Here is a 55,993-nt window from a genome sequence, read left to right on the forward strand (position 1 = left end):
CGATCTCTATCCGCGCCTCGGGCGCACGATGGAATGGGACACGGCGGCGGGTCATGCGGTTCTGAAAGGTGCCGGGGGCGAGGTCGTGCGTTTCGACGATCATACCCCTTTGGAGTACGGAAAGGCGGACTTCGCAAATCCGTTCTTCATCGCCTATGCGCCGGCCGTTGACCTGAGATCCGCCTGATGTCCGTGCTGATCGTCATCCCCGCGCGCTATGCGTCTTCTCGTTATCCCGGCAAACCGCTTGCCGAGCTTCGTGGGGCGACAGGTGTGTCGCGGTCCCTGATCGAGCGCTCATGGCATGCGGCCACGGCTGTGAGTGGCGTAGACCGGGTGGTGATCGCCACCGATGATGATCGCATCCGCGCCGCCTCCGAAGCGTTCGGCGCCGAGGTTGTCATGACTTCAAGCGATTGCGCCAATGGCACGGAACGCTGCGCCGAAGCGCATGCAACGCTTGGCGGAGGTTACGACATCGTCGTCAACCTGCAGGGCGATGCGCCGCTGACGCCGCATTGGTTTATCGAAAGCCTTGTGCAGGGTCTGGTATCCGCACCGGAAGCCGAGATCGCGACGCCGGTTCTGCGCTGTGATGGTGCCATGCTGAACGGGCTGCTCGCCGATCGGAAAGCCGGTCGCGTCGGGGGGACGACGGCGGTCTTTGCGACGGATCACCGGGCGCTTTATTTCTCGAAAGAAGTCGTGCCATTCACGTCGAAAACCTATGCCGAGGCGGAACCGACACCAGTGTTTCATCACGTCGGGGTCTACGCCTACCGGCCAGAGGCGCTGGCCGCTTACCCGTCATGGCCCACCGGTCCGCTCGAACAGCTGGAAGGGCTCGAACAGCTTCGTTTCATGGAGAACGGCCGCACGGTGCTTTGCGTCGAGGTCGAAGCCCGCGGGCGCGAGTTCTGGGAGTTGAATAATCCCGAGGATGTGCCGAAAATAGAGTCTATGATGGCGAAAATGGGCCTTGAATGACCAACCCCGCTGTCAGCGTTGTTGTGGTCAGCCGGGGCCGTCCCGATGACCTGGCACGCTGTCTGACGGGTCTCTCGCAGGTTCAGTACGATCCTTTTGAGCTTATCGTCGTCGCCGATCCCGAAGGGGTGCGCGCGGCCCGTAGCCTGACCTTTGCGGAACAGTTGAAGATCGTTCCCTTCGATGAGGCAAATATCTCAGCGGCCCGCAACATCGGCATTGTGCAGGCGGCGGGCGAGATCGTGGCTTTTATCGACGATGACGCAGTGCCCGAGCCACAGTGGCTGCGCTATCTCGTAGCCCCGGCAACGCAGGGCGACGTGGCCGCGTTGGCAGGCTTTGTCCGGGGCCGCAACGGTATTTCCTTCCAGTGGAAGGCGCGGAGCCTCGATCGCTACGGCGGGTTTCATCCGCTTGAAGTGCATGACAGTCAGGCGACAGTGCTGCATCCGCCGAAGGGCAAGGCGGTCAAGACCGAAGGCACGAACATGGCCTTTCGCCGGTCCGTCCTTGTCGAATTGGGGGGGTTCGACTCTGCTTACCATTACTTTCTAGACGAGACCGATTTGAACATGCGGCTTGCCCGCGCGGGATACGCAACAGCTGTCGTCCCACTTGCCGAGGTCCATCACGGTTTTGCCGCGAATGCCCAGCGCCGTGCCAACCGCGTGCCGCGCGACCTGTTCGAGATCGGCGCAAGCTGGGCGGTCTTTTTGCGCAAACACGTGCCGGAGAGCGAGCGCAAGGGACAATGGAAGGCCCTGCGCGCCGGGGAAAAGCGGCGACTGCTGGAACACATGGTAACGGGCGGCCTTGATGCGGGCTGGGTGAGATACCTGATGAAGCGGCTCGATGCGGGATACCGCGACGGGCTGGCCCGGATCCCGGGCGCTGTCAAACTGCCGGCGCATCCCGAGACGCCCTTCAAACATTTTGCTTCAAGTTCCCGGCCATCGCGGATCGTTCGCTCGCGCCCCTGGCGCTTGTCGCGTGATCTCGCTGCGGCGCGGGAGAGGGTTGCACGGGGTGAAATCGTGACCGTGATTTCCCTGTCGCTGACCACGCTTTATCACCGCATCTATTTCGACAAGAGCGGTGTTTGGGTGCAGCGCGGCGGATTGTTCGGCAAGTCAGAGCGGCATGAGCCGATCTGGCGAGTCATGACGCGCTCTGGACGAATTCAGAATGAAACAAGTCGCGTTATGCGACAACGTGGTATAAGCAAGGAAACATAAAGGGTTCTGAGTGTCTTCAGAACCATCGCCGGCAGGCGGTATCGGCAGAAACAGAAGATGGCAAAAGCCGCGAATGACTATCGAGGGGTATGATGCGTAAGAAGGTAACCAAGGCGATCTTTCCGGTCGCAGGTTTGGGTACAAGGTTCCTGCCAGCAACCAAGGCGGTGCCAAAGGAAATCATGACCCTCGTGGACCGGCCGCTGATCCAGTACGCGATCGATGAGGCTCGCGCGGCAGGGATCAAGGAATTCATCTTCGTCACCTCGCGCGGCAAGGGCGCGCTGGAGGATTACTTCGACCTCGCCCCTCAGCTTGAGCAGGAGTTGCGAAAGAAGGGCAAGACGGAACTGTTGAGTGTTCTGAGGTCGACCAACATGGACAGCGGTGCGATTGCCTATATCCGCCAGCACAAGGCGCTGGGCCTGGGTCACGCCGTCTGGTGCGCGCGGCGGCTGATCGGTAACGAGTCCTTCGCCGTGATCCTGCCGGACGATGTCATTGCGGCGGATAAGCCATGCCTGCAGCAGATGGTCGAAGCCTATGCCGAAACCGGGGGCAACATGGTCGCCGCCATGGAAGTGCCGCCTGAACGGGCCTCGGCCTACGGGATACTGGACATTTCCGAGGACGACGGACAGCTCGTCAAGGTGAAGGGAATGGTGGAAAAGCCGAAGGCCGAGGACGCGCCGTCGAACCTCGCGGTGATCGGGCGCTATATCCTATCGCCCAGCGTGCTTAACAACCTGAACAAGATCAAGTCCGGCTCGGGCGGTGAAATTCAGCTGACCGACGCGATCGCGCTCGATATCGAGCAGGAGAACAACGTCTACGGATTTCGCTTCAAGGGTCAGCGGTTCGATTGCGGCTCTAAGTCGGGTTTCCTTCAGGCGACCGTTTCCTTCGGACTGGCGCGCGATGAACTCAGGGATGATCTGCGTGCCTTTCTCAGCAGTATCAGTCTCGAAGGTGACGCCTGAGCGCGGTCAGCGGGGGGGTGTGATGGGTAACGTTCTGGTCACTGGCGGCGCCGGTTATATCGGCTCACATGCGTGCAAGGCGCTTCGAGCGGCTGGTATGACGCCAGTGACCTTCGACAACCTTTCGACCGGTTGGCGGGACGCGGTGAAGTTCGGGCCTTTTGTGTACGGCGATCTGCTTGATCGACCTGTGTTAGACACTGTTTTCGAGGAATATAGCCCCGTTGCGGTGATGCATTTTGCAGCGCTCAGTCTTGTGGGGGAGTCGATGCGCGACCCGGGCCTCTACTGGCGCAACAACGTGAGCGGTTCGCTCAACCTGATCGAGGCGGCCGTTGCGGCGGGCTGCCGGACATTCGTGTTCTCATCGACCTGCGCCACCTACGGTGAACAGGACAATGTCGTGCTGGACGAAACTGCGGCACAGCAGCCGATCAACGCCTACGGCGCATCGAAACGCGCCATCGAGGACATGCTGCGGGATTTCGAGGCGTCGCACGGTCTGCGTCACGTGATTTTTCGCTATTTCAACGTCGCCGGTGCCGATCCCGAGGGCGAGGTCGGCGAATTTCACCGTCCCGAGACGCATCTGGTGCCCCTGATCCTCGATGCGATTGACGGCAAGCGGGACGCGCTCACGATCTTCGGCACCGACTACGACACGCCCGATGGCACCTGCATTCGTGACTACGTCCATGTCGGTGATCTTGTCGATGCCCACGTTCTGGGATTGAAATGGCTGCAGGAGGGCGGGGAAAGCCGTGTGTTCAACCTTGGCACCGGGACCGGTTTTTCCGTGCGCGAGGTGCTGGACGAAAGCAGGGCGGTGACCAATCGTGCGGTGCCGGTTGTCGAAGGGCCACGCAGACCCGGCGATTGCACGCGGCTCGTTTCAGGTTCGACCCGTGCGGAGGCCGAGTTGGGGTGGCACCCGCGCAGATCGACCATGAAGCAGATGATCACCGATGCCTGGCGGTGGCATCAGACCGGGCACTACGAGGGCTGAAATGGCTTCCGCGTGGCTCTTGGACCTCACAAGGAGCCTGCGCCGCGCCGGTGGCACGATCACCGGGATCGACCGTGTTGAACGTGCCTACCTTGATGCTTTCCTAAATAGCGATGCCGATGTCTATGCCCTGCTTCGGACGGCCTTCGGCTATGTCTTGCTGGATCGTTCAGGCATGGCAGCCTTCCGTGAACGGCTTTGCGGCCAGAAGGAATGGCCGGAACCGGACAGGCTTTCCCGCATTCCGCGCGGTCGAAATCAGTCTCTAAAAAGCGCGGAAACGCTTGTCCGGGCAAAGGCAATCGCGCGTTGCCTGCCTGGGCGCCTCGGCCGGATGATGGCCGCGCATCTGCCGCGCGGCATTGCCTATTTCAATGTCGGGCACAGCAACCTCACCGAACGGGTGCTGGTGCAGGTGGCGCAGTCTGGCGGCACGATCCACGTTTTCGTGCACGACATGATCCCGCTGGAACATCCGGAATTCCAGAAGCTGGGGACCGTCAGGCCCTTCCGCGAGCGCATGCAGAGGGTGAGCCGCCTTGCTGACAGGGTGATCCATAATTCAACTGATACGCGTGATCGGGCCGAGCGGTTCATGCGCGAGTGGGGTCGTGTGCCGCCGTCTATCGTCGCGCCGCTGGGTGTTACGGTGGCAGCGCCTGACACCAGTGCTTTGCCCGTGGGCGTGCTGCCGAACAGACCCTATTTCGTGACAATCGGCACAATCGAGCCGCGCAAGAACCACGCATTCCTGCTCGATCTCTGGGAAGATCTGGGGCCCGATCCGCCACCGCTCCTGATCTGCGGAAGCAGGGGCTGGAGCAACGCGGATGTCTTTCGCAGGCTGGACGCGCTGGGACCGGACGGACCTATCCGGGAACTGCGGGGGTTGCCGGATCCGGCCATCGCGGCACTGGTTCAGCGTAGTGCCGGTGCCCTGTTTCCAAGCCTTGCGGAGGGATTTGGACTGCCCCCGGCAGAAGCGCTGATGCTCGGATCGCGTGTTTTATGCAACGATCTTGCCGTTCTTCGCGGTATTCTTGAGGGAAAAGCCACATTTGCCACTGTTTCAGACAAGGAATTCTGGATAAAAACAATCAATGATTGGGGGAATAACCCGCCACGAGCAGTTCAAACCACCGTCTTCGTCGGTCCGACTTGGGAAGACCATTTCAAGACAGTGTTAAGGTTAACCTGATACTGCGCAAAGAGCGGCTTCCTCCAAAACATAGAGGTGGTGTTTGGGCTTTGTGCAGTCATACCGGCTGAGGCTTCAGCGGAAGCGTTGGCGTTTGCGTGCCATGCGCAAGCGTCGCGAGCTCAGACGTGTTGTTGACCGGACCGCCCAAATCCGCGCGGACGATCTGCTGCTGTTTTCCACCCAGCGCAACGAAAGGGTAAGGCTGCCATATTTTCTCGACTACTACCGAAAAATGGGCATCGGCCATTTCTTTTTTGTCGACAACGACAGTGACGACGGATCGCTTGCTTATCTGCGCGATCAGCCGGATGTGTCTCTGTGGCATACCACGGCCAGTTACAAGCGGGCCCGTTTCGGTGCCGACTGGCTGAACTGGCTGGCGCTGAAATATGCGCACGGGCATTGGACACTGACCGTCGATCCCGACGAGTTTCTGGTCTTTCCGTTTTGCGACACGCGGCCCCTGCGCGCGCTGACCGACTGGCTTGACGCCTCATCGATCAAGTCGTTTTCGGCGATGCTGCTAGATATGTACCCAAAGGGGCGGCTGGACGAACAGCCCTACCAGACCGGGCAGGACCCGATGGAAATTGCCTGCTGGTTCGACAGCGGTAACTACACGATGTCGCGCAATCACTTGTTTCATAACCTCTGGATACAGGGTGGCCCGCGTGCACGGGTCTTCTTCAAGGAGATGCCAGAGAGGGCCCCGGCCCTGAACAAGGTGCCGCTGGTCAAATGGGACAGACGGTACGCATATGTCAGTTCGACCCACATGCTGCTGCCGCGCGGGTTGAACCAGGTCTACGACGAATGGGGGGGCGAGAAGGCTTCCGGCGTCCTGCTTCACCCGAAGTTCCTCGATACGTTCGCCGCCAAGGCGCAGGAAGAAATGGAAAGGGGGGAACATTACGCCGGTTCGGTTGAATACAGGGCCTACGCGGAAAGCCTCAAGGATGATCCACAGCTTTGGTGCAAATGGTCCGAGCGGTATATCAACTGGCGGCAGTTGGAGATCCTCGGTCTCATGTCCAAGGGGAACTGGGCGTGACCGTCGGGATTGTCATGCTGGTCCATACCGCGCTGGGCCGGGCCGAACAGGTCGCACGGCATTTCGCTGCGGCCGGCTGCCCCGTGGTGATCCACGTCGACAAGGGTGTTTCGCGCAAGAAGAACGACGCATTCATTAAGGCGATGTCGGATGTAAAGGACGTGATGTTCAGCGCCCGGTTCCGTTGTGAATGGGGCACCTGGGGCATCGTCGAGGCGACCCAGACCGCATCCGAGATGATGCTTGCCCATTTTCCGAAGGTGCGCCACGTCTACCTTGCCTCGGGGTCCTGCCTGCCTTTGCGACCGGTGGAAGAGCTGATCGATTATCTCGCCGACCGCCCGCACACTGATTTCATCGAAAGTGCTACGACCTCGGAAGTGCCCTGGACGGTCGGCGGTCTGGACGAGGAGCGTTTTACCCTGCGCTTTCCAGTGGCCTGGAAGAAGCATCGCTACCTCTTTGACAGGATCGTCGATTTCCAGCGCCGCTTCGGTCTGCGCCGTCAGGTACCAAACGGCCTGGAGCCGCATATGGGTTCGCAATGGTGGTGCCTGTCGCGGCGGACGCTTTCGGCGATCCTGCAGGACCCAGAGCGCCCGACATACGACAAGTATTTCCGCTATGTCTGGATTCCGGACGAATCCTATTTCCAGACGCTCGCCCGACAGTATTCGCAGAACATAGAAAGCCGGTCGCTGACCCTTTCCAAGTTCGATTTCCAGGGCAAACCGCATATCTTCTACGACGATCATCTCCAGCTTCTCCGCCGCTCCGACTGTTTCGTCGCGCGCAAGATTTGGCCCTATGCCGACAGGCTCTACGAGGCCTTCCTGACCGACCCCGCAGGTGCGATGAAGCGGACCGAGCCGAACCCGGGCAAGATCGACCGCATCTTCTCAAAGGCGGTGGAGAGGCGGACACGCGGGCGCGCCGGGCTCTACATGCAAAGCCGGTTCCCGAACGAGGACTGGGAGAACGGCGTAACCGCCGCCCCCTATTCCATGTTCCAGGGCTTTACCGAGCTTTTCGAGAATTTCGAACCATGGCTTGCCGCTGCCACGGGGGCCCGGGTACACGGTCATCTTTTTGCGCCCGACCGGGCGCATTTCGCCGATGGACAGACCTCGATCAACGGGGCGTTGTCTGATAGTGCGGTGCTACGCGACTACAACACCAAGGCGTTCCTGACCAACCTCATCTGGAACACCCGCGGCGAACGCCAGTGTTTCCAGTTCGGCCCCGACGACAACCAGGAGATCAACTGGCGGATCGCCAAGGACCCCAATGCGCAGGTTTCAGTCATCACCGGGGCGTGGGCGATACCGCTCTTTCGCTCGAACTTAGACTTTGCCGAGATCAGGGCCGTCGCTGCCCGTTTGCAAAAGATCGAGGCCGAGCACATGGATGTGCTGCGGTCCCCCTACACGAAAGCGCGGGTGCGTATCTGGACCATGGCCGAGTTCATCGAGGCGCCGATGGAGCCCCTGCAGGGCATCCTGGACGAGATCGGCCGCACCAAGCTGCGGCGGTTGTCCGAGGCGCCTCGGATGGTCGATCTCACCGGTTTTGGCCAGTTCCTGCAGAACCTCAAGAACCAGGGGATGCACCCATACCTGATGGGCGATTTCCCGATCGAACGCGAGGTTACTGCCCCGCCGCGTCCTGCCCGCAGGCCCTATCTGGTGCGCTAGATGAAACCTACGAAATTCCAAAGCTTTGTCGTCTTTGCGGAAATGCGCACAGGATCGAACTTCCTGGAGGCCAACCTCAACGCTTTTCAGGGGATCAACTGCCACGGCGAGGCATTCAATCCCCATTTCATGGGCTACCCTAAGAGCGAGCCCATTCTTGGCGTCGATCTCAAGACACGTGACGCGGATCCGTTGGTATTGCTGAATGCCATCAGGGCGAACACCGCCCGCCTGAGCGGTTTTCGTTATTTCCACGATCACGACCCGCGCGTCTTCGACGCGATCATGGACGACGACAGCTGTGCAAAGATCATCCTGACGCGCAACCCGGTCGAAAGCTATGTAAGCTGGAAGATCGCGCAGGAGACCGGTCAATGGAAGCTGACCGATGTGAAGGCGCGCAAGGAGTCGCTCGCCCAGTTCAACCTGCGCGAATTCGCCGATCATCTGGAGGCGCTGCAGGGGTTTCAGATCACGTTGTTGAACCGGCTTCAGGTCAGCGGGCAGACGGCCTTCTACGTGGCCTACGAGGATTTGCAGAACCTCGAGGTGATGAACGGGCTTGCCCGGTTCCTGGGTCTTGAGGAACGGCTCGACGCGCTCGACCAGAGCCTCAAGGTTCAGAACCCCAACCCGGTTGCCGACAAGGTCCGCAACTACCCGGATATGGAGCGGGCTCTGTCGCAGGTCGACTTCTTTGACCTGAGCCGCACGCCCAACTTCGAGCCGCGCCGCGGCCCGAACGTACCTTCATACATCGCGGCGGCGCAAAGCGCGCTGCTTTACATGCCGTTGCGCAGCGGTCCCTTGCCCGAGGTGACCGCATGGATGGCGGCGCTCGACGGGGTGACGCCGGACGATCTGCAACTGAAGATGACCCAGAAGGATCTGCGCCAGTGGAAGCGCGGGCACCCCGGACACCGCAGTTTCACCGTTTTGCGCCATCCGGTGCGGCGCGCGCATGATGCCTTTTGCCGCCACATCCTGCCGACCGGACCGGGAAGCTATGTCCAGCTGCGCAGGACATTGATGCGGCGCTATGACCTGCCGCTGCCCGAGGATGGGCCGGATGCGGGCTATGACCTCAGCGCCCACCGCGCGGCCTTTGCGGCCTTCCTGTCGTGGCTCAAGGCGAACCTTTCGGGACAGACCGCGATCCGCGTCGACGCCAGCTGGTGCACGCAAAGCCAGGCCATCGCCGGTTTCGGAGAGCTATGCCTGCCCGACAGGTTGATACGCGAGGAGGATATGCATGCGGAGCTTGCGGAACTTGCGCGGAAGGCTGGCGTGGAAACGCCCCCGCCCGTGTCCGTTACGCCGCCGGATCAGCCCTTTTCGCTGGAGGATATATACGACGACGAAATCGAAGCGCTGGCGGCGGATGCCTATCAGCGCGATTACGTCATGTTTGGATATTCAGCCTGGAAATAGGGCCGTCGGCCGCTCAGGCGGCCTGAACCGAACTGTCCTCGATCAGGATGGTATAGAGCGTCGAGGCATCGGGATTCGCACGCAGCTTGTTGCAGATCGACGTGTCGCGCAGCGTCCGCGAGACCAGGGCCAGCGCCTTGAGGTGCTCGACACCCGCATCCTCGGGCGCGAAGAGTGCGAAGGCCACATCGACCGGTTGACGATCGACTGCGGAGAAATCGATGGGTTTGTCAAGCAGAACAAAGGCCCCGACCACCTCATTGAGCCCTGCAAGCCGGGCATGCGGAAGTGCGACGCCATGGCCCACGCCGGTGGGGCCAAGCGACTCGCGTGTCATCAGCGCCTCAACCGTTCTGTCCGGGTCCATGCCGTAGGCCACATGAACGAGGTCGGCGATATCCTGCATCAGCCGCTTCTTGCTGGAGGCCGAGGTGAGTACTTTCACGGCCTCCGGCTTGAGGAGTTTTGCAAATTCCATACAGCTCGCTCTGTCTCGGGCGGGTTCTCCGCCATTTGTCCCTACGGATCGATCCAGCCGATATTGCCATCTTCGCGGCGGTAGACGACGTTCAACCCGTTCTTGCCTTCGTTCCGAAACACTAGCACAGGATCGCCCGACAATTCCATTTGCATGACTGCTTCGCCGACAGACAAAGTGGCAATCTTCGTCTGCATTTCCGCAATAATCATGGGCTGGAGAGTTTCAGGTTCCTGTGCGTCTGAATCGCTTTCTGGAGCGAGGATATACGAGGACGCGCCGAACATTTCAACAGGTTCCGCCCGTTCCTTGTGATGATCTTTCAACCGGCGCTTGTAGCGTCTCAGCTGCTTTTCCATCTTCTCGTTGCAGGCGTCGAATGCACCGTAGATGTCGTTGCTGTGTGCCTTTGCCGAGGCCGTCAAGCCGGTGGAAAGATGTACGGTCGTCTCGCAGACAAACTCATGCCCCGACTTGGAAAAAATCACGTTCGCATCCGTCGGACGCTGTGCATATTTCTCGACGGATGACCCCAGTTCCTCTTTCACGTGGGTTTGCAGGGCTTCGCCAACGTCGATTTGTTTGCCGCTGATCTGGTACCGCATAGGTTCTCCTTGTTCTTGTCATCGGCATGAGGGCAGAGACACCACGGGCGTGGGTTTCCTTGTCATGCTAAATGCGGATAAAGGGCCCTGCGTCCGGATTATGCCGGTCCATGCCTTGGCGATAAGGCCGATGCAGGATCACGCAAAAACGCAGAGTTGCCATACCACCATCAGGCGCGGATTTGCGTTCAAAGTCAATGGTTAGCACTTTACACTACACCGAATTCTGACGCTAAATATTTGCGAAATATTAAGAAATACGGAAATTGTCGCCCAAGTAGACGCGACGCACGTTTTCGTTCCGCACGACCTCGTCTGGCGTGCCGGACATCAGCACCTTGCCTTCGTGCAGGATATAGGCGCGGTCCACGATCTCGAGCGTTTCGCGCACGTTGTGATCGGTGATCAGCACACCGATCCCGCGGTTCTTGAGGTCCGCGACAAGGTGCCGGATATCACCGACCGAGATCGGGTCGACCCCGGCAAAGGGTTCGTCCAGCAGCAGATACTTTGGATCGGCAGCCAGGCAGCGGGCGATCTCAACCCGCCGCCGCTCCCCCCCAGACAAGGCGAGTGCAGGTGCGCGGCGCAGATGCTCAATCGAAAAATCCGACAAAAGCTCTTCGAGCCGCTCGCGCCGTTGGTGGCGATGCGGCACCGAGATGTCGAGGATCGCGCTGATGTTGTCCTGCACACTCAGGCCGCGGAAAATGCTCATCTCCTGAGGCAGATAGCCGATGCCAAGCTGCGCGCGGCGGTACATCGGCAGCGTCGTCACGTCCTTGCCATCGACGGTCACGGTGCCGCCTTCGGGTGTGACAAGCCCCGCGATGGCATAGAAGGTTGTTGTCTTGCCGGACCCGTTCGGCCCCAGCAGCGCGACAACCTCGCCCCGGTTGAGGTACATCGAAAAATCGCGGATTACGATCTTCTTGCGGTAGGATTTGCGCAGGTGTTCGACGCGCAGCCCGGCAGAGCCTTCCTCCACTTTCAGATCGGGTCCGGTCATCAGTTTTCGCCGCCCGATTGGATCACCGTCCGGACACGGCCGGACATCTGGGCGGTGCCGTCATTCAGCTGAACCGTCATGCGATCGGCGCTCAGCGCATTGGGGCCCTGGTCCAGCAAAACGTTGCCGGTCATCACGATGACGCCGTCCGTGATGCTGTAATCGGCACGATCTGATTCGGCGGCATCGGGGCCCGAGACCAGCGTGACGCCACCCGTTGCCTCCATCCGCTCGATTCCGTTCTGTTCGGCCCGGTAGACGACCAGGACGCGCGGGGCGGAGAGACGCATCTCCCCCTGGCCGATCAGCACGTTTCCGGTGAAAACGGCGGTCCCCGTCTCCTGATCGACCGAGAGATTGTCGGCGGTCACCTCGACGGGCAGGTTCGTATCCTGACGGAGCGCACCGAAGGCCACATTCGTGCCTTGCGCGAAAACTGGCGCTGCGGTGGTCGCCAGAAAGAGAGCCAGCAGCACGTTTCGCAGGTTTTTCACGGGGTCACTCTTTGTCCAGTTTCGGCACATATACCAGCTTCACACCGTTTGTGAAAATCAATTGAGCAGCGCCGTCTCCCGTGCCTTTCCGCAAATCCATGCTTCCCGCATCGAGGGTGCCAAGCGGACCGGTCGCTGCGACCGGTCCGGGGGATTCCACATGAAGAACGGTAAGTTGCGCGATCATCCGGTCACTCAGAACCCGGTATCCGGTTGACGTGACGATCACGACGTCGCCGTCCAGCTCGGCCCGGTTCTCGGCAATGTCGAAGTTGCCATGTTCGGCGGTGAGCGTGACATTGGATCCGGTCGCCAGCTCCATCACGACGCTCACGTCCAGCGCCTCGTTCGCGCCGGTCTGTCCCTGCGGCGTGATAAGCTTTTCCGCAGAGAAGGAGAGGGCGTCACCGTCCGCCGTCATGCTCTGGTAGACCGGTCCGGTCACCTGCTGATCCCGCAGGCGGTCCTGTATCTCCTTGTCGGCGAAGGGGATGACCGATTCCGGGTCGATCGCGCGGGACAGCAGGAAAAGGGTCGACAGGATCGCAAGCGCCAGAAGCGGCAGCAGGACCTTGAGCCAGCCCACCAACTGCGAATAGCGGTCGATCTGCACGGGCCTATCCCAGACCGACGCGCAGGCAATCGTGAATGTGCAGCAGGCCGGCAGGCAGGTCGGGTTCCTTGGGGTCGACCACCAGCAGGCAGGTGATCTTGCGCGCGTTCATCACGCCCACCGCCCGTTCGGCTAGCGCATCGGGCGCGATGGTGACGGGGTTGCGGGTCATCACGTCACGCGCCTTTTGCGACAAAAGCCCGTCCATGTGGCGGCTGAGGTCGCCGTTGGTGATGATACCGGTCAGCCGTCCCTCGGCATCCGTGACACCGGTCACGCCAAAGCCCTTGCCGCTGATTTCGATCAGCGCCTTTGACATGTCGGCGTCTTCCTGCACCAGCGGCATCGCTTGTCCGGTGTGCATCAGGTCGCGCACCACGCTGAGCTGCGCACCCAGCTTGCCGCCCGGGTGGAAATTGCGAAAGTTCTCGGCGGTGAAATCGCGGTGCTCCATAAGCGCCACCGCCAGGGCATCGCCCATCGCCAGTGTCATGGTCGTCGAACTGGTCGGGACAACGCCGGTGTTGCAGGCCTCCGGCACGCGAGGCAGCAGAAGTATCACATCGGACTGCCGTGCGAGGGTGCTGTCCTCGCGGCTGGTCAGGCCGATCAGGGGAATTTCGTAGCGCCGCGAATAGGCGATGAGGTTGCCAAGCTCGGGCGCCTCGCCGGAATTGGAGATGGCAAGGATCACGTCGTCGATCGTGATCATGCCCAGATCGCCATGGCTTGCCTCTGCCGGATGGACAAATTGCGCGGGCGTGCCGGTGCTGGCCAGCGTTGCCGCGATCTTGTTCGCGATATGACCGGATTTGCCGATGCCGGTGACGATGACTCGGCCACGTGTCTCGCGCAGCAGGTCTATGGCTGCCCGAAACCTGTCATCCAGCGCGTCGGCCAGCGTGCTGAGCGCTTCCGCCTCTGCCCGGATCACCCGGGCGGCGGTATCCAGAAACGGGGTCGTCATGAATGGGCGAAGATGTCCGTATCCGGCCAGCCCTCCAGGTCGAGCCGCGCGCGCATGGGCAGGAAGTCGAAACACGCCTGTGCGATCTCCATCCTGTCCTCGCGTACGAGCATCTCGTTCAGCCTGTCGCGCAGCTGGTGGAGGTAAAGGACGTCCGAGGCGGCGTAGTCCATCTGCGCTTCGGTCAGTTCCGCCGCGCCCCAGTCCGAGGACTGCTGCTGTTTCGAGATGTCGACGTTGACCAGCTCGCTCAGCAGCTTTGCCAGCCCGTGACGGTCGGTGAAGGTGCGCACGAGGCGGCTGGCGATCTTGGTGCAATAGACCGGTGCCGCGACCGACCCGAAGGTATGCAGCATCGCCGCGATGTCGAACCGGCCGAAGTGGAACAGCTTCAGCACCTCGGGGTCTTCCAGCAGGCGGCAGAGGTTTGGCGCCTCTGTCTGGCCCTTGGCGATCTGTACGAGGTGCGCATTACCGTCGCCGCCGGACAATTGCACAACGCAAAGCCTGTCACGGTGCGGGTTCAACCCCATCGTTTCGCAGTCGATGGCGACCACGGGCCCGAGGTCGAGGTCGTCTGGCAGGTCGTTCTGATAGAGGTAATTCGTCATGGCTCCGCTATAGCCTGCAAATTGAGCCTAGGAAAGCGGTGTTCGAGCGGCCTCAGGCAGCGGCGCGATACTGCTCGATTTCCTCAAGCGGGGGCCTGGGATAGCGCGTCAGAAGGTCGTGGACGGCAAGATGGCACAGGTGGCCGGGCCAATCGGGCCGGACAAGCGACAGGGGCAGAGCGGGATGCTTGAGCACCAGACGGCGCCAGTTATGCACGATCAGGCAGCGAAGGACCGCAACCTCCACCGGCAGCAGGTCATCGACCGGGGGCAAGTCTTCCTTCAGACGTCCAAGCGTTTCCAGAAGGTCGGTGTAATTCTGCCGAAGCGCATCCGGCTCCGCTTCGGCCCGCAGCCAGTCCGGCACCTCTCTGCCCGGCAAGGCCAGCGCATCGCCCGGTGCCTTGGCCCCGGCAGGGCCGACGTAGACCCGTGGCACAATAAATGAAAAGCCCCGCTCGGTCATCTCGGTCGAGGGCTCCGCATTACCGCCGGGCGTCAGTACAAGCTGCCAGGCCTCGGAGTTCCGGGTCGGATCCGCATAGATGCGCGGGCTGGCTGCAACGCTTTCCGCGCGTCCCTTGGCGCTCAGCCTATGCCGACCGATGCGTCCGGATTTCTCGGAAACGATCCAGCCGTCGTTGCGCAGCCGGTGCAGGGCGACGCGCACCGCCTCGGGCTTGACCTTTAGCCCCGCCATGATTGCCGAGAGGATCGGACCGTCGATGGCCTGATCTTGCTCCCGTGCGAGGTCGCCGAAGAGGCTGATCATCAGGGACCAGACGCGCCGTCCCCCAAGTGCGCGCAGCGCCGCGGTTTGCGATATGAAGCGGTCAGTAGGCATTCATCGTCAGCAGTTCATATTCCGCTGCCACATCATCGTTCTGGTTATAGAGCGTCACGTGCCATCGCACCTCACCGTATTCATCGTTGCGCGGGGTCTTTTGCTTGACGGTCAGCCGCACGCGGATGCTGTCACCTGCCGCGACGGGGGCCATGAAGCGCAGATTGTCGAGGCCCGTATTGGCCAGTACCGGGCCGGGGTCAGGCTGTACGAACAGACCGGCGGCAAAGCTCAAGAGCAGGTAGCCATGGGCGACACGACCCGGGAAAAAGGGGTTCGCCTTGGCCGCTTCCTCGTCCATGTGAGCATAGAAGGTGTCGCCGGTAAAATGCGCGAATGTCTCGATGTCCTCGATGCTGATCTCGCGGGATGGCGAGTTGAACGTCTCGCCCAGATCAAGCTGACCGAAACGTCGGGTGAAGGGATGCGCGCGGTCGCCGATCTCCTGGGCGCCGGGCACCCATTGCTTGCCGATGGCGGTCAGGATATCGGGGCTGCCCTGTACCGCGGTCCGCTGCATGTAATGCATCACGCCCCGGATGCCGCCCAGTTCCTCGCCGCCGCCCGCGCGGCCCGGGCCGCCGTGCACCATATGGGGCAGGGGAGAGCCGTGGCCGGTGGATTCGGCCATCGACGTGCGATTGTTGAAATAAAGCCGCCCGTGGAAGGACGCCGCTCCCAGCGCGATCTCACGCGCCACCTCGCCATCGTTCGTGATGACCGAAGCGACAAGCGAACCCTTGCCCTTGTTCAGCAGGCGAACGGAGTGGCTCAGATCACGGTACCCCATGACGGTCGACACGGGACCGAAAGCCTCGGTGTCATGCACGCGCCGGGCGGTGTCTGGATCGGCGCAATGGAACAGCATCGGCGGGACGAAGGCACCTTTGGCACGGTCGGCACCGTCGACGCTGAATGCCTCGGGATCGCCGTAGACGCGTTCGGCCTCTGCTCCGATCAGTGCGGCCTTTTCCAGAACGTCGCGCTTCTGGCTGCCCGAGACAAGCGCGCCCATGCGCGTGGTCTCAAGCCGCGGATCGCCGATCGTGGTCTTGGCCAACCGCTCGCCAATGGCTGCGATCACGGCATCCACCTGCGCCTGCGGCACCATGATGCGACGGATCGCAGTGCATTTCTGCCCCGCCTTCGCGGTCATCTCGCGCTGGACCTCCTTGACGAAAAGGTCGAACTCGGGCGTGCCGGGCGTTGCATCGGGGCCAAGGACCGAGGCGTTCAGACTGTCCTGTTCGGAGGCGAAACGGACGGAATTTTCCATCAGCTTCGGATTGCCCCGCAGCTTCAGCGCGGTATCGGCAGAGCCGGTGAAGGCCACGGCATCCTGGCAATCGAGATGGTCAAGCATGTCGCCCAGCCCACCCGAGACCAGTTGAACCGAACCTTCCGGCAGCAGTCCGCTGTCCAGCATCATCCGCACGCAGGCTTCGGTGACATAGCAGGTCGCCGTGGCCGGTTTGACGATGGCGGGCACGCCCGCCAGCAGCGTCGGCGCGAGTTTCTCAAGCATCCCCCAGACCGGGAAGTTGAAGGCGTTGATATGGACAGCAACACCCTGCAAAGGGGTGCAGATATGACGCCCAAAAAATTGTCCGGCCTTGCCAAGTTGTTCCGGCGGGCCGTCCAGATAGACATGCGCATCGGGCATCTCGCGCCGTCCCTTGGAGGCGAAGACCAGCATCGTCCCGATCCCACCGTCCACGTCGATCTTGTGATCCGACAGCGTCGCGCCGGTGTCGTAGCTCAAATCGTACAGCGCCTGTTTCCGCTCCATCAGGTAAAGCGCCACCGCCTTAAGCATCCGCGCCCGGTCATGGAACGTCATCTTGCGCAGGGCTGGCCCGCCCACCTCGCGCGCGTAGGACAGCATCGCCTGCACGTCGAGCGCATCGTTGCCCGCCTGTGCAATCACTTCGCCGGTGATGGCGCTTGCGATGGATCGCGCGCCCGCGCCGGGGGCGATCCACTGACCTGCGGCAAAACTTTGGACGTCGAGCATGCGTTTTCCTCTGGCTTGTTGCAATGCGCCCCGGAATTGATCCGGGGCTCATGGTAGGTCGGGGTCCCGGGTCAGGCCCGGGACATGTCAGTGCGTGTCGTAGTCCACGACAAGCTTGTCGGTCAGCGGGTAGGACTGGCACGAAAGCACATAGCCATTCTCCACCTCGTAATCCTCAAGCGCGTGGTTCGACAGCATCTCCACCTCGCCCTCCAGCACCTTGCACATGCAGGTGGAACAGACCCCCGCCTTGCAGGCAAAGGGGGCATCCTGACCGTTCTCAAGTGCAGCATCCAGCACCGATTGTCCCTTGGACATCTCAAAGGTGCGATGGGCGCCGTCGATGATCACCGTCACCTCCGTGCCTTTCTGCCCTTCTGCCCGCTTGGCCATTTCCTGCTTGGCCAACTGTCCCTGCTGGCTTTCGCTGAACAGCTCGAACTTGATCTGATCCTTCGCCAGCCCGTGTTTCTCGAGGCTTTCGGCAATGGCCAGCATCATCGGCTCAGGTCCGCAGATGAACGCGGTATCGGTGCTGCTGATATCAATCCATTTCGAGAAAAGCGCGTCGCATTTCTCCTGATCCACGCGGCCGGTGAACAGGTCGATGTCCTGACCGGATTCCAGCATGTGAATCATGGTCAGACGCCCCATGTAGCGGTTCTTCAGATCTTCCAGCTCCTCGCGGAACATGATCGTGTTCACCGCGCGGTTGGCGTAGACCAGCGTGAAGGTCGATTTCGGCTCCCGCGCCAGAACGGTTTTGAGGATCGACAGCACCGGCGTGATCCCGGAGCCGCCCGCGAAGCCGAGGTAGTTCTTGGCCTTATCAGGCTCTAACGCGGTAAAAAACTTGCCCTGTGGCGGCATCACTTCCAGCGTATCGCCGACCTTGAGCTGGGTGTTGGCGAAGGTGGAAAAGGCCCCGCCATCGACCCGCTTGATCCCGACCTGCAGCTTGCCGTCGTCCAGCCCCGCGCAGATCGAATAGTTGCGGCGCAGCTCTGTGCCGTCGAAGTCTTTCTTGAAGGTGAGGTATTGACCCTGGGTAAAGTCGAAAGCTTCGGGGTTTTCCGGCTCCAGCGTCAGTACCACGGCGTCGCGGATCGTGTGACGGATGTCGGTCACTTTGACAGGGAGAAACTGGCTCATCTCAGGCACTCAGATACATTTGAAATAGTCGAAGGGTTCAAGGCAATCGGTGCAGCGCCACTGGGCCTTGCAGGGGGTCGATCCGAACTGGCTGATCCGCTCGACATTCTTCGATTTACAATGCGGGCAATGCTGCGGGCCGCCAGCGGGTTGCGGGGGCGCGATGCCGTATTTCTCAAGCTTCGCGCGGCCTTCCTCGGACAGCCAGTCGGTGGTCCACGGGGGCGAAAGCTGCCTTTTTAGAGACAGGTTTTCGATACCCTTGTCGCGCAAGACCCGCTCGATATCGAGGTTGATGATCGTCGTGGCAGGGCAGCCGGAATAGGTGGGCGTCACCGTCACTTCGAGCGTTTCGCCCTGCCATTGCACGTCGCGAATGATCCCCAGATCTGTAAGAGAGATCACTGGGATTTCCGGGTCGGGCACTTCCGAAAGCCAGGCCCAAACAGTCTCTAAAGCAGGCTTTTCCACGCCGCTCTTTGCGTTCGGCTTGGCCGGGACCTCATCGCGGGCACCGGTCTGCACGGAACGGCTTGGGGTTCCGGGGGCACCCGGAACAGGGGCTGGGGCTGGCCTCACCATGTCGCATCCGGGTAGGCGCGCTGCAGCCACTGCATCTGAGACAGCATGTGCCCCAGATGTTCCGTATGCCGCACGCCGGTCTTGCCGCCCTTGTGGGCAAAGTCGCTCTCGGGCCGGGTTAATGTCGCCTCCGCCAGAACCGAGTCGAGCCGGGTATCGTAGTCGGCGCGCAGCGTGGCAGGATCGGGCGCAATGCCCTGATCAACCATTGCCGCGTCCACAGCGTCGCCCGTGAACATCTCCCCCACGTAAGGGTAGAGCCTATCAAGGGCCTTTTGCATCCTTGCGTGGCTTTCCTCGGTTCCGTCGCCGAGGCCGATCACCGTGTCGGAGGAACGTTCAAGGTGATAGGTCACCTCTTTCACCGACTTCTCAGCAATCGCCGCCACCTGATCGTGGGACGAGGACATCAGCGCCTTGAGGTAGAGTACATGCCATTGATCGAAGAGGAATTGCCGCATCATCGTCTGGCCGAAATCCCCGTTCGGCTGCTCGACCAGCAGCACGTTCCGGAAATCCCAGACGTCGCGATGGAAGGCGAGCTTGTCGGCATCGCGGCCCTTGCCCTCGACCTCACCGGCGAGGCCCAGCCAAAGCTGCGTCTGCCCGATCAGGTCCAGCGCGGTGTTGGCAAGCGCGATGTCTTCTTCCAGCACTGGCGCCACGCCGCACCATTCGGACACGCGGTGGCCCAGGACCAGCGTGTTGTCGCCCATGCGGCAGCAGAATTCGAAAAGCGCGTTGCTCACATCGCCCCCACTTCGTCAGGAATGTCGAAGAAGGTCGGATGGCGGTAGATCTTGCTGTTCGAAGGCTCGTAAAGCGGGCCTTTCTCTTCGGGCGAGGAGGCTTCGATATGACGCGCCTCGACCGCCCAGATGCTCACACCCTCATTGCGGCGGGTATAGACATCGCGGGCATTCTTGATCGCCATTTCCGCATCAGGTGCATGCAGGCTGCCCACGTGGCGGTGGCTCAGGCCGTGCTGGCCACGGATGAAGATTTCCCACAACGGCCATTCGGTCTTGCGGGTTTCCTCGTGCGGGCTGGCCTCGCTGTCCGCATAGGCGCTGGATTCAGGGCTACTCATTTTGGCGCTCCTTTCGTCATTCGCGGGACCAAGAGTTTTCGAAAACTCTTGGCAAATTCCTCTCAAGGAATTTGTTACTCTGCGGCCACCTTCGCCGCCCGTTTCTTTGCCGCATGGGCCAGAAGCCCCTCACGCACCCAACGTCCATCATCCCAGGCCTTGTTGCGCGCCTCAAGCCGTTCGGTGTTGCAGGGGCCGCTGCCCTTCAGAACGTCATAGAACTCCGACCAGTCCGGCTCGGAGAAGTCGTAATGCCCGGTTTCCTCGTTCCACTTCAGGTGCTCATCCGGGACAGTCAGACCAAGGTATTCAGCCTGTGGCACCGTCTGGTCGACGAATTTCTGCCGCAGCTCGTCGTTGGTGTTCATCTTGATCTTCCAGGCCATGGACTGCGCGGAATGCACGGAATCCTTGTCCGAGGGTCCGAACATCATCAGCGAGGGATACCAGAAGCGGTTCAGCGCATCCTGCGCCATCTTGCGTTGCGCGGGCGTGCCGTTCGCCATCTTCATCATGATGTCGTAGCCCTGCCGCTGGTGAAAGCTTTCCTCCTTGCAGATGCGCACCATGGCGCGGGCGTAGGGCCCGTAAGACGTCCGCTGCAACGGAACCTGATTCATGATCGCCGCGCCATCGACCAGCCAGCCCACCGCTCCCATATCGGCCCATGTCAGTGTCGGGTAATTGAAGATGGAGCTGTACTTCATCTTGCCCGAAAGCAAGTCGCGCGTCAGGTCATCGCGGGTCACACCCAAAGTCTCCGCAGCACAGTAGAGGTAAAGCCCATGCCCCGCCTCATCCTGCACCTTCGCCAGCAGGATCGCCTTGCGCTCCAGCGTGGGCGCGCGGGTAATCCAGTTGCCTTCGGGCAGCTGGCCGACGATTTCGGAATGGGCGTGCTGGCCGATCTGGCGGATCAGGGTTTTGCGATACCCTTCGGGCATCCAGTCCTTCGGTTCGATCTTCATGCCCGCGTCGATCCGGGCCTGAAACGCCTCAAGCTGTTCAGGATCTTCCTGCGACGCTTCGGACTTAATCATCTGTGCATACATGGCTCAGGTCCTTTCCAGAATGAGGGCGACGCCCTGGCCCACGCCCACGCACATGGTGCAAAGGGCATAGCGGCCGCCGGTGCGTTTCAGCTGCAGGGCTGCGGTCATCACCAGCCGCGCGCCGGACATGCCCAGCGGGTGGCCGATGGCGATGGCACCGCCGTTGGCGTTCACATGCGGGGCGTCTTCGGCGATACCGAGGGCGCGCAGCGTGGCGATGCCCTGGCTCGCGAAGGCTTCGTTCAGTTCGACCACGTCCATCTGCTCGGCCTTGAGCCCGGTACGCGCCAGAACCTTCTGGCAAGCGGGGACCGGGCCAATACCCATGACGCGAGGTTCAACGCCAGCGGCATTCATGGCAACGATGCGGGCGATGGGTTCGAGCTTGTGGTCTTTCATCGCCTGCTCCGAGGCGATGAGCATCGCGGCCGCACCATCGTTCACACCCGATGCGTTGCCGGCAGTCACGGTCAGGTCGGGCCCATTGATCCCGCGCAACTTGGCAAGCTTGTCGAGTGTCGTATCAGGGCGCGCGTGTTCGTCGCGGTCCACGACGATCGGGTCACCCTTGCGCTGCGGGATCGTCACCGGCGCGATTTCCTCGGCAAAGACACCCGCCTTGTCGGCGGTGGCCCAGCGTTCCTGCGAGCGGAGCGCAAAGGCATCCTGATCCGCGCGGCTGACCTCGTAATCCTCGGCCACGTTATCGGCGGTCTGCGGCATGGAATCGATGCCGTATTGTTCCTTCATCTTCCTGTTGACGAAACGCCAGCCGATGGTGGTGTCATAAACCGCGTTGCCGCGCGAAAACGCCGTATCCGCCTTCGGCATCACGAAGGGCGCGCGGGTCATGCTTTCCACGCCGCCGGCGATGGCCAAGTCGATATCACCCGCGCGGATGGCGCGAGCGGCGGAACCAACAGCATCCATGCCCGAGGCGCACAGACGGTTGATCGTCGCACCCGGCACATCCACCGGCAGACCGGCCAGAAGCCCGGCCATGCGCGCGACATTGCGGTTGTCCTCACCGGCCTGATTGGCGCAGCCCATGATCACGTCGTCGACCCGCGACCAGTCCACATCGGGGCTACGGGCCATCAGCGCGGCAATGGGCACGGCGGCGAGATCGTCTGCTCTGACCTGTGCCAGGGCGCCACCATAGCGCCCGATGGGTGTCCGCTGCGCGTCGCAGATGAATGCTGTCATGAATCGCTCCCGTTTGAGCCTTGGTTTTACGGGAACGACAATGGTGAAACAAGATAAATGTTACGACTATCTTTGTGGCTGTGATTTTTCGTAACGCTTTAGCGGTGATCCGCCGGTTACCGATCCGCGCAGGCATCTCCAAGCGCGCGCACGGTGTCCATCCCCTCTACGGCAGACGGGCCCAATCGGCATCGAGGACACCGCCCTTTCGATCCGCCGGTTCGACACCGCGTGTCGTTGCTGCGCGGTGCGGACCACCTGCTTGATGTCGGCGACCGTGCTCTGGATCGTCCGGCAGACGGCGTGCAATCGCATGATCCGTTCCTCGTCTATCGGCGTGACACGCGCCTTTTCGGTGGCCGAGGCGAAGGCGTTGCTTAGGTTCTCAAGCTGCAGATCGGCGATCGAGGAGAAATACCTCACGTCCTCGAAAGCAATTTGGTCCTGCAGAAGCGGCGTATCATGGGACATCTTTATTGCTGTCACGATCACCCGGTCATGCCCCTCCGGGCTGCGGCTGTATTGCAGTATCTTGTCCCACTGCATCTCTTTTTGCTGGTTCGTGAAGAGAAAGGCGAAGCGGATCGTCTGATGGGTTGTCACGCAGCGCTGGTAGTGTTTCATCGTGTCTTCGGCCGCGGCGGCAATCTCGAGAGTCGAGCGGCCCAGCAGATCCTCGCGCGTATGACCGGCCAGTTCCTCCAACGCGCTGTTCATGCAGGTAATGCAGAATTCACTGTCCGGCGCACGGCGTTCGATCACGAACATCGGTACTGAAAATTGTTCCAGCAGCCTTTCCAGCTGCGCAATGGACAACGTATCAAGCATGTCAATTCCCTCTTCAATTCGGGAAGAGTAGGAACCAATGGTAAACAAAGTTTTTCCAGCGAAGATAAATTCGGGAATTGTTTGGTAAGCCCGCTTTTACAAACGTGGGGCGGCAGTCGGAGGGTGTGAATGTTTCTGAAGAACGCTTGGTACGTGGCGGCCTGGGGCCACGAGGTGACGCGCACGCTGCGGCAGGTTGTCGTGTTGGGCGAGAAGATCTGCCTCTTTCGCGCCCGCGACGGCGAGGTCATCGCGCTGGAAGATGCCTGCCCGCACCGCAAGCTGCCGCTCTCGCAGGGCCGGATCAAGGATGACACGGTCGAATGCGGTTACCATGGGCTGACCTTCGATTGTGCCGGGCGCTGTGTCTGGGCACCGGGCGGCGGGCGTATCCCGTCGGCGGCGCGCGTGCGGCCCTATCCGGTACACGAGAAATACGGGCTGGTCTGGATATGGATGGGCAACGCGGCGATTGCGGATGTCGATGATATCATCGACATCCCGAACTTCGGCGATCCGGGATGGGGGCTCAACACCGGTGACGCGATGGACCTGAAGTGCAACTACCTCTTCATGTGCGACAACCTGCTTGATCCCAGCCATGTCGCATGGGTCCACCAGAGCTCGTTCGGAACTTCTGCGACCAAGGACACACCCCTGCGCGTGACCCGGACGGACGAAGGCGTCATCGTGCATCGCTGGATGATGGATCACGAACCCGCACCCTTCTACAAAAAGATCGTGCCGTTCAGAGGCAATTGCGACCGGCTGCAGCATTACGAGGTCCGCTATCCCGGCCACGCCCTGATCCGGGCGATCTTCACTCCGGCAGGCACGGGTGGCCCTGACGGACCGCTGCATGACGATACCTTCATCATGGACAGCTACAACTTCATGACCCCGGTCAGCGACAGCGAAACGCGGTATTACTGGTTCCAGCTGCGCAACATCCGCCCCGAAGACGAAGAGCTGTCGCGCATGATGTCCGAGGACGTGCGCAAGGCCTTCGAGGAGGACCGCGCGGTGCTGGATCAGGTCCAGATCGGCATGTCCGAGAAGACCTCGCCCCATATTGATTTGAGCATCGACGCGGGCCCCCTACGTTTCCGCAGACAGCTTGAGGCGATGATCGCCGAGGAAGCCATGGTGGATGCGAAACTGAGCCAGTAGCGGGCGGCCAGAAAGGACGGGAAAAGATGGAACTTAACGCGGATTTCTCCAAGCGTGTTGTGGTGCATTCCGAACAGGAGCAATGGATCGCGTCCCCCATGCCGGGTGTCGACCGCCGGATGCTCGACCGGATCGGGGACGAGGTGGCGCGCGCGACAAGCATCGTGCGTTATGCCCCGGGGTCGCATTTCTCGGCTCACACCCATACGGGTGGAGAGGAATTCATCGTGCTGGACGGCGTGTTCCAGGATGAGCACGGCGACTATCCGGCGGGCACCTACGTGCGCAATCCGCCGACCACGTCGCATACGCCCGGGTCCGAGGAGGGCTGCACGATCTTCGTGAAGCTCTGGCAATTCGATCTCGATGACCGAACGCAGTTCTCGCTCGACATGGAGGAAGCGGCGCGTGACGGTCATGCGATCCTTCACGAGGATGCCCGGGAGACGGTCAGCTACCATCGGCTCGGTCCGGGAGAGACACTTGCCCAGCCCGCGAAGGGCGGGGCGGAATTGCTGGTGTTGTCGGGTGCCTTGACAGAGGGCGCTGACACCTTGGTCCGGGGAAGCTGGCTGCGGCTGCCGGAGGGCGCCGCTCTCGACGCGGTTGCGGGCCCGGAAGGTGCGAAGGTCTGGATGAAGACCGGGCATCTTCCGTTCGCGCAGCCACCCCAAGTTTGATGAACACCGATGTCCTGATCATCGGCGGCGGCCTTTCCGGCCTCGCGTCTGCCGAGGCACTGAGTGCGCAGGGGCGGCAGGTTCTGTTGCTGGAGGCGCGCGACCGTCTTGGCGGGCGGATCGAGACCAAGCGAGACGGTGACGCGTACTTTGACCTCGGTCCCGCGTGGTTCTGGCCCGGTCAGCCGCGTATGGCCAAGCTGGCTGCGCGTCTGGGACTTGGTGTTTTTGAGCAATACGCCGAAGGCGCGCTGACTTACGAGGACGAGAACGGGTCGGTGCAGCGCGGGCGCGGCTTTTCGTCCATGGAAGGATCGCTGCGCATCACGGGCGGCATGGGTGCGCTTGTCGAGGGGCTGAGCGGACGGATACCGCCGGACCTTGTCAGATTGGATTGCCCCGTTGCCGGGCTGGCAAAGCGCAAAGAAGGGATTGAAGCGGAGCTTGAAGACCGGACGCGGGTGAGTGCCCGGCGGGTGATACTTGCCTTACCTCCCCGGATTGCAAGTCATCTAACCTTCGATCCGTTCCTCCCGGTCCGGACGATCCGCCAGATGCAGGATGTTCCAACGTGGATGGCCGGACAGGCAAAGGTGCTTGCCACATATGACACGGCCTTCTGGCGCGATGCGGGCCTTTCCGGCGATGCGATGAGCAGACGGGGCCCGATGGTCGAGATCCACGATGCCTCGCCGGAGGGAAGCGGTCCCTTTGCCCTGTTCGGATTCATCGGGGTTCCGCCTTCCGCCCGGACGGATACCAACCGCCTTCAGGAGGTCGTGCTGGCCCAACTCGCCCGGTTGTACGGGCCGCAGGCCGCCCAACCGCGCAAGCTGCTGCTGCGGGACTGGGCCACTGAGCGTTACACCGCCACCCCCCTCGATCAAAGGCCGCTGATGGCGCATCCCAGCTATGGTTTGCCCGACGGGCTGCGCGATCTCTGGGACGGTCGGATCATCTTTGCGGGCACCGAGGTTGCCCCGCAATTCGGCGGCTACCTTGAAGGGGCTCTCGAAGCCGCCGAAGCGGCGGTTGCGCGGGTTCTTGCAACAGGCACGCCGCACGTCCGTCCAAAGCTTCCGTCTTTCGACTAAGCTGACGGCACTGGGTGTCGACACCTTATTGGGTCTGTTCATCGCCGCGAAGATGCAGCACCTTACCCCCGACTGCAGCCGCGCCCGCTGCCGCACCGAAACGAGGGGGGATGACATGACCGTGACACCGCTGGGGATCGACCCGAGCCTTTGTTTCATCGGTGGGAAGTGGGTGCCCGCCGCTCACTCCGACGGTATCGACCTGAAAAATCCATCGGACGGCGGTACGCTCTGCCAGATCGCCCGGGGCGATGCATCTGACATTGACCGCGCGGTCACCGCCGCGCAGGGGGCGCTTGACGGGGACTGGGGCAGGCTGCCCAACTTCGAACGCGGGCGCATCCTTGCCCGGATCGGAACGCTGGTGCTGGAGAATGTCGATGAACTGGCCCGGCTTGAGGCGATGGACGTGGGCAAGCCGCTGAAACAGGCACGCGCCGACGTCATCGCCCTGGCGCGGTACATGGAATTCTACGCCGGTGCCGCTGACAAGATTCACGGACAAACGATCCCCTATCTCGATGGCTATACCGTCTACACCCTGCGGGAGCCGCACGGGGTGACGGGGCATATCGTGCCCTGGAACTATCCCATGCAGATCATCGGGCGTTCGGTTGGTGCGGCACTTGCCATGGGGAACGCGGCGGTTTTGAAACCGGCCGAGGAGGCTTGCCTGACGGCGCTGGCCTTCGTGGAACTTGGCCGACGGGCCGGGCTGCCGCATGGTGCGCTGAACGTCGTTCCGGGCCTTGGAGCGGAGGCGGGTGCCGCCCTCTCCGCGCATCCCGGTGTGCATCACATTTCCTTCACCGGGTCCGTTGGCGTGGGCAAGCTGATCCAGGCGGCAGCGGCGCAGAACGTGGTGCCGGTCACGCTGGAGCTTGGCGGAAAATCCCCGCAACTGGTCTTTGAGGACGCGGATGTTGAGGCCGCGCTGCCGTTTCTTGTGAATGCCGGCATCCAGAACGCGGGGCAGACCTGCTCCGCTTCTTCCCGGATCCTCGTGCACCGATCCCGGTATGACGAAGTGCTCTCGGCCATGTCGGCCCGATATGCGGCCCTGCGCGCGGGACCTGCGCTCGACGATCTGGAGGTGGGGCCGCTCGTGTCGGACCGGCAACGCGAGATCGTCGAGGGTTTCATCGCCAAGGGCGCCGATCTGGAGGTCGCTGCACGGGGCGAGGTGGTCGCCGACGCGCCCGAGGGTGGCGCCTATGTTGCGCCCACGCTCTTTGCCGGGGTCGCGCCCGATCACGCGCTCGCACAAGATGAGATCTTTGGCCCGGTACAGGTGGTCATCCCCTTCGAGGATGAGGAAGAGGCCGTCGCCATCGCAAACGGCACCGATTATGGTCTCGTCGCCTCGGTCTGGACTCGCGATGGCGCGCGGCAGATGCGGCTGGCCAAGCGGTTGCGCGCGGGGCAGGTATTCCTGAACAATTACGGCGCGGGTGGCGGTGTAGAGCTGCCCTTCGGCGGCACCGGCCTTTCGGGTCACGGTCGCGAGAAAGGGTTCGAGGCGCTCTACGGCTTCTCGACGCTCAAAACCGTCGCGGCACTTCATGGATAGGAGGGGAACATGAGACTGGAAGGAAAGACAGCCATCGTCACAGGCGGTGCATCGGGGTTCGGCGCGGGGATCGCGCGCAAGTTCGTGGCCGAAGGCGCGCGGGTGCTGATTGCCGATCTGAACCTCGACATGGCGCAGGAGGTTGCCGCCGAGCTGGGTAAGGTTGCCGCGGTGGTGCAGACTAACGTGGCGCTGGGCGATGACGTGCAGGCGATGACCAACAAGGCGATGGAGCTCTACGGGCAGATCGACATCCTTGTGAACAACGCGGGCACCACGCATATGCCCGCACCGATGGAAGAGGTCAGCGAAGACGATTTCGACAAGGTCCTCGCCGTCAACGTCAAATCCGTCTACCTGACCGCGCGGGCCATCGTGCCCCTGATGAAAGCCCGCAAGTCCGGTTCGATTCTGAATATTTCATCCACGGCGGCGATCAGCCCCCGGCCGAGATTGAGCTGGTACAACGCCTCGAAAGGCTGGCTGAACACCGCGACGAAGGGCATGGCGGTGGAGCTTGCGCCTGCAGGTGTCCGGGTGAATGCGCTGAACCCCGTGGCGGGGGAGACCCCGCTTCTGAAGATGTTCATGGGAGAGGACACGCCGGAGATGCGGGCGAAGTTCCTGTCAACGATCCCCCTCGGCCGCTTCTCGACGCCCGAGGACATGGGGAATGCGGCCTGCTACCTTTGCTCGGACGAGGCCAGCATGGTGACAGGCGTTTGCATGGAGGTCGATGGCGGACGTTGTATCTGACGCCCGGGGTTGGTGATTGCCCGGGCCGGTTGGCGGTGGCACGTTCGACGCTCTACCAGGCATCCGGATATCGCTCCGAAGGGCGCGCTTCGCCTGCGCTGTTGAAGACCCGTGTCAATATTGCACGCGTCTCTGCCGGGTCGATGACGGCGTCGAATTCCAGCACGCTTGCCGCGTTCAGCGCCTTGCCGCGCTCGGCCATCTCGTCGACGAGCCGCCGGAACTCGGTGTTCCGGGCGTCTGCGTCGTCGATTGCGGCGAGGTGATCGCGGTAGCCCAGCCGCACCGCGCCCTCCAGCCCCATCGCGCCGATCTCCCCCGTCGGCCATGCGGCGCAGAAATTCGGGCGGTCAAAGCCGCCACCCGCCATGGCCATCGCCCCCAGACCGTAGCCCTTGCGCAGGATCACCGTCGCCATCGGCTGCCCGAAATGCGCACCAGCCAGGAACAGGCGCGAGACATGGGCAACCTGTCCGGTCGCCTCGACCTCCGGCCCCACCATGAAACCCGGCGTGTCACACAGGGTCAGCACCGGCAGACCCCAGGCATCGCAAAGCTGCAGGAACCGCGCGCCCTTGTCCGCCGCGGGCGCGTCGATGGCCCCGCCAAGGTGTAGCGGGTTGTTGGCCAAAAGGCCGACAGCGCGTCCCTCGATTCGCGCGAAACCGGTGATCATCCCGGTGCCAAAACCGCGGCGCAGTTCGAAGAAAGAGCCGGGATCGGTCAGCGCTCCGATGACATCGCGCATGTAATAGGCCCGGGTGCGGTCGGCGGGAATGACATGGCGGAGCGCGTGCGGATCGTTATCCTCCGCTGCGGATGGTTGCCGCAGCGCGAGCAGCTTCTTGGCGGCGGCCACCGCGTCGGCTTCATCCTCTGCCAGCAGGTCGATAAGGCCCGTCTTCATCTGCACCTCCGACGGCCCGATCTCGGTCGGTTTGACGACACCCAGCCCCCCGCCTTCGATCATCGCGGGGCCGCCCATGCCAATCCAGCTGTCGTTGGTCGCGATCCGCACGTCGCAGACCCCGAAAAGTGCCGCATTCCCCGCAAAGCAGTAGCCCGCCGCGATACCGATCTTGGGGCCCCGGTGCGCGGCAAAATGCCGGAAAGACGTGATATTGAGCCCCGCCGCCACCAGATGCGCGACGTCGTAGTCGTTCGGCCGCCCTCCCCCGCCCTCGGCAAAGAGCACGATGGGAAGGCCGTCGCGCCCCGCGACGTCGATCAGCCGGTCCATCTTCTTATGATGGAAATGGCCCTGCGTTCCGGCAAGCACCGTGTAATCCACCGCCATCGCTGCCACCGGGCGACCGCCAACTGTGCCGGTGCCGCAGATGATCCCGTCCGCTGGCGTCTGACGTTCCAACGCCTCCGCATCCCTGCGAGACCTCTGGGCGGCGACCGCAAGCGCGCCGTACTCCACGAAAGTGTCGGCATCGAAGAGATCGGATATATTCTCGCGAGCGCTGCGCATGCGCTTGCCATGACGTCTTGCGATGGCCTCGGGCCGGGCAGCGTCCTGCAACAGTGCCATGCGCGCCACGAAAGCGTCGAACTCGCTGCGCACCTCTGTCTGTTCCGTTGTTTCGGTCGCTGCCACCTCAGCAGGTTCAAGGGTGACCAGCGGTTCTCCTCCCCGAAGTTCGGTGCCGACGCTCACATGCACCTCGCGTATCACGCCGCTTTCGGGTGCGCGCAATTCGTGGCGCATCTTCATGAGTTCGGTGACCAAGAGCACCGTGCCCGCCCGTACTTCGTCGCCCGCGCTCGCGTGAACCTCAGCCACCATCGCGGCGCTTTCCGCGACAAGCGTTCTCACTCCAGCAGCCTTTCGGCGCGGGCAAGGTCCTGCGGGGTCGTGATCTTGAAATTCTCGGTGCTGCCTTCCACGACGCGCACGGACATTCCGGCCGCGCGGGCAATCTCGACGTCATCCGCCGCATCGCCGGTATTGGCAAGATGCGCCTGAAGGAGCGGGCCAAAATGAAATCCTTGTGGCGTCTGCGCGCGCCAGAGACCCGTTCGGGATACCGGCTCGGACGCCATTCCGTCCTCCACCCGCCAAAGCGCGTCCACGACCGGCAAGGCGGCAAAGGCGGCTTTGCTCCTTTCCAGTGCTTTCAGAACATCGCCGATTATCCTTTCGGTCACTAAAGGGCGCGCGGCGTCGTGGACAAGCACACAGTCGGGTGGATCATCCGCCATCGCCTGAAGGCCCTTGCGAACGGAGTCCGAGCGTGTCGCGCCGCCGGTCACGGCAGGCAGCAGGCGGGGATCGTCCAGCCCCGCCATCGCCTCTGCAAAGAGCGCGCGGTCATCGGCGTGGATCACCGGCTGGACAAGATGGATCGCTTCCATCCCAAGGAACCGCTCGACCGAGCGGCGAAAGGCGCAGATACCGCGCAACGGCACGTATTGCTTTGGGATCTCCCCGCCGAAACGGGTGCCGCGTCCGGCGGCGACGATCAGGGCGGCGTTGGGTGCTTGGCTCATGGGTGCAGATTACACGGGCCAGCCCTGCCGTCGAGAGGTCAGGACAAGACCGCCGTGCCCTCGATCTCGATCAGGAACTCAGGCATCGCCAGCGCCTGCACACCGATCCAGGTGTTGGGCGCGGGCATGGCCTCGCCCTAAAAGGCCATCATCTCGCCCGCGACGGGACCGATCTTGTCCGGGGAATGGTTCACCACATAGGTGCGGATGCGCACAAGGTCCGCAGGCGTCGCCCGATGGCTCGCCAGGACCTCCCTCAGGTTCGCGAGGCACTGCCGCGCCTGTGCGGCCAGATCATCGCCGCCGACCAAGTTGCGGTCCTTGTCCCAGGCCACCTGCCCCGCAAGGTGCAGCATCCGGCCCCCTTGGGATATGCTCGCGTGGGAAAAGCCGAATTCGAGGCTGTTGTACATCGTATCGGGGTTGACGCGTTCGGCAGGCATGGGTGTCTCCTTGATGCGTGGCGGGTCAGACGAAACTCCGCACCGTCTTGATGGCCCCGTCAAGCGCCTTGCCCTCGGGGTCCTGCAAGGCTGCCTCGCGCAGCCGCTTCATCCATTCCGCCGCGTCGTCCCGGCCTTTCAGAAGCGCCGCCGCCCCCATCACGGTGCCGAACTTCGTCAGCCCCCGCGCGTGGGTGTCGGAGTAGCCCTTGATCAGGCGGCGGTTCTTCAGCAACTCCACGGCCAGCGCGTAGTCGTCCTCCAGCACCGCAAGGCTATCTCTGAGCCATGCCTCCAGATGCGCGACCTCAACTTCATGCCGCCGCGTTTTCAGGCGGTAGACCTTCAGCCCGCCCAGAAAATGCAGCATCACGAAGGACCGTAGCGTATGGGTGCGCAGCCGCCTTCCCTTGTTGAATCGCTTGTTCAGCCACGCCATGCGCCCCGGCGACGCCTCCCAGCGTGCCCCCATCCTGGCGGGCATCATGCTGGCGATCTCCTCCGCGCGGGGGTGAAAAAACTCGGTCAGTTCGACAAGGTTGGAATCCTTTGCCCCCATCTCGTCGTGGATGCGGGCAAAGCGGGAGCGGCGGGTTTTCAGGTCGGCCACGCGAATGATGTCATCATAGGCCATGGCATTGGCGATGTATTTCGCCGCCACCGCACTCAGTTCCCAGTTCTTGTCGGCGCTGTCGCGCGCGATGACATCGTCCAAGCGATTCAGGTAGGTGGTGCCATAAGCGCAGTCCTGAAAATCGACGACCTTCATCAGCCCCGCCTGCGCGATCCATTGCACCGGGTCGGGCAAAGCCTGCGCCCGGTCAACCAGCGCCTGCCACTTTTGCATTTCTTTCGCAGGACCGACCAGCTTCAGCGGAGGCTCTTCCGCCTCCGGTTCAGACACTGCTTCTCTGTTCTGCGCGGCATCGAACCCCGCCGCAAACGCTCGCAGCGACGCCTCAACCCCCTTACCACTGGCCCGGATCGCATCCTCGAAAGCCTCGCGCGGGAAGGGCAGCGCGCCCGACCCCGCCAGCGCCCCGAAGAGGCTCGACGAAATCACTGACCCCTGCTCAACCGCCAGCCGGTCCATATCCGCGAGGATCAGTTGCGACGACGCGATCTCCGCCGCCGCGCGGACTTCCTCGGCATTGGCGATGCCGTCCCCCGGCACCGTCTTCTCCGACACCGCCAACTGCCGGTGCGTGGACCCAATCAGCACCGTCCGATCCGGCGTCACGAAGCCCCGCATCACCGCGCGGCCTACCTCCATCATCTCGGCGGCGATCAGAATATCCACGTCGCCCCCCGCCGGAGCCAGCGCGAACACCGGCTGCTGATCCGAAGCGGGCGTCATCTCGATATAATAGATCGTCGCCCCCGTGCGCTGCGCGACGCCCGCCACGCTCGTCGCCTGACAGGCATAGCCCTGCGACCGGGCCAGCGACTCGATCCAGTTGGTCAGTACACCACCGCCCTGGCCGCCCACGGCCATGATCGCCAGCTTGATGATCTGTTCGACTCGCGCATCCGGCGTCTTGTGCTGCAAGGGCATGTTCATGTCAGCGCCCCCATCGGCGGTTGCGGCGCTGCCTTGGCCCCGCTGGGCGCTGCAGGTGCGGTACCACTCAGCCGCAGCCGCTTACCGTCGCGCCGCTTTTGCAGCCAGCCGATGATGCGGTTGCGCAGCCCCGCGCGCCAGCTTTCAAATCCGCCGGGGTTATGCACCACGTCCGCGCGATAGAACGACGGGCAAAGCACAGCGGCATCCGCCACCTCGCCGCAATTGCCGCAGCCGACGCAGGTCTGGTCGATGCTCGCCACCGGATCGTCCCGCAACGGATCGTCGAGTTTCTTCAGGGACAGCGACGGACAGCCCGACAGCCGGATACAGGCGTGATCCCCGGTGCAGATGTTCTCGTCTACCCCAAAGCGCGGCACATCCACGCGGCGGCCGTCCTTGATCGCCTTGTTCCTAAGCGGCTTTTCCCGCCGCTGCTTGTTCAGCATGCATTCGGAGGAGGCGACGATCACCTTCGGCCCCCTAAAATCAGTGGTCAGCGCCTCGCGCAGCGTGTCGCGTACCTTGCCCACGTCATAGGTCCGGTCGATTGTGCGGACCCATTCCACGCCCATGCCTTTCAGCGCCTTCTCGATAGGGTTGTTGGTGGCCTTGGTCTCGTTCTTGGCCCGGCTCGACATGATGTCCTGCCCGCCGGTGGCCGCCGAATAGTAGTTGTCGACGATCATCACTACGTTGTCGGACTTGTTGAACACCATGTTCCCGATGGAACTGGAAAGCCCGTTGTGCCAGAACCCTCCATCCCCAAGAATGGAGATCGCGCGCCGTTCTCCTCCGCCATCGAAGGCCGCGTTCGCGGCAGGTCCCAATCCGTACCCCATGGTCGCCCCGCCAATCTCGAATGGGGGCAGTGAGCCAAAGAGGTGGCAGCCGATATCGCCGGTGATCTGGCTCTTCCCCAACTCTTGCTCAACCAGCTTCATCCCCGCAAAGATCGGCCGCTCCGGACAGCCCGTGCAAAACCCCGGCGGCCTTATTGGCACCGTCTTCGACAGATCAGGTATCGCCGGCGCTTCCTTGTTCGGCGCGCGCACCTGCCCCGGCAGCATGTCGGGAGCGGCTTTTTTCAGAAACGCCGTCACCCCGTCCAGCATCACCTGCCCCGTGTACTCCCCCGCCATGGGCAGCACATCCTTGCCGTAAAGTTTCAGCTTGGCCCCGGCCTTGTAAAGGAAGTTGCCCAGCATCTGTTCGATATGCTCGGGCTGTCCCTCTTCAACGACCAGCACATGATCCTTACCCTTGCAGAAATCCGCGAACTCCGACGCGACAATCGGGTAGGTCACGTTCAAGCAGTAAATCGGCACCTCGGTATTGCCAAAGACATCCGCCAGCCCCAGCCGCTGCAAAGCCCGGATGACGCCGTTATACATCCCGCCCTGCGTGACGATCCCGATCTTCGCGTCCTTCGGCCCGAAAACCTCGTTCAGCCCGTTCTCGACGATGAACTTCTCGGCATTGGGCCAGCGGTTCTTGATCTTGTCCTGCTCGTGTACGTAGCTCATCGGCGGCAAGACCACGCGGTTGAAATCGGACTGCGGGTTGGCGATGGCCTCCTTCACCGTCAGCGGCGGCGACACGTTGTCCTTGGTCGCAAAACTCCCCGTGACGTGACACGAGCGGATGCGCACCATCAGCATCACGGGCGTATTCGACGCCTCCGACAGCTCGAACCCGTCCTTCACCGCCTTCGTGATCGACGGCAGGTTCGGGCGCGGGTCCAGCATCCAGAACTGCGACTTCATCGCAAAACCGTGCGAGCGTTCCTGCATGATCGAGGAGCCCTCGCCGTAGTCCTCGCCCACGATGATCAGCGCGCCACCGTTCACGCCGCTTGAGCATAGGTTCGCCAAGGCATCCGAGGCTACGTTCACCCCGACCGGCCCCTTGAAAGTCACCGCCCCCCGAATGGGATAATGCACCGAGGCCGCCAGCATCGCTGCCGCCGCAGCCTCGGAGGCATTCGCCTCGAACCGCACGCCCAGCTCACCCATCAACTCCTCGGCATCCGCCAGCACGTCCATCAGGTGCGATATCGGCGCGCCCTGGTAGCCGCCCACATAGCCGACACCGTTCTCAAGCAGCGCCTTGGTGATCGCGAGAATACCTTCGCCGGTAAAGACATCGCCGTCCCCCTTGCGAAGGTGCTCCACTTCCGCCTTGAATGACCGCTCAGCCATCTGGTCCCCTCAGAAATCGTGTTTGCGGATATTGCGCAGCATCGTCTGCAAGGTCCCGACGAAGGCGCGTTTTTCCGCCTCGTCGATCCCCTTGAACATCGCCTCGTAGGCCGCCGCCATATGCGGCCAGAGCCGGTCATAGGCCTCGCGCCCCGCGTCGGTGATAAACACCCGTGTCGCCCGGCTGTCCTGCTCATCCGTCTCGCGACGGATCAGCCCGTTCTGGTCCAGCGTATCAAGCGCGCGGCTCAACGTGCTCTGCTGGACCACCGCATAAACCGCCAGTTCGCGGATCAGGATCCCGTCGATCACGCTCAGCACGGCAAGCGACCGCATCTGTGGCGTCGTCAGCCCCAGGTCCGCCATCTCGGACGCGAGCGCTGCGTTATACCGGCCCATGATCCGGTTCATCAGGTAGGGCGCGAAATTGTCGAGCCCCAGCTCCCCCAGACGCTGCGCGGCGCCGGTCATTTTCTCCGGCCGGTTCATGCGCCCAGTGCCTTTGCCACGTTCAGCCCCGATCCGCCGCCAAGGCCCGGACCGGGATGGGTCGAGGCCCCGATATGATAGAGGTTCTTGATCGGCGTGCCGTTGTTGATCTGCGTCGCATAGGGACGCCAGACAAAGAACTGATCGAGCGTGCAGGCCCCGCCGTAGGGATCGCCGCCCACAAGATTGATGTTCATCGACTGAAGGTCCGCTGGCGAATAGGCGCGGCGCTTGAGTTTGATCTTGTCCCAGTTGCGGATGTGCTTCGACAGGATCGCTTCGATCCGGTCGGCAAAAGCCTCGCGAACGGTTTCCGTCCACTCCGCCCCCGTCTCAATTTCCCCTGCCGCATCGCCCTTGATCACGCGCGGCGCATCGGGGATTTGCAGCCAGAGAATGCCCTTGCCCTCCGGACAGCGCGAGGGGTCAAGCCGGTGCGGCTGACCCACACAGATCGTGGGCGTCTCCGGCAGCATGCCCCTTTCCGCCTCGTTGCAGGACTTCGACACGCTGTCGATCCCGTCCGCGAGGTGGATCAGCGCCACATCTTCAAGGCCATCGGCCTCCCAATCTGGCTGACCGTCCAGTGCGAAATGAAGCTGGAAGTTGCCCCGCCCATGGCGGAACTTCTTCACCGGCTCCTCCAGCTTCTCGTTCTTCAGCAACTCACCATAAAGCTGCCCCGGCGCGGTGCTGGCGATGATATTCTTGGCGAAGATTTGCTCGCCGTCCGCCGTCTCGACCCCAATGGCCTTGCCCCGCTTGGTCAGTACCTTCGTCGCCTCGACCCCTGTGCGCACCACACCGCCATTCGCTTCGATCAGCGACCGGAAGGCGGCTGCCGCCTGCCCGGCCCCGCCCTTGATCACCGGTGCACCCGCCGCTTCCAAAGCAAAGGCAATCACCCGCGCCATCTGCCCGCCATAGGTCGCCTCAGGCGTCAGCCCGACGTGCAGCACCCAGGGCGCATAAAGCGCCTGAATACCGGCACTGTCGTAGCGGGTCTCAAGCCAGCCGCGCGCGGGCTCCATGGCGTTGCCGAAGAACACCTTCATCTCGGCCATGCCCTTCTTCCACGCCTGTTTTCCCAGAAGCTTGACCATGTTCTTCGAAAAGAGCTGTTCCCCCAGCAGGGTGAACATGAACTCCGCGTCCTGTTCCACGCTCATCACATCGCGCCTGTGCTGCTCGCCGTCACCCTTGGCCAGCCTGTTGAACGCAGCGACATTGGCGTCCCTGTCCGTGTGCAATACCACCGCCTCGCCATTCGGGCGCAGCACGGCGGTGGGCGCGGAAGTGTGACAGAACTCCAGCCCGTGCTTCGCCAGATCCTCGCCCAAAGCCCCGTGCGCCGGTCCAGTCAGGAACAGCACAAAGGTCGCCGCCATCACGTCGTGATGAAACCCCGGCTCCGTGATCTCGGCCGTGTACATACATCCGCCGATCCGGTCCTCCCGTTCGATCACCAGCACGCTGTCACCCTTCCGCGACAGCATGGCAGCGGCCACCAACGCATTGATGCCCGAGCCGATGATCAGGTGATCGAAGGACGCCACGCCCGCTTAGCCCTTGGGAACAAGCGCCAGCGCGCGAATGGGCGAACCCGTGCCGTTCTTGATCTTCAGCGGCGCCGCGATCAGGATCGCGCCCTTGGCCGGCAGCTTGTCGAGATTGGCAAGCGACGCGAGACCAAAGCAGTTGTCCCGGTGCAGCAGATTGTGCGCCGGATAGGGCGGCTCCATCCCGCCCGCCTGCCCTGCGTCGGTACCGATGCATTGCGTGCCCCAGCCGACGATCTTTTTGCTCAGCAGGTACTCGATGCAATCGGGCGTCGGTCCGGGGCTGTGGGGGCCGGTTTCATCGGCGTTCAGGAACTTCGCCTCGTCATTCACGCGTTTGTCCCAGTCGGTGCGCATGACAACCCATTCGCCCGCACCGATCTCGCCATGCTGGCTTTCCCATTCCTGCACGCCCTTGGCGGTCAGCAGGAAATCCTCGTCCTCCTGCGCCTGCTCGGAGCAGTCGATCACGTTCACCGGTGCCACAAGCCGCTGCACATCAAGGCTGTCGGTATAACCGTCGGGATAATCCTTGCCCGTGATCCAGTGGTGCGGCGCGTCGAAATGCGTGCCCGAATGCTCGCCCAGCACCATCCAGTTCCAGGCAAAGAACGGGCCGTCGCTGTCGTATTCGGAGATCTTGTGGATCTCGACCTTGGGCGTGTTCTTGGCGAAATCGGGCGGCAGTTGCAGGATCGGCGTCTCCGGTCCCAGCACCCCGGAACAGTCCACCACTTCCACACCGCCCGAGGCCAGCATCGACCCCAGCTTGCTGACAACATCCGCTGCGCTCATTTATTCATCTCCCTGATTGCCACGGATTCCCCCCGCGGTTGTATTGATGAATCAATGCTAGACAGAATTACATGCGTTTGCAATTATCTTATCCGGGGAGACATGCGGTATCATGACAACCAATCCAGACGCGTTGATCATCGGGGCGGGGCACAATTCGCTTGCCTGCGCCTGCCATCTGGCGGCGCGTGGCTGGAAGGTCGCGATCTACGAACAGGCGGCTGAACCGGGCGGCGCGGTCAAGACCGGCGAATACACGCTTCCGGGTTTCCGGCACGACTGGGCCGCTATGAACCTGTCGCTCTTCGCAGGCTCCGCCTTCCATGAAACACATGCGGCTGAGCTGGCCAAACACGGCCTCACCTTCGCCCCCACCGGCAACCCTTTCGCAAGCGTTTTCCCCGATGGCCGCTGGCTCGGCATCTCCAACGATCCCGCGATCACAACCGCCCGCATCCGCGGCTTTTCCGAAGCCGACGCCGCTGCATGGACCGAGCTGACGCGCAACTTCCCCACCGACGTCGAACCGATTCTCGGCGCCCTCGGGACGGCGATGAATTTACGTGCAATTTCATCTTTAGGCTGGAAACTCTGGCGCAAGCAGGGCGGCGGCGCCACGCTCGACCTGATGCGCTTTCTGATGATGTCCCCGCGCGCCTGGCTCGACCAGACCTTCGAGAGCGGTCACGTCAAGGCCACCCTCGCCGCCTGGGGCATGCACCTCGATTTCGCGCCCGATGTGGCGGGCGGCGCGGTCTTCCCGTACCTCGAAGCGATGGCCGGGCAAGCCTTTGGCATGGTGCTGGGCGCGGGCGGCGCGGACACGATGACCAAGGCCATGATCAAGATGATAGAAAGCCGCGGCGGTGCCGTCCACTGCAACCAGACCGTGACTGGCATCAAACAGGCAGCGGGCCGCGCTTTCGGCATCATCCTCAAGGACGGCACGGTCGTCGAAGCCGAGAAAGCCGTCATCGCCAATGTCTCACCCGCCGCCCTAACCAAGCTCACCGGCGGCACCAGCAACCGCCGCTACGACAGCGCGCTGAAGAAATACCAGTACGCCCCCGGCACCATGATGATCCATCTGGCGATGGACGCCCTGCCCGACTGGTCCGCCCCCGAGCTCAAGCGCTTTGCCTACGTCCACCTCGCCCCCTCGCTCGACCAGATGGCGCGCACCTATGCGCAGGCCAAGGGCGGCATGCTGCCCGATGAGCCGGTGATCGTCTGCGGACAGCCCACCGTGGTTGACCCATCCCGCGCGCCCGAGGGCAAACACGTGCTCTGGCTGCAAGTCCGCATGGCCCCCGGCACAATCAAGGGCGACGCCAAGGGCGAGATCACCGCGACCGACTGGGAAGACGCGGCCGGGCCCTTCGCCAACCGCGCCCTCGACATTCTGGAACGCTACGCCCCCGGCACCCGTGACAAAATCCTCGGCCGGTACATCGTGACGCCCGCGATGCTCGAGGCCGACAACCCGAACCTCGTCGGCGGCGATCAGGTCTGCGGCAGCCACCATCTGCACCAGCATTTCGCAAACCGCCCCGTCCGGGGCTATGCCGATGGGACGACTCCCATCAAGAACCTCTACCACACGGGTGCGGCCGTCTGGCCCGGTGGCGGCACCGGCGCGGGGCCCGGCACCCTGCTGGCCAAGAAACTTGTCGGAAACTGAAAATAACAGAGACTAAACAGGGAGAATTCACATGAAACTCAGCAGAAGAAGCCTTCTGAAAACCTCCGCCGCAGCGGCGACTTTCGCCGCCGTCGGCCTGCCCAGCTTTGCACAGGCCATCGACGAGCTGGTCATCGCCTACAACGTCAACCTGCCCAGCTGGGACCCAACCGTCGGCCCTTCTGCGGTGAACCCGACGATCCAGGGATTTTACCAGTCGGTCTTTGACCTCTATATCCCGCAGAACACCGACCTCAGCTTCGGCTCCGGCATCATCACCGACTACGGCTGGTCGGACGATAACAAGGCGATCTGGATGGACGTTCGCGAAGGCGTCACATGGCACAACGGCGATCCGCTGACCGCCGAAGATGTCGCCTGGTCGCTGGAACGCGCGGGCAAGGCCGAGACAGGCAATCCGATCCAGTTCATCTGGGGCAAGGTCACCAACATAAAGGCCGAGGGCAACCGCGTGACGGCGGACATGCCGGAATTTGAGCCCACGTTCTTCAAGTGGATGTCGTTCCTGACCGGCTACGTCCTGCCCAAGAAGTACTACGAGGAAGTGGGCGCCGAAGGGTTTGAGGCCGCACCCGTCGGCTCCGGCCCCTACAAGGTCGAACGCTTCGAGCGCAACGCCTTTGTCCGCCTTGTGGCGAACGAGGACTACTGGGGCGGCGCGCCCGCCTTCAAGACGGTGACGATCAAGTTCGTGACCGACGCGGCCTCTCGCGTGGCAGAGGTGGAATCGGGCAATTCCCACGTCACCCTCGAAATCCCCTACGAGGAATTCGACCGGCTCAAGGCAAAGGACGGTCTTGCCGGCGTTGCAACGCCAATCTCCGACATCGGCATGATCTTCCTCAACGATATCGAGGTGATGACCGACCCCAACGTGCGCAAAGCCGCCGCCCATGCCATCGATAAGCCGCTGATCATCGAACGGCTGCTCTCGGGCTATGGCGTGCCGATCGATACGCTGCAAACGCCCGACTACATCGCCTACGACGATACCATCAAGGTCGAGTACAACCCCGACAAGGCCAAAGAGCTGCTCGCCGCATCGGGCTACGGCCCCGACAACCCCGTGAAGTTCAAGATCCAGACCACTCGCGGCTTCAAACCCAAGGATTACGAGATGGTTCAGGCCATCGTGGGTCTGTGGCGCCGGGTGGGCATCGAGGCCGAGATCGAGGTCTACGAAATCGCCAAGCATTACGAGCTGCGCGCGGCGGATACGTTGGCACCTGCGGCCTTCTACAACTGGGGCAACTCGGTGGGCGATCCGACAACCTCCACCGGTTTCGCCATGTTCGGCCCCTCGCCGCATTCGGTCTGGGACGGTGAGGATACGTTCAACGCCATCCTCCCGCTCTGGGGCGAGGCGGACGAGGCCAAGCGCATCGCGGGATGGAAAGAAGTGGACCGGCGCATCGCCGAGAACGCCGAAGTGATCCCGCTGCTGCAATACGTCCAGCCCATCGTGCATGATGCGCGGGTAAACGTGGTGCCGCACCGCTCCGGCGCGCTGCTGCCGCACCTGATGACGCGGGCGTAACAGGATTCTTCCTGAACTGGCGGGGCTGCCTTCGCGCGGCCCCGTCCTTTTGAGCGATTCTGCATGACCCTTTTGCGTAACATCCTGATCCGGCTGGTCACGACGCTGGTGACGCTTTTCGGCGTGGCCGTCATTGTCTTTGTCGTGATCCGCGTCGTTCCCGGCAACCCCATCGCCATGATGCTGCCCCCCGGTGCCACGGACGCGGATATCGCGCGGCTCGAAGCGCAGTACGGGTTTGACAAGTCGATCTTTCAGCAATTCGTGATCTGGCTTGGCGGTGTAATGCAGGGCGATTTCGGCACCTCCATCTCCCTGCGCCAACCCGTATCGCAATTGGTTCTTGGCCGCCTGCCCGCCACGCTGGAGTTGTCGATCATGGCGCTGGTGATCGCTGTGATCATCGGCGGCGCAATGGCACTGGCAGGCACGCGATACCGCGACACCAAGACCGAAGGCGCGGTGGACGTCACAGCCGGCATGGCACTGTCGATCCCCGATTTCCTCTGGGGTCTGGTGTTAATCTTACTTTTCGGGGTGCTCTGGCCGGTATTTCACATCTCCGGGCGCATCTCCCCTTCCCTGAACATCGACTTTTCCACGAATTTCTATCTGTTCGAAGCGCTCCTCCGCCTGCGCTTCGACGTCGTGGCCGATCTGCTGGCCCATATGTTCATGCCCGCGCTGGCCCTCGCGATCCCGCTGGCGGCGATCATCGCGCAGCTGCTGAAGCAGAGCCTGAAAGAGACGATGCACCTCGACTACGTCACCCTCGCCCGCACCAAAGGCTACGGCGAGAACCACGTGATCACCCGCGAGGCGCTGCCGAATGCGATTCTGCCGACGCTGACGCTGGTGGGCGTGCAGTTCACCTTCCTCATTGGCGGCACGGTGATCATCGAGCGGCTGTTTTCCTACGAGGGGCTGGGGAACATGGCGATCGACGCTGTAATCAACCGCGACCTGCCGCTGATCCAGGGCATCGTGATCCTCTTTGCGCTTTTGTTCACCCTCGTGAACCTTGCCGTCGACATGCTCTATGTCGTGTTAAACCCGAGGCTGCGCCATGCGTGACGCGCGCGGAGAGGTCAGGCGCCCCATCGGGCTGCGGCTGTGGCTGTCCGGGGGCTGGCTGGCGTTGCTGGTGTTGGCGGCCGTCTTTGCCCCGCTGATCGCCCCCAAGGACCCGCTGATGCAGGACCTGTTCCTGGGCCGCATGCCGCCCTTCTGGATGGATGGGGCAGAGCCGGGCTATTGGCTTGGCACTGACTCACTGGGCCGCGACGTGCTCTCGCGCATTCTCTACGGCGCGCGGCTGGCACTGATCGTGGCGCTGGTGGCAGGCACGATCACCTGCCTGATCGGCGCGACGCTGGGGTTGATGGCGGGCTACTACCGTGGCTGGACGGACCGGGTGATCTCGCGCTTCGTGGACATCTGGATGGCCTTTCCGCCCGTGCTCTTTGCGATCCTGCTCATCGCCGTTCTGGGGCCGGGGCTCATGTCGATCATCATCGCCATCGTCATCATCGACTGGACCCGTTTCGCCCGCGTGATCCGGGCCGAGGCGATGACGCAGGGGGCGATGGATTACGTCGCCTCCGCACAGGTGGCAGGGCGTACGCGATTCGGGACGATGCTCACGGAAATCCTGCCCAACGTGCTGCCCACCATCGTCGCGCTGCTGACGCTGGAGATGGGGATCGCGGTGATCGTCGAGGCGATCCTGAGCTTCGTGAACCTCTCCATTTCAACGGATAGTCCCACGTGGGGCGGCATGATCGCCGAGGGGCGGACATCGGTGCATCAGGCGTGGTGGGTGCTTGTCTTTCCGCTGATCACGCTGTTCCTGACGGTACTCAGCTTCTCGCAACTAGGCGAAGGGTTGAAGGACCGCTTCGATCCGGTGCTGCGATGAGGAGTTATCTTGAGGTCCGCAACCTGAATGTCCGGGTGAAAAACGGTCCGGTGATCCTGCGCAACGTGTCGCTCAACGTGGCGGCGGGGCAGGTGCACGGCCTGGTGGGGGAAAGCGGTGCGGGCAAGTCGATGATCGGCAAGGCGGTGCTCGGCACCCTGCCCCGCGCTTTGAAGGTTACTTCGGGGGAAATCTGGCTTGACGGCAAAGACCTTCAAGCCCTGCCGCCCGCACAGCGTCGCAAGCGCATCGGTGCCTCCGCTGCGCTGATCCCGCAGGACCCGCTGACAGCACTCAACCCTTCCAAACGGATCGGGCCGCAGATCACCCGGCGGCTGGTCGATATTCTGAATTGGAGCAAGGCCGACGCCCAAGCACGCGCGCTCGAGTTGCTGGCCGAAGTGCATATTCCCGACCCCGCACGCGTGATGAAGAGCTATCCCCATGAACTCTCCGGCGGCATGCGCCAGCGCATCCTGATCGCATCGGCCTTTGCAGCTGAGCCCAAGCTCATCATCGCGGACGAACCCACCACGGCGCTCGACGTGACCGTCCAAAAGCAAATCCTGCGCCTGATCAACGAAATGCAGATGCGCCACGGCACGGCGCTTCTCTTCGTCACCCACGACCTCGGCGTCGTCTCCAAGGTCTGCGACACCCTGTCGGTGCTCTATGCCGGCAAGGTGGTCGAGGAAGCACGGATGCACCGCTTTTTCATGCGGCCCATCCACCCCTATTCCCGCGCGCTGTTGGCGGCCACACCGACCTACACGGACCCCACCGGCAGCCTGACGCCAGTGCCGGAGACGGTGATCGACGCCGTCGAGGAAGAGGTCCGCCTGCACGACGTGAGGGCGGGCGCATGATGTACGAGGTGCGTGACCTGCGGCTAAGCTTCCCAGACATGGCCCACAAGCCCCTGCTGGGCGCGCCCCCCCGGATCGAGGTGCTGAAGGGGCTCAGCTTTGACGTGCCGAAGGGTGCCGTACTGGGGATCGTCGGCGGCTCGGGCTCCGGCAAATCGACGCTGGGCCGCGCCATGCTGCGGCTCATCGAGCCCGACAGCGGGACGATCCGGTTCGATGGCACCGACATCACGCATCTGGGCGAAGACGCGCTCAGGGGCATGCGCCAGCGCTTTCAGATGATTTTTCAGGACCCGATGTCCTCGCTCAATCCGCGCCGCAGGGTCGGCGGGATCATCGCGGGGCCCTTGAAGCTGCATGGAATGGACAATGTCCCGGCGCGCGTGGACGAGGCGCTCGACATGGTGGGCCTGTCCCGCAGTTTCGCCGCCCGCTTCCCGCACGAGCTTTCGGGCGGGCAGCGCCAGCGTGTGGGCATCGCCCGCGCCATCGCCCTGCGGCCTGACTTTATCCTTGCGGACGAGATCGTTTCCGGCCTCGATGTTTCCTCTCAGGCGCAGGTGCTTAACCTGTTGGGCGAGTTGGTGCGCGAGCTTGGCCTCACGCTCGCTTTCATCAGCCACGACCTCTCGGTGATCCGGCGGCTCTGCAACTGGGTGCTTGTGCTATACCACGGTGAGATCGTGGAAGAGGCTGAGACGGCGACGCTTTTCGATACGCCGAAAGCGGCCTATACGCGCGAATTGTTGAACGCGATCCCCCTGCCGGACCCCTATCAGGTCTGGCGATAAGCAAATGCGCCTGGCGTGAACCCGGCAAGTGAAAGACATGACTGACGAAGATCCCGCCTACTTCCTCTACCATTCGATCGGTCTCTATCCGGGCAAGGCCCGCGAGATGGCCGCAGCCCTGGCGGAGTTTTCGGAAGCATGGGGTGCGATCGATGATGCCCAATGGCCAAAGGTGTTGGCCGCGCGGGCAAGGTTCCTTGAGCTCTGGCGCGTCTTGATCGACGCGCCCGAGGGTTCGCTGACCTCGGCCGAGAACGTGACGACGGCGCTGTTCTCCGTACTGGGCGGCCTGCCGCCGACGTATTTGCGCGGCAAGAAGGTGTTGATCGCTGCGGATTGCTTTCCGTCCCTGCATTTCCTGCTGAACGGGATGCAGGAAAGACTGGGATACAGGCTTGAGACGGTGCCGGTGCGGCAGGGTGATTTTTGGGTGAGGGACGAGGACATGATTGCCGCCTGGGATGAAAGCGTCGGGCTGGCGTTGCTGACTTTGGTCACCTCCACCTCGTCCCACCGCTGCGACATCGATGCGCTGCTGGCGCATGGGCGCGCGATGGGCTCGGTGGTCGGTGTGGACCTGACACAGGGCATCGGGATCATCCCGTTCTCGGTCGAAAAGACGCCGGTGGATTTCGTGGTCTCCACGACGCTGAAATGGCTGTGCGGCACGCCGGGGGCCGGGATTGTCCAGATGCGACCCGATCTAATCGGAGAGGTACGGCCCGAACTGCGCGGCTGGTTCTCGCAGGACGATCCGTTCCAGTGGGATCTGGACGGCTTCGACTACGCGCCCGATGCCCGCCGGTTCGAACATGGAACCCCTTCGGTGCTGGCCTGCGTAGGGTCCGTTCCCGCCTTGGAATGGCACGCACGGCAGGAGGGTTTGCTGGCGCAGAACCGAGCGCTGACGGTGGCGGTGATCGACGGCGCGCGGGAACTGGGCCTAACACTCGCGACGCCAGTGGACGAGGCGCGGCGGGGCGGATCGGTCATGCTGCAACTGCCCGCTGAGGCCGACCCGGCGGCCATAGTGAACGGTCTGCGGGACAGGCGGGTACATGTGGACGCGCGGGGCAGGGTGCTGCGCGTGTCGCCCGGGGCAGTGACGGAGTTGCGCCACGTGGAGCGGTTGTTTGAGGGTCTTCGCGCGATGCTGTGAAGGCGCGGAAGACGCACCGTCCATCGTGATCGTCAGAGACCGTTGAAAAACCGCTGCATCCGGTCCATCGCCTCTTCCAGCACGTCCAGTTGCGCGCAACCGAAACACACCCTCAGGTGCCCTTCCCCCGCATCGCCGTAGAAGCTGCCCGCCTCGACAACCACGCCGGTCTCTTCCAGCAACCGGTCCGCGCAGTCCTGCGCCGAAAGTCCCGTGCCAGTGATATCCGGGAAGGCATATATTGTCCCTTCGACCGGGGCGCAGGTCACGCCCGGCATCTGGTTCAGCCGTCCGACCACCAGATCGCGCCGCGCCTTGTCGCGCGCGATCATCCCGGCCAGCACCGAGGGGTCTCCTTTCAGCGCCGCGAGCGCGCCATGCTGGATGAAAGTATTCACATGGGTCACCTCGCTGGTGGTGATCTTCATGCAGGGCCCGATCAGCGCCGCATCCGCCGCGATCCAGCCCAACCGCCATCCGTCCATCGCAAAGGCCTTGGTAAAGGCACCCATGGTGATTGTCCGTTCCTTCATCCCCGGCAGCGCGGCGATGGAGATATGTTCAGCGCCATCGAAGGTGATCTCTTCGTAGACTTCGTCCGAGAACACGAGCAGGTCGTGTTCCTGCGCCAGATCGGCCAGCACCTGCAATTCGGCGCGGGAATAGACGCGGCCCGTGGGATTGCAGGGGTTGATGAGCGCGATGGCACGGGTGGCGGGCGTGATATGCGGCGCGATCAGGTCGCGATTGATGGAAAAGTTGTTGGTGGCGTCGAGCGGGGCGATGGTGACCCTTGCGCCAGCCAGCTCTGCCTTGCCGATGTGCTGGGGATAGTAGGGGGCAAGCAACAGGCATTCGTCACCCGCATCGAGGAAAGCCATGAAGGCGGCAAAGCTTGCCTGCGTGAGGCCGTTGGTGACAATCACCTCATCCGGGGAAATGTCGATCTTGTTCTGCAGGCGCAGTTTTTCCGCGAGGGCCGCGCGCAGTTCCCGCAGGCCCTGCAGGTCCGAATAATGCACATGCCCTGCCTGAAGTGCCGCGATTGTCGCGTCCTTGATGTGCTGCGGCGTGTCCTCGGCCGGCATGCCAAGTTCCAGATGGATGAGGTCGCCTTTCATGCCGACCGCCTTGGCGAACATGCCAAAGTTCTTGGGGCTCGTACCGGTGATGCGGCGGGCGGGACGGATCGGCATGGGGTTTCCTTGGTGGTCAAAATATGTGCAGATACATATAAATGCGTAACGCGGCACGCGGGAAATGGCCACAGAAAAAGGAAAAGACATGACAAAGGTTGCAGTGGTCACCGGGGCGGCGGGCGGCATGGGGCGCGCCATCGTGAAACGGCTTCTGGCCGATGGTCTCGCCGTTGTCGGCTTTGACGTGGACGAAAAAGGGCTGGCCGAGATGGTACAGGACGGCTTTGCCGGAATGGCGGTCGATCTTCTGAACCCCACCGCGATCAGGGAGGCCTTCGCCCAGATCGAGGAGATGCTGGGCGGTGTCGATGCGCTGGTCAACAACGCAGGCACCTGTTTCATGTCCGAATTTCCCGACATCCCGGAGGATGAGTTCGAGCGGCAGATGGCGCTGAATTTCGGAGCGGCGTTCCACTGCTGCCAGGCGGCGATCAAACTGATGCAGGGCAGGGAGGGCGTGCGCAAGATCCTCAATATCTCGTCGAACGGGGCCTATAATTTCGATGTCTTTGATCCGCCGCATTACCGCGCATCCAAGGCGGCATTGGACAACCTCACGAAGGACCTCGCGCGGCGCTACGCGAAAGAGAAGATTTCGGTTAATTCCATCGCGCCGGCAATGACGGAGACACCGCTTTTTGGCGTGCTGACCGAGGACGTGCTGGCCAATGCGATTTCCCAGATGCCGCACGGCCGCGCGATGCAGGCCAGCGAGATCGCCGATTGGGTTGGGTTCCTGATTTCGCCCGCAGGGGATATTTCCAGCGGGAACGTGATCATCCTGAACCAGGGGCGTGATGTGCGCTAAGGATGTGTTAGGCTAATGCGCATAAGATATGCGCGTCGTGGAGGTGCATCATGGGCGTTCAGGGATCGGGAAAGAAGAAGGCGACGAACCTGTCGCTGGATCAGGAATTGCTGAATGATGCGCGGGCCTTGGGGGTGAATGTTTCGGCCGCAGCGGAGCAGGGGGTTTCGGACGCGGTGCGAAAGGCCAAGGCTGCGGTTTGGTTGGAAGAGAATCGGGAGGCTATCGAGGCCAACAATCGTTGGGTTGAGGAGAACGGCCTACCGCTTGCCAATTATCGCATGTTCGATGTCTAGATTTCACCTCTACGCCGGTACCGGGGATGGAGGGTATCTTCTTGATTTGCAGACAGACTTCCTGTCCCAGTACAACTCGCGCATTGTGGCACCCGTGATACCTGAAAAGGTATATGACGGCGCGGCGACGGGGCTCAACCCCGTCATCGAAGTCGAGGGGACTGCATATGTCGTGCTGACGCACCTGCTGTCGGCTGTGCCCGCTCAGGCCCTTAGGACTGTGGTAGGTGATTTCTCCTCACAGGCGGATGAATTCACCCGCGCGCTTGATCTGCTTTTCCAAGGGTACTGACCGGCGCGACCAAGACTGTTGCAACAGTCTTGCCAAATCTCTTGCAAGAGATTTGCCTACCGAAAGCAGTCAGGGACCTTCTTCAATTCCGGCCATTGCTCCGGCGAATGTCCGAAGATCACGAAAGCCTTCCGCTCGCGCGCCAAAGCCATCAGCCGGTCGCCGTGAAAGACTGCCTGATCCACATCCCATGATCCCGCGAATTTTTCGTCGATCTCGGACGCCCGGCTGATCGCATCCGAGGTCAGGAGCACCCAGCCTGTTTCAGGCAGGTGCACCATGAACGCCAGCTGCCCTGGCGCGTGGCCGGGGCAGTGAAGCACCTCGAACCCTTCGCCAACCGCGGTATCTTCCGAGATCGTCACATACTCCCGATTGGGCCACTCCATCGGCTGTTTGCCTGACCAGTAAAGCGGGCGGGGCAGGGCGCGCTCTGCCGCTGCGATAAGGATCGGCACGCCGGGAAAGCCGCCCATGTCACCGACGTGGTCGATATGCGTATGGCTCTGGATCATCAGCGTGACATTGGCCTTCGTCAGCCCCAGCTTTGCAAGTTGCGCGGCGGGCAGGTTTTCAGTCGTCACCGACAGCACCCGGCCGAAACTGCCCAGGTCATCCTCAGCCGTCGCGACCTCGGCATCCTCGGCGTATTTGGCGGGAAAACCGGTGTCGATCACCACCACCTCATCCGCGTCCGTCTCGATAACAAAGCCGCAGATGCCGATGGTGCGTGGGCCTGCGTGAACTTCGAAAAGGCCGTAATCCAGCACCGCGAGACGTTTCGGTTTGCCCCTGAGCATGATCTGTTCTTTCATGACGCCATTCAGGTGAGGGGCCCCATGAAAGTCAAGATACACACGCTGTTTCAGTACCTTCTTGAAACGACCGATGCGGCGCCCGAGGCCATCGTTGGCTTCTCCCTGTCGCAGTCTCCCAAACTGGGGGACTACCTGTCCGACCTCGATCCCGATCTCTCGCTGGACTGGAACAACCGTGACTTCCGCGGTCTGCCGGAACTGCGCGATCACGTGCTGGCGCAGGCGGGGCTGGCGGGGGTCTGCAAGCGCGAGGACGTGCTGATCACTGCAGGGGCGGCCGAGGCGAATTACCTCGCCATCATGCAGACCCTTCAGCCGGGTGACGAGATTGTCGTCGAAACGCCCGGCTGGCCGCAGGCCGAGGTGTTGGCCAAGGCGATTGGTGCGCATGTCGTGAAAATTGTCCGGGAAGAGGCCGAGGGCTGGCACCTGCCGCTGGACCGCGTGCGGGATGCCGTGACGGACCGCACAAGGATGATCTTCATCACCAACCCCAACAATCCCACCGGCGACCTGCTGAGCCGTGCGGAATTGGAAGAACTGGTGCGCATTGCCGACCGCGTGGGTGCCTGGCTGCTGGTCGATGAGGTCTATGCCGGCCTTGAATGGGACGGTCCGCGCGCCCCGTCCGTTGCCGGCATCTACGCGCGGGGGATCACCACCGGATCGGTCAGCAAGGCGCTGGGGCTGCAGGGTTTGCGCACCGGCTGGCTGATCTGCCCCGATCCGGAAATGGTGATGGATGCGGTGATCCTGCGCGAGAATTCATCCGAGATCATGAACATCATGGGGGAGGTGATCGCTGAGGTGGCGCTGCGTCCCGACCGGTACGCTGAGTCAATGAAAAAGGCGCGGACCGAGGGGGCGGCGAACCTTGCGGAGATGAACGCCTGGGTCGATGCGCAAGAAGGGCTAAGCTGGGTTGCACCCCGCGCGGGTCTGATCGGGCTGGGGCGGCTTCCAGATGGGATCGACAGCGACGCTTTTGCCAAAAAGCTGCTCGCCGATCCCTACCGCACTTTCCTGCTGCCGGGCAGCGCTTATGACCAGCCGAACCACATCCGGCTGGGCGTCGGTGGCGGGGCAGGGGTGAACCTGATGAAGGGGCTCGACAGGGTCGCGCGGGCCTTGTGTGACTGGACGACAGCTTGATTGCCGACCGGCTTTCGGCAAGGCTGAAGCTCAGGGACGGGAGGATTTATGGAATTCATCGACGCGCATCATCACCTTTGGGCTCCGAAAACGCCGGAACTCGATGTGGGCTATGTCTGGCTCAAGAACATCGGGGGCATGCGGCCCTTCGGCGATCCGACACCGATCCAGCGGGATTACCTTCTGGACGAACTGCGCGGCGAGCCCGAGGGCGCGCGCATGATTGGGTCGGTGCACTTGCAGTGCGATCCGAGAATCCCCGACCCGGTGGCAGAGACCGCCTTCATTCAGAAGCTGTCGGACGATGCGGGATTTCCAATCGCCATCGTCGGCTATGCCGATTTCGCCTCAGGAAGCTGCGCGCAGCATCTGGAAGGGCATATGGCCTATCCCAATTTCCGCGGGATACGGCAGATCATCTCTTACCTTCCCGACGATCCGGCGCACAGTTTCGTGCAGACCAACCTGCTCGACGATCTGACATGGCGGTCGCAGTTCGGACTACTTGCGGACTACGGCCTCAGCTTCGACCTGATGCTTTACCCCCATCAGATGCGGCACGCGGCGGCGTTTTTCGCGGATCACCCGGACATTCCCGTGGTGCTTGAACACCTCGGCTCGCCGCTTAACCGGTCCGAGGCGGGGATGAAGCTTTGGGCCGAAGGGATGCAGGCGCTGGCGGCACTGCCGCATGTGCATGCCAAGCTGTCGGGCTATGCGATGTATTTCCGCGATAGGCTGGATGATGAGGCGCGTATGGTTACGCAGCGGATACTGGAGTGGTTCGGCCCGGACCGCGTGATGTTCGGCAGCAACTTCCCGGTGGACCGGCTGTATCTGACCTACAACCAGGCTTTTGACCTTGTCCGCGAAGAGCTGGGCGGGGATGTTGAGGTCCAGCGGGCGGTTTTCAGGGAAAATGCCGCACGGTTCTACAGGCTGGATATTCGTTAGACTAAACTCAAAGAAAAAAGGGCCGCGCAACGGGGTGACACGCGGCCCTTTCGGATATCTCGACCGGTTAGCCGATGATGCCGTTCAGCGTCGCCGAAGGCCGCATCACCGCCGCCGTCTTGGCCGGGTCGGTGTGGTAGTAGCCTCCCAGATCGGCCGGAGACCCCTGCGCAGCCGCCAATTCCGCAACAATCTTCGCCTCGTTCTCTGCCAGTGCCTGGGCGATGGGCTTGAAATGCGCTGCCATCTCAGCGTCGTCGCTCTGCGCGGCCAGCGCTTCGGCCCAGTAGCGGGCGAACCAGTAGTGGCTGTCGCGGTTATCGGGCTCACCCACCTTGCGCGAAGGCGAACGGTCGTTGTCGAGGATGCCTTGCGTCGCCGCATCCACCGCCTCGCCCAGCACGCGGGCCTCTTCGTTGCCCTTTGCATCAGCGAGGAACTTCATGCTTTCCCCCAAAGCGCAGAACTCACCCAGCGAATCCCAGCGCAGGTGGTTCTCCGCCTGCAACTGCTGCACGTGCTTCGGCGCCGAACCGCCTGCACCCGTCTCGAAGAGGCCACCGCCCTGCATCAGCTTCACGATCGACAGCATCTTGGCCGAGGTGGCCAGTTCCAGGATCGGGAAAAGGTCCGTCAGGTAGTCGCGCAGCACGTTGCCGGTGATCGCGATGGTATTCTCGCCCTTTGTGATCGTCTCGAGCGAGGCGCGCGTCGCTTCGCGCGGGGCCATGATCTCGAACTTGTCGGCCACGCCTTTCGCTTCGAGGATCGGCTTCACGTACTTGATCAGCTCCGCATCATGGGCGCGGTTCGCGTCCAGCCAGAAGATCGCGCGGCAGCCTTCGGCGCGCTGGCGGTCAATGGCAAGCTTCACCCAGTCCTCGATGGGGGCCTTGCGGGCAGATGCGGAGCGCCAGATGTCGCCCGCCTGCACTTCGTGGCTATGCAGCACGGTGCCGTCGTCGAGAATCAACTTGACGGTACCCGCCTCTGCAATCTCGAAGGTCGTCGGGTGCGAGCCGTATTCCTCGGCCTTCTGCGCCATCAGGCCGATGTTCTGCACCGTGCCTGCGGTGGCCGGGTTCAGCTTGCCGTTCTCTTTGAAGAACTTGATCGTCTCGTCATAGACCGGCGCATAGGAATTGTCGGGGATGACGCAGTTGGCATCCGCCTCCTTGCCATCCGGCCCCCAGCCCTTGCCGCCCGCGCGAATGAGGGCAGGCATGGAGGCGTCGATGATCACGTCAGAAGGCACATGCAGGTTGGTGATCCCGCGATCCGAGTCGACCATGTACATCGGCGGACGCTCGGCCATGCAGGCCTCGATATCGGCCATGATCGCCGCCTCGTCCTTCACCCGCGCCAGCAGGTCGCCCAGGCCGGAGTTGGGGTTCACGCCCAGCTCTTTCATCTTGTCCCCGTGTTTCTCAAACACCGGGGCAAGGAATGCCTTGACCGCGTGGCCAAAGATGATCGGGTCGGAGACCTTCATCATCGTGGCTTTCATGTGGAGCGAAAAGAGCGTGCCTTCGTCCTTGGTCTTGGCGATTTCATCGGCAAGGAAGGCGTCGAGCTTGGCCGCGCTCATGTAGGTGGCATCGACAACGGTGCCTGCGGGGTAGGAAACACCCTCCTTCAGCACGTTCTCGCCATTCGCCGTCTCAAGCACGATCTTCGCGGTTGCGGCCTTGTCCAGCGTCGCGGATACCTCGTTGGAAAAGAAATCACCGCCCGACATCGAGGCCACGCGCGTCTTGCTGTCGGCAGACCAGTCGCCCATGCGGTGCGGGTTGTTTTGCGCAAAGCTTTTCACAGCCTTGGCCGCGCGGCGGTCGGAGTTGCCCTCGCGCAGCACCGGGTTCACGGCAGAACCCTTGATCGTGTCGTACTTGGCGCGGATCGCCTTTTCTTCGTCGGTCGAAGGTGCCTCGGGGTAGTCAGGCAGGGCGTAGCCCTGACCCTGCAATTCCTTGATTGCCGCGACCAGCTGCGGGACCGAGGCCGAGATGTTCGGCAGTTTGATCACGTTCGCATCGGGCGTTTTCACCAGCTCGCCCAGTTCCGCCAGATCGTCGGACTGGCGCTGATCGGCGCTCAGGTGCTCGGGGAAAGTCGCGAGGATGCGGCCTGCAAGGCTGATGTCCTTGGTGCCCACGGACACACCGGCGGCGGCGGCGAATTTCTGGATGATCGGAAGGAAGGAGGCCGAGGCCAGTTCCGGCGCTTCGTCCACTTTGGTGTAGATGATATCTGACATGGAAACCCTCTTTGACATGGCTTGGCCGCTCCATAACGCATGTGCCGGGGCATGTCGATGGTATACCATGGTATACGGTTCAGATTCTTTGCCCCCGTACACGGTCCCCGGATTGGCCCATTCCCGTCACACTTCTGCCCCTTCGGCCTGCCATGTCACCCTTGGCTATTTGTGAGGGTGCTATGAAACTGATCGTCCAGATTCCTGCCTTGAACGAGGAAGAGACGCTCGCCGAGGCGATTGCGGCCATTCCGCGCGCGATCAAGGGCATCACCTCTGTTGAGGTGCTGGTCATCGACGACGGCTCCACCGATCGGACGGTCGAGGTGGCGAAAGAGGCGGGCGCCGATCACGTCCTCAGGATGAGCAGCCATGTCGGCCTTGCACGATCCTTCCTTGCGGGGATTGAGGAATGTCTCGCGCTGGGCGCAGACATCATCGTGAACACCGACGCTGACAACCAGTATTGCGCTGATGACATCCCGGCTTTGATCGAGCCCGTTCTGGAACGCCGTGCGCAAATAGTCGTCGGCGCGCGCCCGATCCGCGAGATCGAGAGTTTCTCACCCATCAAGAAGGCGCTGCAGCGTCTGGGCAGCTGGGTCGTCCGTCAGGCCAGCGGCTCCGACATTCCCGATGCGCCCAGCGGCTTCCGCGCCTATGCCCGCGACGCCGCCGCGCGGCTTTGCGTGGTGAACACCTATACATACACGCTGGAAACCATCATCCAGGCGGGCCGCAAGCGCATCCCGATGACCTCGGTTCCTGTACGGGTGAACAAGGTCACGCGCCCCTCGCGCCTGTTCCGGGGCATGGGTCAGTACATCAAGCGCTCGATCTCCACGATACTTCGGGTCTTCGTGATCTACGCGCCGCTGCGTTTCTTCTTCACGCTGGCGGCGATCTTCGCACTGCCCGCGCTCGCCGCCGTGGGACGGTTCCTTTATTTCTACGCCACCGACGGCGGGGCAGGGCATGTCCAGTCACTGGTGCTGGCGGGCGTGATGCTGGCCATGGCGACGATCCTCTTTGCCGTGGGCATCCTTGCCGATCTGATTGCTGCCAACCGAACGCTACTCGAGGATATTCGGGCGCGCGAGCTCCTGCGCAGACCGGTCCGCGCGCCGCGGTCAGAGCCCAGTCTGAAAACGGTCGCCTACGCTGATGTCTCCTGAGACGCTCACCGCGTCGGGGGGCGCTCTGGCTCAAGGTCATCGTGCGGAGGACATCCAACGCGCCGTCGTGCGCATCGCGATTCTGTCCGCGCTCATGGTCATGGCGGCCATGGCCTGGACGCGCAATGTGAACTGGGACGAATTCTATTTCCTCTCCCACATCCACGCGCATCTTGGTGGATACCTTGACCGACCCCTTCAGACGGCCTTCGTGCACGCCTTTAGCTGGTTGGCACGGGTGCCCGGCCACGAGGTTGACCAGATCGCCTCTGCCCGTCTGGTGATGATGTGTTTCTTCGCCGCCACCTGCCTCAGCATCCACCGCATCTCAGCGGCGCTCGCAGACGAGGCATCGGCGGATATCGCCGTTCTGGCCTTCCTCACCTCCGGCTTTGCCATCGCCCACGGCGGCAGTTTCCGTGCCGATCCCATGGCGGCGTCACTGCTGATGGGAGCGGTCGCGCTGATCATGACGACGCGCATGGGGCTGTGGTCCGTGCTTGGTGTTGGGGTTCTCAGCGCGCTGGCACTTCTGGTCACGGTGAAATCGGCGCTCTATCTGCCGGTCTTCCTTGCGGCGATCCTCTGGCGCTGGGACGATCGTTCCGTTGTGCTGCGCATTGTCGGAGCAGGGGCGCTGGCCCTTCTGATCGCAGGTGCGCTCTTTCATATCCATGCGGCAAGTCTCACCATTCAGAAGACCGCCTCCGGCGATCTGGGCGAGGCGGCGCGCATCACGCTTGGCGGCAGCGGTCTTTTGCCGCGGATCGACGAATTGGCGCTGTGGGCAATGCTCTCCGCAGGTCCCTTCCTGCTGGCTCTTGCGGGCCTCAGGTTCGCCCCAAACCGCAAGATGCAAGCGGTGCTGATCCTCTTCTCCGGGCCGCTCCTGTCTGTCATCCTCTACCGCAACGCCTTCCCCTATTTCTTTCCCTTCGCCGTTCCGCCGCTGATGATCGCTGTGGCTCTCGGTGCCCGTGCCCTTCAAGGCAAGATGATCTGGAAACTCGCCCTTGTCCTGATGCTCGCCAGCGGAGGGATGCAGGCCTTGCGCGCGCTCAACGAGGACAACGCCGCCCAGCGCGCCACCATCGCTGAGGTGCACCGGCTGTTTCCCGCACCCAC

55 protein-coding genes (2 of these 55 cut by a window edge) are annotated in these 55,993 nt (G+C 62.5%); 28 read left to right on the forward strand and 27 right to left on the reverse strand.

The genetic code is table 11. The features are described 5' to 3' along the window. The 9 genes from cysQ to AB2B41_RS13340 form a co-directional block, all read left to right on the forward strand. Positions 1 to 187 carry the end of a 3'(2'),5'-bisphosphate nucleotidase CysQ gene (cysQ, locus tag AB2B41_RS13300; RefSeq protein WP_367878284.1) on the forward strand. It extends 611 nt beyond the left edge of the window, so the window shows 187 of its 798 coding nt (coding positions 612-798); the start codon falls outside the window, past its left edge; it ends in the stop codon at positions 185 to 187. Next, on the forward strand, positions 187 to 987 hold the full coding sequence (locus AB2B41_RS13305; protein WP_367878285.1) for a 3-deoxy-manno-octulosonate cytidylyltransferase: 801 nt from the start codon (positions 187 to 189) through the stop codon (positions 985 to 987). Before cysQ ends, AB2B41_RS13305 begins: the two co-directional genes overlap by 1 nt. Then, on the forward strand, positions 984 to 2,222 hold the full coding sequence (locus AB2B41_RS13310; protein WP_367878286.1) for a glycosyltransferase family 2 protein: 1,239 nt from the start codon (positions 984 to 986) through the stop codon (positions 2,220 to 2,222). The genes AB2B41_RS13305 and AB2B41_RS13310 overlap by 4 nt, the downstream gene beginning before the upstream one ends. Before the next feature lie 92 nt (positions 2,223 to 2,314). After that, positions 2,315 to 3,202, forward strand: a complete 888-nt coding sequence (galU, locus tag AB2B41_RS13315; protein ID WP_367878287.1) for a UTP--glucose-1-phosphate uridylyltransferase GalU — start codon at positions 2,315 to 2,317, stop codon at positions 3,200 to 3,202. A gap of 22 nt (positions 3,203 to 3,224) precedes the next feature. Beyond that, on the forward strand, positions 3,225 to 4,208 hold the full coding sequence (gene galE / locus AB2B41_RS13320; RefSeq protein WP_367878288.1) for a UDP-glucose 4-epimerase GalE: 984 nt from the start codon (positions 3,225 to 3,227) through the stop codon (positions 4,206 to 4,208). A 19-nt stretch (positions 4,209 to 4,227) separates the two neighbouring features. Then, positions 4,228 to 5,406, forward strand: a complete 1,179-nt coding sequence (locus AB2B41_RS13325) for a glycosyltransferase (protein WP_367878289.1) — start codon at positions 4,228 to 4,230, stop codon at positions 5,404 to 5,406. Between the two features lie 103 nt (positions 5,407 to 5,509). After that, the gene (locus AB2B41_RS13330; protein WP_367878290.1) at positions 5,510 to 6,460 is read left to right on the forward strand and encodes a glycosyltransferase family 2 protein; all 951 of its coding nucleotides are present in this window, start codon (positions 5,510 to 5,512) and stop codon (positions 6,458 to 6,460) included. Further along, the gene (locus AB2B41_RS13335) at positions 6,457 to 8,154 is read left to right on the forward strand and encodes a DUF5927 domain-containing protein (RefSeq protein ID WP_367878291.1); all 1,698 of its coding nucleotides are present in this window, start codon (positions 6,457 to 6,459) and stop codon (positions 8,152 to 8,154) included. The genes AB2B41_RS13330 and AB2B41_RS13335 overlap by 4 nt, the downstream gene beginning before the upstream one ends. Further along, positions 8,155 to 9,585 carry a nodulation protein NodH gene (locus AB2B41_RS13340; protein ID WP_367878292.1) on the forward strand — a complete coding sequence of 477 codons (1,431 nt, stop codon included), beginning with the start codon at positions 8,155 to 8,157 and terminating at the stop codon, positions 9,583 to 9,585. It begins immediately after the preceding gene. 13 nt (positions 9,586 to 9,598) lie between these two features. On the opposite strand, the gene AB2B41_RS13345 is transcribed toward AB2B41_RS13340, so the two are convergent. The 16 genes from AB2B41_RS13345 to AB2B41_RS13420 all read right to left on the reverse strand — a co-directional run bounded on the left by AB2B41_RS13345 (position 9,599) and on the right by AB2B41_RS13420 (position 23,130). Next, entirely contained in the window at positions 9,599 to 10,063 is a 465-nt protein-coding gene (locus AB2B41_RS13345) for a PTS sugar transporter subunit IIA (protein ID WP_367878293.1), read from the reverse strand. A gap of 41 nt (positions 10,064 to 10,104) precedes the next feature. Continuing rightward, a complete protein-coding gene (gene hpf / locus AB2B41_RS13350; protein WP_367878294.1) occupies positions 10,105 to 10,668 on the reverse strand; it encodes a ribosome hibernation-promoting factor, HPF/YfiA family in 564 nt (187 codons plus the stop codon). A gap of 250 nt (positions 10,669 to 10,918) precedes the next feature. Continuing rightward, positions 10,919 to 11,677, reverse strand: coding sequence for an LPS export ABC transporter ATP-binding protein (gene lptB, locus AB2B41_RS13355; RefSeq protein ID WP_367878295.1), 759 nt, complete (start codon positions 11,675 to 11,677; stop codon positions 10,919 to 10,921). Next, the gene (lptA, locus tag AB2B41_RS13360) at positions 11,677 to 12,171 is read right to left on the reverse strand and encodes a lipopolysaccharide transport periplasmic protein LptA (protein WP_367878296.1); all 495 of its coding nucleotides are present in this window, start codon (positions 12,169 to 12,171) and stop codon (positions 11,677 to 11,679) included. Before lptA ends, lptB begins: the two co-directional genes overlap by 1 nt. Before the next feature lie 4 nt (positions 12,172 to 12,175). Then, positions 12,176 to 12,784 carry an LPS export ABC transporter periplasmic protein LptC gene (gene lptC, locus AB2B41_RS13365; RefSeq protein ID WP_367878297.1) on the reverse strand — a complete coding sequence of 203 codons (609 nt, stop codon included), beginning with the start codon at positions 12,782 to 12,784 and terminating at the stop codon, positions 12,176 to 12,178. A 4-nt stretch (positions 12,785 to 12,788) separates the two neighbouring features. Beyond that, positions 12,789 to 13,751, reverse strand: a complete 963-nt coding sequence (locus tag AB2B41_RS13370; RefSeq protein ID WP_367878298.1) for a KpsF/GutQ family sugar-phosphate isomerase — start codon at positions 13,749 to 13,751, stop codon at positions 12,789 to 12,791. Further along, positions 13,748 to 14,362 (reverse strand): ribonuclease D, encoded by a 615-nt coding sequence (locus AB2B41_RS13375; RefSeq protein ID WP_367878299.1) that lies wholly within the window; start codon positions 14,360 to 14,362, stop codon positions 13,748 to 13,750. The genes AB2B41_RS13370 and AB2B41_RS13375 overlap by 4 nt, the downstream gene beginning before the upstream one ends. 52 nt (positions 14,363 to 14,414) lie before the next feature. Then, a complete protein-coding gene (locus AB2B41_RS13380) occupies positions 14,415 to 15,206 on the reverse strand; it encodes a PaaX family transcriptional regulator C-terminal domain-containing protein (protein WP_367878300.1) in 792 nt (263 codons plus the stop codon). Next, positions 15,196 to 17,220, reverse strand: a complete 2,025-nt coding sequence (paaZ, locus tag AB2B41_RS13385) for a phenylacetic acid degradation bifunctional protein PaaZ (protein WP_367878301.1) — start codon at positions 17,218 to 17,220, stop codon at positions 15,196 to 15,198. Before paaZ ends, AB2B41_RS13380 begins: the two co-directional genes overlap by 11 nt. Before the next feature lie 87 nt (positions 17,221 to 17,307). After that, a complete protein-coding gene (locus tag AB2B41_RS13390; RefSeq protein WP_367878302.1) occupies positions 17,308 to 18,372 on the reverse strand; it encodes a 2Fe-2S iron-sulfur cluster-binding protein in 1,065 nt (354 codons plus the stop codon). 9 nt (positions 18,373 to 18,381) lie between these two features. Then, positions 18,382 to 18,843, reverse strand: coding sequence for a 1,2-phenylacetyl-CoA epoxidase subunit PaaD (paaD, locus tag AB2B41_RS13395; protein ID WP_367878355.1), 462 nt, complete (start codon positions 18,841 to 18,843; stop codon positions 18,382 to 18,384). A gap of 104 nt (positions 18,844 to 18,947) precedes the next feature. Continuing rightward, on the reverse strand, positions 18,948 to 19,703 hold the full coding sequence (paaC, locus tag AB2B41_RS13400; protein WP_367878303.1) for a 1,2-phenylacetyl-CoA epoxidase subunit PaaC: 756 nt from the start codon (positions 19,701 to 19,703) through the stop codon (positions 18,948 to 18,950). Continuing rightward, entirely contained in the window at positions 19,700 to 20,044 is a 345-nt protein-coding gene (paaB, locus tag AB2B41_RS13405; RefSeq protein WP_367878304.1) for a 1,2-phenylacetyl-CoA epoxidase subunit PaaB, read from the reverse strand. Before paaB ends, paaC begins: the two co-directional genes overlap by 4 nt. A gap of 74 nt (positions 20,045 to 20,118) precedes the next feature. Beyond that, positions 20,119 to 21,096, reverse strand: a complete 978-nt coding sequence (gene paaA / locus AB2B41_RS13410) for a 1,2-phenylacetyl-CoA epoxidase subunit PaaA (RefSeq protein WP_367878305.1) — start codon at positions 21,094 to 21,096, stop codon at positions 20,119 to 20,121. A gap of 3 nt (positions 21,097 to 21,099) precedes the next feature. After that, the gene (gene pcaF, locus AB2B41_RS13415; protein WP_367878306.1) at positions 21,100 to 22,302 is read right to left on the reverse strand and encodes a 3-oxoadipyl-CoA thiolase; all 1,203 of its coding nucleotides are present in this window, start codon (positions 22,300 to 22,302) and stop codon (positions 21,100 to 21,102) included. A 66-nt stretch (positions 22,303 to 22,368) separates the two neighbouring features. Then, positions 22,369 to 23,130: a PAS domain S-box protein gene (locus AB2B41_RS13420; RefSeq protein ID WP_367878307.1), complete on the reverse strand. Its 762-nt coding sequence runs from the start codon at positions 23,128 to 23,130 to the stop codon at positions 22,369 to 22,371. A gap of 129 nt (positions 23,131 to 23,259) precedes the next feature. Here AB2B41_RS13420 and AB2B41_RS13425 point away from each other — a divergent pair, with 129 nt between their 5' ends. The 5 genes from AB2B41_RS13425 (at position 23,260) to AB2B41_RS13445 (ending at position 28,400) form a co-directional block, all read left to right on the forward strand. Further along, positions 23,260 to 24,300: an aromatic ring-hydroxylating dioxygenase subunit alpha gene (locus AB2B41_RS13425; protein ID WP_367878308.1), complete on the forward strand. Its 1,041-nt coding sequence runs from the start codon at positions 23,260 to 23,262 to the stop codon at positions 24,298 to 24,300. Between the two features lie 26 nt (positions 24,301 to 24,326). Next, positions 24,327 to 24,980 (forward strand): cupin domain-containing protein, encoded by a 654-nt coding sequence (locus AB2B41_RS13430; protein ID WP_367878309.1) that lies wholly within the window; start codon positions 24,327 to 24,329, stop codon positions 24,978 to 24,980. Next, entirely contained in the window at positions 24,980 to 26,074 is a 1,095-nt protein-coding gene (locus AB2B41_RS13435; RefSeq protein ID WP_367878310.1) for a flavin monoamine oxidase family protein, read from the forward strand. Before AB2B41_RS13430 ends, AB2B41_RS13435 begins: the two co-directional genes overlap by 1 nt. 115 nt (positions 26,075 to 26,189) lie before the next feature. Then, complete coding sequence (locus AB2B41_RS13440; protein ID WP_367878311.1) at positions 26,190 to 27,644, forward strand: aldehyde dehydrogenase family protein; 1,455 nt, start codon at positions 26,190 to 26,192, stop codon at positions 27,642 to 27,644. 9 nt (positions 27,645 to 27,653) lie between these two features. After that, a complete protein-coding gene (locus AB2B41_RS13445; protein ID WP_367878312.1) occupies positions 27,654 to 28,400 on the forward strand; it encodes an SDR family oxidoreductase in 747 nt (248 codons plus the stop codon). A 52-nt stretch (positions 28,401 to 28,452) separates the two neighbouring features. Here the strand turns inward: AB2B41_RS13445 and AB2B41_RS13450 are convergent, their stop codons facing one another. The 8 genes from AB2B41_RS13450 to AB2B41_RS13485 form a co-directional block, all read right to left on the reverse strand. Further along, entirely contained in the window at positions 28,453 to 30,222 is a 1,770-nt protein-coding gene (locus AB2B41_RS13450; RefSeq protein ID WP_367878313.1) for a carboxyl transferase domain-containing protein, read from the reverse strand. Beyond that, positions 30,219 to 30,896 (reverse strand): 2-C-methyl-D-erythritol 4-phosphate cytidylyltransferase, encoded by a 678-nt coding sequence (gene ispD / locus AB2B41_RS13455; RefSeq protein ID WP_367878314.1) that lies wholly within the window; start codon positions 30,894 to 30,896, stop codon positions 30,219 to 30,221. Before ispD ends, AB2B41_RS13450 begins: the two co-directional genes overlap by 4 nt. A 137-nt stretch (positions 30,897 to 31,033) precedes the next feature. Continuing rightward, the gene (locus tag AB2B41_RS13460; protein WP_367878315.1) at positions 31,034 to 31,339 is read right to left on the reverse strand and encodes a RidA family protein; all 306 of its coding nucleotides are present in this window, start codon (positions 31,337 to 31,339) and stop codon (positions 31,034 to 31,036) included. A 25-nt stretch (positions 31,340 to 31,364) separates the two neighbouring features. Further along, positions 31,365 to 32,900 carry an indolepyruvate oxidoreductase subunit beta family protein gene (locus AB2B41_RS13465; protein WP_367878316.1) on the reverse strand — a complete coding sequence of 512 codons (1,536 nt, stop codon included), beginning with the start codon at positions 32,898 to 32,900 and terminating at the stop codon, positions 31,365 to 31,367. Continuing rightward, positions 32,897 to 35,101: a thiamine pyrophosphate-dependent enzyme gene (locus AB2B41_RS13470; protein ID WP_367878317.1), complete on the reverse strand. Its 2,205-nt coding sequence runs from the start codon at positions 35,099 to 35,101 to the stop codon at positions 32,897 to 32,899. Before AB2B41_RS13470 ends, AB2B41_RS13465 begins: the two co-directional genes overlap by 4 nt. Positions 35,102 to 35,110: 9 nt before the next feature. Continuing rightward, positions 35,111 to 35,590, reverse strand: a complete 480-nt coding sequence (locus AB2B41_RS13475; protein WP_367878318.1) for a MarR family winged helix-turn-helix transcriptional regulator — start codon at positions 35,588 to 35,590, stop codon at positions 35,111 to 35,113. Beyond that, complete coding sequence (locus AB2B41_RS13480) at positions 35,587 to 37,146, reverse strand: phytoene desaturase family protein (RefSeq protein ID WP_367878319.1); 1,560 nt, start codon at positions 37,144 to 37,146, stop codon at positions 35,587 to 35,589. The genes AB2B41_RS13475 and AB2B41_RS13480 overlap by 4 nt, the downstream gene beginning before the upstream one ends. 6 nt (positions 37,147 to 37,152) lie before the next feature. Next, positions 37,153 to 37,944 carry a cyclase family protein gene (locus tag AB2B41_RS13485; protein ID WP_367878320.1) on the reverse strand — a complete coding sequence of 264 codons (792 nt, stop codon included), beginning with the start codon at positions 37,942 to 37,944 and terminating at the stop codon, positions 37,153 to 37,155. Positions 37,945 to 38,056: 112 nt separating this feature from the next. Between AB2B41_RS13485 and AB2B41_RS13490 the strand changes: the two genes are divergently transcribed. The 7 genes from AB2B41_RS13490 (at position 38,057) to AB2B41_RS13520 (ending at position 45,917) form a co-directional block, all read left to right on the forward strand. After that, positions 38,057 to 39,625, forward strand: coding sequence for a phytoene desaturase family protein (locus tag AB2B41_RS13490; RefSeq protein ID WP_367878321.1), 1,569 nt, complete (start codon positions 38,057 to 38,059; stop codon positions 39,623 to 39,625). A 31-nt stretch (positions 39,626 to 39,656) separates the two neighbouring features. Beyond that, positions 39,657 to 41,183, forward strand: a complete 1,527-nt coding sequence (locus tag AB2B41_RS13495; RefSeq protein WP_367878322.1) for an ABC transporter substrate-binding protein — start codon at positions 39,657 to 39,659, stop codon at positions 41,181 to 41,183. A gap of 63 nt (positions 41,184 to 41,246) precedes the next feature. Further along, positions 41,247 to 42,257, forward strand: coding sequence for an ABC transporter permease (locus AB2B41_RS13500; protein WP_367878323.1), 1,011 nt, complete (start codon positions 41,247 to 41,249; stop codon positions 42,255 to 42,257). Next, the gene (locus AB2B41_RS13505) at positions 42,250 to 43,101 is read left to right on the forward strand and encodes an ABC transporter permease (RefSeq protein WP_367878324.1); all 852 of its coding nucleotides are present in this window, start codon (positions 42,250 to 42,252) and stop codon (positions 43,099 to 43,101) included. The genes AB2B41_RS13500 and AB2B41_RS13505 overlap by 8 nt, the downstream gene beginning before the upstream one ends. Next, a complete protein-coding gene (locus tag AB2B41_RS13510; protein WP_367878325.1) occupies positions 43,098 to 43,967 on the forward strand; it encodes an ABC transporter ATP-binding protein in 870 nt (289 codons plus the stop codon). Before AB2B41_RS13505 ends, AB2B41_RS13510 begins: the two co-directional genes overlap by 4 nt. After that, a complete protein-coding gene (locus AB2B41_RS13515) occupies positions 43,964 to 44,758 on the forward strand; it encodes an ATP-binding cassette domain-containing protein (protein WP_367878326.1) in 795 nt (264 codons plus the stop codon). Before AB2B41_RS13510 ends, AB2B41_RS13515 begins: the two co-directional genes overlap by 4 nt. A 37-nt stretch (positions 44,759 to 44,795) precedes the next feature. After that, positions 44,796 to 45,917 (forward strand): aminotransferase class V-fold PLP-dependent enzyme, encoded by a 1,122-nt coding sequence (locus AB2B41_RS13520; protein ID WP_367878327.1) that lies wholly within the window; start codon positions 44,796 to 44,798, stop codon positions 45,915 to 45,917. A gap of 32 nt (positions 45,918 to 45,949) precedes the next feature. On the opposite strand, the gene AB2B41_RS13525 is transcribed toward AB2B41_RS13520, so the two are convergent. Next, complete coding sequence (locus AB2B41_RS13525) at positions 45,950 to 47,113, reverse strand: pyridoxal phosphate-dependent aminotransferase (RefSeq protein WP_367878328.1); 1,164 nt, start codon at positions 47,111 to 47,113, stop codon at positions 45,950 to 45,952. An 88-nt stretch (positions 47,114 to 47,201) separates the two neighbouring features. Between AB2B41_RS13525 and AB2B41_RS13530 the strand changes: the two genes are divergently transcribed. From AB2B41_RS13530 to AB2B41_RS13540, 3 genes are read left to right on the forward strand one after another with little or no spacing between them, the layout of a single operon-like run. Next, positions 47,202 to 47,924: an SDR family NAD(P)-dependent oxidoreductase gene (locus tag AB2B41_RS13530; RefSeq protein ID WP_367878329.1), complete on the forward strand. Its 723-nt coding sequence runs from the start codon at positions 47,202 to 47,204 to the stop codon at positions 47,922 to 47,924. Between the two features lie 50 nt (positions 47,925 to 47,974). After that, a complete protein-coding gene (locus tag AB2B41_RS13535) occupies positions 47,975 to 48,220 on the forward strand; it encodes a type II toxin-antitoxin system CcdA family antitoxin (protein WP_367878330.1) in 246 nt (81 codons plus the stop codon). After that, a complete protein-coding gene (locus AB2B41_RS13540) occupies positions 48,213 to 48,512 on the forward strand; it encodes a CcdB family protein (RefSeq protein WP_367878331.1) in 300 nt (99 codons plus the stop codon). Before AB2B41_RS13535 ends, AB2B41_RS13540 begins: the two co-directional genes overlap by 8 nt. 56 nt (positions 48,513 to 48,568) lie before the next feature. Here the strand turns inward: AB2B41_RS13540 and AB2B41_RS13545 are convergent, their stop codons facing one another. Then, entirely contained in the window at positions 48,569 to 49,327 is a 759-nt protein-coding gene (locus AB2B41_RS13545; RefSeq protein ID WP_367878332.1) for an MBL fold metallo-hydrolase, read from the reverse strand. A gap of 24 nt (positions 49,328 to 49,351) precedes the next feature. Between AB2B41_RS13545 and AB2B41_RS13550 the strand changes: the two genes are divergently transcribed. Both AB2B41_RS13550 and AB2B41_RS13555 read left to right on the forward strand, forming a co-directional pair. Beyond that, positions 49,352 to 50,482, forward strand: a complete 1,131-nt coding sequence (locus AB2B41_RS13550) for a pyridoxal phosphate-dependent aminotransferase (protein ID WP_367878333.1) — start codon at positions 49,352 to 49,354, stop codon at positions 50,480 to 50,482. Between the two features lie 48 nt (positions 50,483 to 50,530). Further along, a complete protein-coding gene (locus tag AB2B41_RS13555; RefSeq protein ID WP_367878334.1) occupies positions 50,531 to 51,436 on the forward strand; it encodes an amidohydrolase family protein in 906 nt (301 codons plus the stop codon). A 67-nt stretch (positions 51,437 to 51,503) separates the two neighbouring features. Here AB2B41_RS13555 and AB2B41_RS13560 read toward each other — a convergent pair whose 3' ends face one another. Beyond that, positions 51,504 to 53,693, reverse strand: a complete 2,190-nt coding sequence (locus AB2B41_RS13560) for an NADP-dependent isocitrate dehydrogenase (RefSeq protein WP_367878335.1) — start codon at positions 53,691 to 53,693, stop codon at positions 51,504 to 51,506. A 182-nt stretch (positions 53,694 to 53,875) separates the two neighbouring features. Between AB2B41_RS13560 and AB2B41_RS13565 the strand changes: the two genes are divergently transcribed. Both AB2B41_RS13565 and AB2B41_RS13570 read left to right on the forward strand, forming a co-directional pair. Then, positions 53,876 to 54,868 carry a glycosyltransferase family 2 protein gene (locus AB2B41_RS13565; protein ID WP_367878336.1) on the forward strand — a complete coding sequence of 331 codons (993 nt, stop codon included), beginning with the start codon at positions 53,876 to 53,878 and terminating at the stop codon, positions 54,866 to 54,868. Further along, positions 54,858 to 55,993, forward strand: partial view of a hypothetical protein gene (locus AB2B41_RS13570; RefSeq protein ID WP_367878337.1) — the 5' portion only. It continues 538 nt past the right edge of the window; the window shows 1,136 of its 1,674 coding nt (coding positions 1-1,136); it begins with the start codon at positions 54,858 to 54,860; the stop codon falls past the right edge of the window. The genes AB2B41_RS13565 and AB2B41_RS13570 overlap by 11 nt, the downstream gene beginning before the upstream one ends.

This window comes from Sulfitobacter sediminis, assembly GCF_040811725.1.
GTDB lineage: Bacteria > Pseudomonadota > Alphaproteobacteria > Rhodobacterales > Rhodobacteraceae > Sulfitobacter > Sulfitobacter sediminis.

Excerpts from the sequence above, each read along its gene's own strand:
- AB2B41_RS13305 (WP_367878285.1), top strand. The coding sequence starts at position 187 with ATGTCCGTGCTGATCGTCATCCCCGCGCGCTATGCGTCTTCTCGTTAT.
- AB2B41_RS13310 (WP_367878286.1), top strand. The coding sequence starts at position 984 with ATGACCAACCCCGCTGTCAGCGTTGTTGTGGTCAGCCGGGGCCGTCCC.
- galU (WP_367878287.1), top strand. The coding sequence starts at position 2,315 with ATGCGTAAGAAGGTAACCAAGGCGATCTTTCCGGTCGCAGGTTTGGGT.
- galE (WP_367878288.1), top strand. The coding sequence starts at position 3,225 with ATGGGTAACGTTCTGGTCACTGGCGGCGCCGGTTATATCGGCTCACAT.
- AB2B41_RS13330 (WP_367878290.1), top strand. The coding sequence starts at position 5,510 with ATGCGCAAGCGTCGCGAGCTCAGACGTGTTGTTGACCGGACCGCCCAA.
- AB2B41_RS13340 (WP_367878292.1), top strand. The coding sequence starts at position 8,155 with ATGAAACCTACGAAATTCCAAAGCTTTGTCGTCTTTGCGGAAATGCGC.
- AB2B41_RS13345 (WP_367878293.1), bottom strand. The coding sequence starts at position 10,063 with ATGGAATTTGCAAAACTCCTCAAGCCGGAGGCCGTGAAAGTACTCACC.
- hpf (WP_367878294.1), bottom strand. The coding sequence starts at position 10,668 with ATGCGGTACCAGATCAGCGGCAAACAAATCGACGTTGGCGAAGCCCTG.
- lptB (WP_367878295.1), bottom strand. The coding sequence starts at position 11,677 with ATGACCGGACCCGATCTGAAAGTGGAGGAAGGCTCTGCCGGGCTGCGC.
- AB2B41_RS13370 (WP_367878298.1), bottom strand. The coding sequence starts at position 13,751 with ATGACGACCCCGTTTCTGGATACCGCCGCCCGGGTGATCCGGGCAGAG.
- AB2B41_RS13375 (WP_367878299.1), bottom strand. The coding sequence starts at position 14,362 with ATGACGAATTACCTCTATCAGAACGACCTGCCAGACGACCTCGACCTC.
- AB2B41_RS13380 (WP_367878300.1), bottom strand. The coding sequence starts at position 15,206 with ATGCCTACTGACCGCTTCATATCGCAAACCGCGGCGCTGCGCGCACTT.
- paaZ (WP_367878301.1), bottom strand. The coding sequence starts at position 17,220 with ATGCTCGACGTCCAAAGTTTTGCCGCAGGTCAGTGGATCGCCCCCGGC.
- AB2B41_RS13390 (WP_367878302.1), bottom strand. The coding sequence starts at position 18,372 with ATGAGCCAGTTTCTCCCTGTCAAAGTGACCGACATCCGTCACACGATC.
- paaB (WP_367878304.1), bottom strand. The coding sequence starts at position 20,044 with ATGAGTAGCCCTGAATCCAGCGCCTATGCGGACAGCGAGGCCAGCCCG.
- paaA (WP_367878305.1), bottom strand. The coding sequence starts at position 21,096 with ATGTATGCACAGATGATTAAGTCCGAAGCGTCGCAGGAAGATCCTGAA.
- pcaF (WP_367878306.1), bottom strand. The coding sequence starts at position 22,302 with ATGACAGCATTCATCTGCGACGCGCAGCGGACACCCATCGGGCGCTAT.
- AB2B41_RS13420 (WP_367878307.1), bottom strand. The coding sequence starts at position 23,130 with ATGCTTGATACGTTGTCCATTGCGCAGCTGGAAAGGCTGCTGGAACAA.
- AB2B41_RS13425 (WP_367878308.1), top strand. The coding sequence starts at position 23,260 with ATGTTTCTGAAGAACGCTTGGTACGTGGCGGCCTGGGGCCACGAGGTG.
- AB2B41_RS13430 (WP_367878309.1), top strand. The coding sequence starts at position 24,327 with ATGGAACTTAACGCGGATTTCTCCAAGCGTGTTGTGGTGCATTCCGAA.
- AB2B41_RS13435 (WP_367878310.1), top strand. The coding sequence starts at position 24,980 with ATGAACACCGATGTCCTGATCATCGGCGGCGGCCTTTCCGGCCTCGCG.
- AB2B41_RS13440 (WP_367878311.1), top strand. The coding sequence starts at position 26,190 with ATGACCGTGACACCGCTGGGGATCGACCCGAGCCTTTGTTTCATCGGT.
- AB2B41_RS13445 (WP_367878312.1), top strand. The coding sequence starts at position 27,654 with ATGAGACTGGAAGGAAAGACAGCCATCGTCACAGGCGGTGCATCGGGG.
- ispD (WP_367878314.1), bottom strand. The coding sequence starts at position 30,896 with ATGAGCCAAGCACCCAACGCCGCCCTGATCGTCGCCGCCGGACGCGGC.
- AB2B41_RS13460 (WP_367878315.1), bottom strand. The coding sequence starts at position 31,339 with ATGCCTGCCGAACGCGTCAACCCCGATACGATGTACAACAGCCTCGAA.
- AB2B41_RS13465 (WP_367878316.1), bottom strand. The coding sequence starts at position 32,900 with ATGAACATGCCCTTGCAGCACAAGACGCCGGATGCGCGAGTCGAACAG.
- AB2B41_RS13470 (WP_367878317.1), bottom strand. The coding sequence starts at position 35,101 with ATGGCTGAGCGGTCATTCAAGGCGGAAGTGGAGCACCTTCGCAAGGGG.
- AB2B41_RS13475 (WP_367878318.1), bottom strand. The coding sequence starts at position 35,590 with ATGAACCGGCCGGAGAAAATGACCGGCGCCGCGCAGCGTCTGGGGGAG.
- AB2B41_RS13485 (WP_367878320.1), bottom strand. The coding sequence starts at position 37,944 with ATGAGCGCAGCGGATGTTGTCAGCAAGCTGGGGTCGATGCTGGCCTCG.
- AB2B41_RS13490 (WP_367878321.1), top strand. The coding sequence starts at position 38,057 with ATGACAACCAATCCAGACGCGTTGATCATCGGGGCGGGGCACAATTCG.
- AB2B41_RS13495 (WP_367878322.1), top strand. The coding sequence starts at position 39,657 with ATGAAACTCAGCAGAAGAAGCCTTCTGAAAACCTCCGCCGCAGCGGCG.
- AB2B41_RS13500 (WP_367878323.1), top strand. The coding sequence starts at position 41,247 with ATGACCCTTTTGCGTAACATCCTGATCCGGCTGGTCACGACGCTGGTG.
- AB2B41_RS13505 (WP_367878324.1), top strand. The coding sequence starts at position 42,250 with ATGCGTGACGCGCGCGGAGAGGTCAGGCGCCCCATCGGGCTGCGGCTG.
- AB2B41_RS13510 (WP_367878325.1), top strand. The coding sequence starts at position 43,098 with ATGAGGAGTTATCTTGAGGTCCGCAACCTGAATGTCCGGGTGAAAAAC.
- AB2B41_RS13515 (WP_367878326.1), top strand. The coding sequence starts at position 43,964 with ATGATGTACGAGGTGCGTGACCTGCGGCTAAGCTTCCCAGACATGGCC.
- AB2B41_RS13520 (WP_367878327.1), top strand. The coding sequence starts at position 44,796 with ATGACTGACGAAGATCCCGCCTACTTCCTCTACCATTCGATCGGTCTC.
- AB2B41_RS13525 (WP_367878328.1), bottom strand. The coding sequence starts at position 47,113 with ATGCCGATCCGTCCCGCCCGCCGCATCACCGGTACGAGCCCCAAGAAC.
- AB2B41_RS13530 (WP_367878329.1), top strand. The coding sequence starts at position 47,202 with ATGACAAAGGTTGCAGTGGTCACCGGGGCGGCGGGCGGCATGGGGCGC.
- AB2B41_RS13535 (WP_367878330.1), top strand. The coding sequence starts at position 47,975 with ATGGGCGTTCAGGGATCGGGAAAGAAGAAGGCGACGAACCTGTCGCTG.
- AB2B41_RS13540 (WP_367878331.1), top strand. The coding sequence starts at position 48,213 with ATGTCTAGATTTCACCTCTACGCCGGTACCGGGGATGGAGGGTATCTT.
- AB2B41_RS13545 (WP_367878332.1), bottom strand. The coding sequence starts at position 49,327 with ATGAAAGAACAGATCATGCTCAGGGGCAAACCGAAACGTCTCGCGGTG.
- AB2B41_RS13550 (WP_367878333.1), top strand. The coding sequence starts at position 49,352 with ATGAAAGTCAAGATACACACGCTGTTTCAGTACCTTCTTGAAACGACC.
- AB2B41_RS13555 (WP_367878334.1), top strand. The coding sequence starts at position 50,531 with ATGGAATTCATCGACGCGCATCATCACCTTTGGGCTCCGAAAACGCCG.
- AB2B41_RS13560 (WP_367878335.1), bottom strand. The coding sequence starts at position 53,693 with ATGTCAGATATCATCTACACCAAAGTGGACGAAGCGCCGGAACTGGCC.
- AB2B41_RS13565 (WP_367878336.1), top strand. The coding sequence starts at position 53,876 with ATGAAACTGATCGTCCAGATTCCTGCCTTGAACGAGGAAGAGACGCTC.